50 protein-coding genes (2 of these 50 running past the window's edge) are annotated in these 57,671 nt (G+C 60.9%); 27 read left to right on the forward strand and 23 right to left on the reverse strand.

Features of this window, described 5'->3' with window-relative positions; all coding sequences use genetic code 11:
* On the forward strand, positions 1-1,082 hold the 3' portion of the coding sequence (locus FYK55_RS07280; RefSeq protein WP_150075711.1) for a hypothetical protein. 133 nt of this gene lie to the left of the window's left edge; the window shows 1,082 of its 1,215 coding nt (coding positions 134-1,215); its start codon lies beyond the left edge, outside the window; the stop codon is at positions 1,080-1,082.
* Positions 1,083-1,326: 244 nt separating this feature from the next.
* Positions 1,327-1,773, forward strand: coding sequence for an ion channel (locus FYK55_RS07285; protein ID WP_150075712.1), 447 nt, complete (start codon positions 1,327-1,329; stop codon positions 1,771-1,773).
* Between the two features lie 144 nt (positions 1,774-1,917).
* Here FYK55_RS07285 and FYK55_RS07290 read toward each other — a convergent pair whose 3' ends face one another.
* The 4 genes from FYK55_RS07290 to FYK55_RS07305 all read right to left on the reverse strand — a co-directional run bounded on the left by FYK55_RS07290 (position 1,918) and on the right by FYK55_RS07305 (position 4,929).
* The gene (locus FYK55_RS07290) at positions 1,918-2,952 is read right to left on the reverse strand and encodes a zinc-dependent alcohol dehydrogenase family protein (protein WP_150075713.1); all 1,035 of its coding nucleotides are present in this window, start codon (positions 2,950-2,952) and stop codon (positions 1,918-1,920) included.
* 75 nt (positions 2,953-3,027) lie between these two features.
* Complete coding sequence (locus tag FYK55_RS07295; protein ID WP_150075714.1) at positions 3,028-3,483, reverse strand: hypothetical protein; 456 nt, start codon at positions 3,481-3,483, stop codon at positions 3,028-3,030.
* Positions 3,484-3,680: 197 nt separating this feature from the next.
* On the reverse strand, positions 3,681-4,202 hold the full coding sequence (locus tag FYK55_RS07300) for a gamma-glutamylcyclotransferase family protein (protein ID WP_150075715.1): 522 nt from the start codon (positions 4,200-4,202) through the stop codon (positions 3,681-3,683).
* 238 nt (positions 4,203-4,440) lie between these two features.
* Positions 4,441-4,929, reverse strand: a complete 489-nt coding sequence (locus FYK55_RS07305) for a cupin domain-containing protein (RefSeq protein WP_235908489.1) — start codon at positions 4,927-4,929, stop codon at positions 4,441-4,443.
* Between the two features lie 103 nt (positions 4,930-5,032).
* Here FYK55_RS07305 and FYK55_RS07310 point away from each other — a divergent pair, with 103 nt between their 5' ends.
* On the forward strand, positions 5,033-5,254 hold the full coding sequence (locus tag FYK55_RS07310; protein ID WP_150075716.1) for a hypothetical protein: 222 nt from the start codon (positions 5,033-5,035) through the stop codon (positions 5,252-5,254).
* A gap of 276 nt (positions 5,255-5,530) precedes the next feature.
* Entirely contained in the window at positions 5,531-7,012 is a 1,482-nt protein-coding gene (locus FYK55_RS07315; RefSeq protein WP_150075717.1) for a D-arabinono-1,4-lactone oxidase, read from the forward strand.
* A gap of 225 nt (positions 7,013-7,237) precedes the next feature.
* Here FYK55_RS07315 and FYK55_RS07320 read toward each other — a convergent pair whose 3' ends face one another.
* Positions 7,238-7,450 carry a carbon storage regulator gene (locus FYK55_RS07320; RefSeq protein WP_150075718.1) on the reverse strand — a complete coding sequence of 71 codons (213 nt, stop codon included), beginning with the start codon at positions 7,448-7,450 and terminating at the stop codon, positions 7,238-7,240.
* A gap of 529 nt (positions 7,451-7,979) precedes the next feature.
* Here FYK55_RS07320 and FYK55_RS07325 point away from each other — a divergent pair.
* The 4 genes from FYK55_RS07325 to FYK55_RS07340 all read left to right on the forward strand — a co-directional run bounded on the left by FYK55_RS07325 (position 7,980) and on the right by FYK55_RS07340 (position 13,260).
* Entirely contained in the window at positions 7,980-8,450 is a 471-nt protein-coding gene (locus FYK55_RS07325; protein ID WP_150075719.1) for a nucleoside deaminase, read from the forward strand.
* 209 nt (positions 8,451-8,659) lie between these two features.
* A complete protein-coding gene (locus FYK55_RS07330; protein ID WP_150075720.1) occupies positions 8,660-9,139 on the forward strand; it encodes a response regulator in 480 nt (159 codons plus the stop codon).
* Between the two features lie 490 nt (positions 9,140-9,629).
* A complete protein-coding gene (dps, locus tag FYK55_RS07335; protein ID WP_235908490.1) occupies positions 9,630-10,106 on the forward strand; it encodes a DNA starvation/stationary phase protection protein Dps in 477 nt (158 codons plus the stop codon).
* A 364-nt stretch (positions 10,107-10,470) separates the two neighbouring features.
* Entirely contained in the window at positions 10,471-13,260 is a 2,790-nt protein-coding gene (locus FYK55_RS07340) for an AsmA-like C-terminal region-containing protein (RefSeq protein WP_161604362.1), read from the forward strand.
* A 55-nt stretch (positions 13,261-13,315) separates the two neighbouring features.
* On the opposite strand, the gene FYK55_RS07345 is transcribed toward FYK55_RS07340, so the two are convergent.
* Entirely contained in the window at positions 13,316-14,065 is a 750-nt protein-coding gene (locus FYK55_RS07345; RefSeq protein WP_150075723.1) for an MIP/aquaporin family protein, read from the reverse strand.
* 383 nt (positions 14,066-14,448) lie between these two features.
* Here FYK55_RS07345 and FYK55_RS07350 point away from each other — a divergent pair, with 383 nt between their 5' ends.
* The 3 genes from FYK55_RS07350 (at position 14,449) to FYK55_RS07360 (ending at position 18,951) form a co-directional block, all read left to right on the forward strand.
* A complete protein-coding gene (locus FYK55_RS07350) occupies positions 14,449-16,884 on the forward strand; it encodes a TonB-dependent receptor (protein ID WP_161604363.1) in 2,436 nt (811 codons plus the stop codon).
* 171 nt (positions 16,885-17,055) lie between these two features.
* On the forward strand, positions 17,056-17,499 hold the full coding sequence (locus FYK55_RS07355) for a hypothetical protein (RefSeq protein ID WP_150075725.1): 444 nt from the start codon (positions 17,056-17,058) through the stop codon (positions 17,497-17,499).
* A gap of 375 nt (positions 17,500-17,874) precedes the next feature.
* Positions 17,875-18,951, forward strand: coding sequence for a polysaccharide biosynthesis/export family protein (locus FYK55_RS07360; protein WP_235908491.1), 1,077 nt, complete (start codon positions 17,875-17,877; stop codon positions 18,949-18,951).
* Between the two features lie 19 nt (positions 18,952-18,970).
* Here FYK55_RS07360 and FYK55_RS07365 read toward each other — a convergent pair whose 3' ends face one another.
* Positions 18,971-19,939 carry a PRC-barrel domain-containing protein gene (locus FYK55_RS07365; protein WP_150075726.1) on the reverse strand — a complete coding sequence of 323 codons (969 nt, stop codon included), beginning with the start codon at positions 19,937-19,939 and terminating at the stop codon, positions 18,971-18,973.
* A gap of 338 nt (positions 19,940-20,277) precedes the next feature.
* Between FYK55_RS07365 and FYK55_RS07370 the strand changes: the two genes are divergently transcribed.
* Positions 20,278-20,808: a DUF4112 domain-containing protein gene (locus tag FYK55_RS07370; RefSeq protein ID WP_390621710.1), complete on the forward strand. Its 531-nt coding sequence runs from the start codon at positions 20,278-20,280 to the stop codon at positions 20,806-20,808.
* Between the two features lie 51 nt (positions 20,809-20,859).
* Here FYK55_RS07370 and FYK55_RS07375 read toward each other — a convergent pair whose 3' ends face one another.
* Together FYK55_RS07375 and FYK55_RS07380 are read right to left on the reverse strand one after the other, a co-directional pair.
* Entirely contained in the window at positions 20,860-22,152 is a 1,293-nt protein-coding gene (locus FYK55_RS07375; protein ID WP_150075727.1) for a hypothetical protein, read from the reverse strand.
* A gap of 281 nt (positions 22,153-22,433) precedes the next feature.
* Complete coding sequence (locus tag FYK55_RS07380; protein WP_150075728.1) at positions 22,434-22,805, reverse strand: hypothetical protein; 372 nt, start codon at positions 22,803-22,805, stop codon at positions 22,434-22,436.
* Positions 22,806-23,018: 213 nt separating this feature from the next.
* Between FYK55_RS07380 and FYK55_RS07385 the strand changes: the two genes are divergently transcribed.
* From FYK55_RS07385 to FYK55_RS07395, 3 genes are all read left to right on the forward strand, one after another.
* Entirely contained in the window at positions 23,019-24,434 is a 1,416-nt protein-coding gene (locus FYK55_RS07385) for a dicarboxylate/amino acid:cation symporter (RefSeq protein WP_150075729.1), read from the forward strand.
* Positions 24,435-25,044: 610 nt separating this feature from the next.
* Positions 25,045-26,259 (forward strand): cofactor-independent phosphoglycerate mutase, encoded by a 1,215-nt coding sequence (locus FYK55_RS07390; RefSeq protein WP_150075730.1) that lies wholly within the window; start codon positions 25,045-25,047, stop codon positions 26,257-26,259.
* A 162-nt stretch (positions 26,260-26,421) separates the two neighbouring features.
* Positions 26,422-28,212 (forward strand): aspartate kinase, encoded by a 1,791-nt coding sequence (locus tag FYK55_RS07395; protein ID WP_150075731.1) that lies wholly within the window; start codon positions 26,422-26,424, stop codon positions 28,210-28,212.
* A gap of 233 nt (positions 28,213-28,445) precedes the next feature.
* Here FYK55_RS07395 and FYK55_RS07400 read toward each other — a convergent pair whose 3' ends face one another.
* Positions 28,446-29,984 carry a hypothetical protein gene (locus FYK55_RS07400; RefSeq protein ID WP_150075732.1) on the reverse strand — a complete coding sequence of 513 codons (1,539 nt, stop codon included), beginning with the start codon at positions 29,982-29,984 and terminating at the stop codon, positions 28,446-28,448.
* Positions 29,985-30,209: 225 nt separating this feature from the next.
* The gene (locus tag FYK55_RS07405; RefSeq protein ID WP_150075733.1) at positions 30,210-30,833 is read right to left on the reverse strand and encodes a hypothetical protein; all 624 of its coding nucleotides are present in this window, start codon (positions 30,831-30,833) and stop codon (positions 30,210-30,212) included.
* Between the two features lie 565 nt (positions 30,834-31,398).
* Between FYK55_RS07405 and rpmB the strand changes: the two genes are divergently transcribed.
* Positions 31,399-31,665, forward strand: coding sequence for a 50S ribosomal protein L28 (gene rpmB / locus FYK55_RS07410; RefSeq protein WP_150075734.1), 267 nt, complete (start codon positions 31,399-31,401; stop codon positions 31,663-31,665).
* A 260-nt stretch (positions 31,666-31,925) separates the two neighbouring features.
* Entirely contained in the window at positions 31,926-32,213 is a 288-nt protein-coding gene (gene gatC, locus FYK55_RS07415; protein ID WP_150075735.1) for an Asp-tRNA(Asn)/Glu-tRNA(Gln) amidotransferase subunit GatC, read from the forward strand.
* 2 nt (positions 32,214-32,215) lie between these two features.
* On the opposite strand, the gene FYK55_RS07420 is transcribed toward gatC, so the two are convergent.
* Entirely contained in the window at positions 32,216-33,088 is an 873-nt protein-coding gene (locus FYK55_RS07420) for a DUF1571 domain-containing protein (RefSeq protein ID WP_150075736.1), read from the reverse strand.
* 725 nt (positions 33,089-33,813) lie between these two features.
* Between FYK55_RS07420 and hemQ the strand changes: the two genes are divergently transcribed.
* Complete coding sequence (hemQ, locus tag FYK55_RS07425) at positions 33,814-34,659, forward strand: hydrogen peroxide-dependent heme synthase (protein WP_201743645.1); 846 nt, start codon at positions 33,814-33,816, stop codon at positions 34,657-34,659.
* A gap of 207 nt (positions 34,660-34,866) precedes the next feature.
* Here the strand turns inward: hemQ and FYK55_RS07430 are convergent, their stop codons facing one another.
* Positions 34,867-35,775, reverse strand: a complete 909-nt coding sequence (locus FYK55_RS07430; RefSeq protein WP_150075737.1) for a phosphoribosylaminoimidazolesuccinocarboxamide synthase — start codon at positions 35,773-35,775, stop codon at positions 34,867-34,869.
* A gap of 352 nt (positions 35,776-36,127) precedes the next feature.
* Between FYK55_RS07430 and FYK55_RS07435 the strand changes: the two genes are divergently transcribed.
* The 3 genes from FYK55_RS07435 (at position 36,128) to FYK55_RS07445 (ending at position 39,639) form a co-directional block, all read left to right on the forward strand.
* Positions 36,128-37,579: an endo-1,4-beta-xylanase gene (locus tag FYK55_RS07435; protein ID WP_235908492.1), complete on the forward strand. Its 1,452-nt coding sequence runs from the start codon at positions 36,128-36,130 to the stop codon at positions 37,577-37,579.
* 43 nt (positions 37,580-37,622) lie between these two features.
* Complete coding sequence (locus tag FYK55_RS07440; protein WP_150075739.1) at positions 37,623-38,633, forward strand: SMP-30/gluconolactonase/LRE family protein; 1,011 nt, start codon at positions 37,623-37,625, stop codon at positions 38,631-38,633.
* 91 nt (positions 38,634-38,724) lie between these two features.
* Positions 38,725-39,639 (forward strand): dihydrodipicolinate synthase family protein, encoded by a 915-nt coding sequence (locus tag FYK55_RS07445; RefSeq protein WP_150075740.1) that lies wholly within the window; start codon positions 38,725-38,727, stop codon positions 39,637-39,639.
* Between the two features lie 35 nt (positions 39,640-39,674).
* Here the strand turns inward: FYK55_RS07445 and FYK55_RS07450 are convergent, their stop codons facing one another.
* The 3 genes from FYK55_RS07450 to FYK55_RS07460 form a co-directional block, all read right to left on the reverse strand.
* A complete protein-coding gene (locus tag FYK55_RS07450) occupies positions 39,675-40,154 on the reverse strand; it encodes a hypothetical protein (RefSeq protein ID WP_150075741.1) in 480 nt (159 codons plus the stop codon).
* Positions 40,155-40,378: 224 nt separating this feature from the next.
* Positions 40,379-41,191 (reverse strand): hypothetical protein, encoded by an 813-nt coding sequence (locus tag FYK55_RS07455; protein WP_150075742.1) that lies wholly within the window; start codon positions 41,189-41,191, stop codon positions 40,379-40,381.
* A gap of 256 nt (positions 41,192-41,447) precedes the next feature.
* Entirely contained in the window at positions 41,448-43,241 is a 1,794-nt protein-coding gene (locus FYK55_RS07460; protein ID WP_150075743.1) for a 30S ribosomal protein S1, read from the reverse strand.
* 417 nt (positions 43,242-43,658) lie between these two features.
* Between FYK55_RS07460 and rpiB the strand changes: the two genes are divergently transcribed.
* Positions 43,659-44,198 (forward strand): ribose 5-phosphate isomerase B, encoded by a 540-nt coding sequence (rpiB, locus tag FYK55_RS07465; protein ID WP_150075744.1) that lies wholly within the window; start codon positions 43,659-43,661, stop codon positions 44,196-44,198.
* Between the two features lie 67 nt (positions 44,199-44,265).
* Positions 44,266-45,516: a chorismate synthase gene (aroC, locus tag FYK55_RS07470; protein ID WP_150075745.1), complete on the forward strand. Its 1,251-nt coding sequence runs from the start codon at positions 44,266-44,268 to the stop codon at positions 45,514-45,516.
* A gap of 361 nt (positions 45,517-45,877) precedes the next feature.
* On the opposite strand, the gene FYK55_RS07475 is transcribed toward aroC, so the two are convergent.
* The 6 genes from FYK55_RS07475 to FYK55_RS07500 form a co-directional block, all read right to left on the reverse strand.
* Positions 45,878-46,975: a hypothetical protein gene (locus FYK55_RS07475; RefSeq protein ID WP_150075746.1), complete on the reverse strand. Its 1,098-nt coding sequence runs from the start codon at positions 46,973-46,975 to the stop codon at positions 45,878-45,880.
* A gap of 324 nt (positions 46,976-47,299) precedes the next feature.
* A complete protein-coding gene (locus tag FYK55_RS07480) occupies positions 47,300-47,734 on the reverse strand; it encodes a hypothetical protein (protein WP_150075747.1) in 435 nt (144 codons plus the stop codon).
* A 733-nt stretch (positions 47,735-48,467) separates the two neighbouring features.
* The gene (locus FYK55_RS07485) at positions 48,468-49,334 is read right to left on the reverse strand and encodes a dihydroorotate dehydrogenase electron transfer subunit (protein WP_150075748.1); all 867 of its coding nucleotides are present in this window, start codon (positions 49,332-49,334) and stop codon (positions 48,468-48,470) included.
* Positions 49,335-49,515: 181 nt separating this feature from the next.
* Positions 49,516-50,178: a hypothetical protein gene (locus tag FYK55_RS07490; protein ID WP_150075749.1), complete on the reverse strand. Its 663-nt coding sequence runs from the start codon at positions 50,176-50,178 to the stop codon at positions 49,516-49,518.
* Between the two features lie 81 nt (positions 50,179-50,259).
* A complete protein-coding gene (gene pyrE / locus FYK55_RS07495; RefSeq protein ID WP_150075750.1) occupies positions 50,260-50,817 on the reverse strand; it encodes an orotate phosphoribosyltransferase in 558 nt (185 codons plus the stop codon).
* 215 nt (positions 50,818-51,032) lie between these two features.
* Entirely contained in the window at positions 51,033-52,430 is a 1,398-nt protein-coding gene (locus FYK55_RS07500; RefSeq protein WP_235908493.1) for a L,D-transpeptidase family protein, read from the reverse strand.
* A gap of 285 nt (positions 52,431-52,715) precedes the next feature.
* Between FYK55_RS07500 and ilvN the strand changes: the two genes are divergently transcribed.
* The 4 genes from ilvN to FYK55_RS07520 all read left to right on the forward strand — a co-directional run bounded on the left by ilvN (position 52,716) and on the right by FYK55_RS07520 (position 56,970).
* Complete coding sequence (gene ilvN, locus FYK55_RS07505; RefSeq protein ID WP_150075751.1) at positions 52,716-53,255, forward strand: acetolactate synthase small subunit; 540 nt, start codon at positions 52,716-52,718, stop codon at positions 53,253-53,255.
* A gap of 126 nt (positions 53,256-53,381) precedes the next feature.
* On the forward strand, positions 53,382-54,389 hold the full coding sequence (ilvC, locus tag FYK55_RS07510) for a ketol-acid reductoisomerase (RefSeq protein ID WP_150075752.1): 1,008 nt from the start codon (positions 53,382-53,384) through the stop codon (positions 54,387-54,389).
* 593 nt (positions 54,390-54,982) lie between these two features.
* Positions 54,983-55,612 (forward strand): DUF4254 domain-containing protein, encoded by a 630-nt coding sequence (locus tag FYK55_RS07515; RefSeq protein ID WP_235908494.1) that lies wholly within the window; start codon positions 54,983-54,985, stop codon positions 55,610-55,612.
* 227 nt (positions 55,613-55,839) lie between these two features.
* Positions 55,840-56,970 (forward strand): quinone-dependent dihydroorotate dehydrogenase, encoded by a 1,131-nt coding sequence (locus tag FYK55_RS07520; protein ID WP_150075754.1) that lies wholly within the window; start codon positions 55,840-55,842, stop codon positions 56,968-56,970.
* Positions 56,971-57,128: 158 nt separating this feature from the next.
* Here the strand turns inward: FYK55_RS07520 and FYK55_RS07525 are convergent, their stop codons facing one another.
* Positions 57,129-57,671 carry the 3' portion of an AraC family transcriptional regulator gene (locus tag FYK55_RS07525; RefSeq protein ID WP_161604365.1) on the reverse strand. It continues 390 nt past the right edge of the window, so the window shows 543 of its 933 coding nt (coding positions 391-933); the start codon falls outside the window, past its right edge; the stop codon is at positions 57,129-57,131.

A 57,671-nucleotide genomic window follows, 5' to 3' on the forward strand; every position in this document is an offset into this window, starting at 1 on the left:
AGTGCGATCGGACACGGGTGCTGGTCGGACAACTGCGTTCGGCGACGAAGTCAACGCGGCAAGGTGTGGACCAGGCCATCGACGTGACCTCGGCGATCCGAGCGATGGATCGTCGTCTGGTCAAATTGATCGACCGGCTGAAACCTTATCATTCGATTCCGAAGGTGCGAGGCGTGACACGGCGGCTGAGTTCCAATCTGGAACGAATCCAGAAACAGGTTCACCGCCTGCGAAAGAAAACGGACTCATCGGAGCGAAACGTGCTGCGTCCGGCGCGGGATCGTTTGCGAGAGCTGGAAACGGCACTCGCCGGCGCCGAGAATCGGCTGCGAAACCTTTCCGCCGCTGGGGCGCGATGGACCTCCGATCTGGAGCAAGCCGCTCGCATTGCCGCGCAATCGCCCGCCGCACGACAAATTCTGGAACCCGCCTGCCGATCGGCATCTCCGGCGACCAGCGCCGCGGTCCGCGCCGTCGTCCGTGCCCGAACCCAAGTCGATTCCGTCGGCCAGCGTCTGGCTGACATGCACTCGCATTTCGCCACGTTCCGCACCGTGGGACATTCGGTCAACGAACTGGGACAGAAGATGGAATCTGGCGAAAAACTCACTGGCAATCTGGACAAGGTGCTGGGCAAACAGTTGACCATCAAAGTGCCGCTGACCAAGAAACCGCTTCGATTCCGAATCCGGGACATTTTGGAAAAGCCCGGTGATGTCATGAATGTCGTGCTCAAGCCGTTGGAAATGATGGCCGACAAGCTACTCCAACCGGTTCTGGGAAAACTGAAGCTGGAGATTCCGACCCCGAAAGGCTTGGATCAGTTGGAAGCCCGCATGGAACGGGTGGATGCCAGCGGTCGAAGTCTGCTGAATGGGCTGGGACAGCTGGAACGACAACTGCAGATCGAATTGTCGCAAAGGCTGCAGCAAGTTCACGCCGAATCCACCCGTCTCCTGAGAGCCGTCCAGCAATCGGTTCGGCAACCGGCCCCGCCCGTTCGGCAACCGGCCCCTCCCGAGCACGACCATCAAACGCCGATGAAACGAACCAGCCCGGTGATGTTTTGGATGCCGGGATAGCGAGGCTTTTGGCGCGTCGTAAAATGGTCGCAGTTGCGCGTCCGCTTCAAAGGGCCGCTATGATCGGGCTTCACTCAAAGCTCAAGGCTTCGAAAACGGCACACCTGCGAGGATCGCAACGTTGGGGCCCACCGCTGGAGAGCCGACGAAGACGTTGCCGTGTTGAAATGACTTCAACGCATCCGCCCTTGCTGGATCGGACGTCGATGTTCGCCGACTTTCCTTTTGCGTCACGGAGCAATCCATGATTGGCAACCTGTTGCTAAGTTTTCTGATCATGGGTTGCTGCATCTCGGTCCAGTCGTTTTTCGCTGCCGTGATGCTGAAAGCGTTCTTCATGTTCGACGACCGGGGCCTGATCAATTCGTCGGTTTTCCGCAACGCCATGATCCTCTCGACGGTCACCCTGATCATGCTGGTGGGGATTGTGTTGCAGATGCTGATTTGGGCGACCACATTCGTGGCGGTGGGCGAATTCAACGATCTGCGGCACGCGTTCTATCATTCGGCCGTCAACTTCACGTCGCTCGGCTACGGCGACGTGGTGATGTCCGAAGAGCGCCGTTTGCTGGGCGCCTTGGAAGCCGCCAATGGCGTGCTGATGTTTGGACTGACCACCAGTTTGCTGTTCGCGCTGATGGCAATCTTGATCAAGCGGCGTTGGTCGGCCGAGTTGAGTCGACATTTGTAGTGTTGGCTACGTGGGCACCGACGCGATTCCACCGTCTGGCGACGGTGGCTACCGGGGAAAGTAGCTACGCTCGCCAGAGCGTGGGTCCATCGCGCAACACCACCGTCTGGCGACGGTGGCGACGGTGGGGCCGGCGCCGGCCCTTCAAAACTCGATGATCGTCACACCCTGGCCGGGGAACTCGTCCATCCGGGCCAGCAGTTGGGCGCCTTGCTCCAGGGACACCACATCGCTGATCAGTCTCGCCGGGGCGAGTTGGCCGGACGCGATCATTCGCAACATGTCATCGTAGCAATAGGCTTGCATCCCATGACTACCGAAGAGTTCCAGTTCTCTGGCGATCACGGTGGACATCGGAACGGGGGGATCACTCTGGTCACCCAGTGTCAATCCGATTTGCACGTGCCGACCGCGTTTGGCCAGGCATTCGATGGAGTTCCAACAGGTTTCGTGGCTGCCGAGGGCATCCAGGGAAACGTGGGCACCCCCGCGGGTAATTTGGCGGATCCGTTCGATCACGTTCTCCTCGGAGGCGTCGATCGTCTCCAAAGCGCCCAAGCGTCGGGCCGACGTCAGCCGCTCGGTCCGCACATCCACGGCGATCACCTGCGCTCCGACGGCTCGAGCAACCATCACCGCGGAAAGCCCCACCCCGCCGCAACCGTGGACCGCCACCCATTGGCCCGCCGCGACACGTCCCTGCTGGACGATCGCGCGAAAGGAAGTGGCAAAACGGCAGCCCAGGCTGGCGGCGGTCACGACGTCGATCGAATCGGGCAAGGCCACCAGATTGACGTCGGCAAATCGGATCTCAACTTGTTCGGCAAACGCACCCCATTGGGTAAACCCCGGTTGCGTGTACCGATCGCAGATGTGCGGGTTTCCAGATTCGCATTGGGGACAGGTCCCACAGCCGCAGCAGAAGGGCACGGTCACTCGCGATCCCGGTTTCCAACGACGCACCGAATCGCCGACGGCCACAACGACTCCGGCCAGTTCGTGACCGGGGACGTGCGGCAATCGCACCTCCGCGTCGTGCCCCATCCAGGCATGCCAATCACTTCGACAGACTCCGCACGCCTGAACGTCGATGACGGCCGAGTCCTCGTGGGGTGTCAGATCCGAAACTTCGCGAATCTCAAGCGGACTCTGAAACTGTTCATAAATGGCGACTCTCATGTTCCCACGCTAACACGGTGGCAAGCGTTCGGGAAGCAAGCGATCGCTCGCCCGCGGAGGGTCAGTTGCGTTGGGTCACCTGGATCCCAGCATCAACACGCGGACGGGGCGGACGTCGGTGTACATCCCGATTCCTTCCAAGGCGGCCGCCAGCGCCTCCGCATCGACACGTTTGTCGTATCTCAAGACGAATTGCAGGTTCGGTGACACTTCGACTTCGACGATCTCGTAGCCGATCGTGCCGGCCGGTTCCAAGTGGTATTCCAGCAGTCCTTCGGCAAAGTCTTCGGCATCGATGTAGGACGTGAAATTGCCGGAGATCTGTGATCCACCCCCGCGCAAGTTCCAAATGATCTGCCAACGAAACTCAGGTTCACCTGCGAACACATCGTAGTCGTAGTACAAGTCGGCCGGATCGATCCACGAGGGAGACACCGGAGTCGCGCTCGCGTCGGCCGCACCGGCCGGTTGCCACGAAGTGATCGTCAGCAGAACGGTGAGAACGCCCGCGGAAATCTGAGACGCATTCATTGAAACACTCTGGAAATAGCGGAAAAGACGAGATCGAACAGCGAAACACGCACTGCCCACCCAAAGGTTGATGGCACAAGCGGATTCGCCGACGATCTGTGACAATCCTTGCCCGAAAAAGATGACCTTTTTCCGCCACACCGCCTCCGAAACTTCGACTGTCACTGGCAATCGAACAGCAATCGTCAAGCCGGTTCTTAGTTGAGATCGTCGTTGCCCAGATGGTCGCGCAGGGTCGAGGGGCCGATGTAGGTATTGTCAACGAACGCAATTCGGAAGGACGCTCCCCACTCGGACGCAGCCTGGTGGCAGCGTCGCAGGTAGTCGGCGTTGGGCAGCAATGCCCGGTTGTAGCGTTCGGTTTTTCCCACGTACAAAAATGCCGACGACGCGACAGGGTTGGAACAGAGCAAATCAAAGTGTTCGATCTGCGTTGCTGGAATCTCCCAGCGGTCGTAGCCGCGTTCTCGGTGATCGAAGAGCGCCAGGGCCGACTCGGAAAGATTGCGGATCATTACGCCATTGAACGAAGCTTGATCCGATTTCGAAACGGTCAAGACGCCACGAGCCAATCCGTTGCCCCGCCGCCACACCGGCTCCTGATGAAAGGAGCGACGAAACCCGAGCACCGTGACCGGTGACAAATCTGGCGCGAGAGCTCCGTGACGGGCCAGTTCATCCAGGCTCATCAAGCTGCCGTAGACGATCAAATTAGCCATTGCAGGTTTCACGGTTTGCCGGAACGTCGGGGGAGTGGCGATCGACGTGGCCACGCTCACCAAAGTGTGGGACGGCCCCGGGCGCGTCCACCGTCGGGCGATGGTGGCTACAGGAATGCAGAAATCGGTGTCGCCACGCTTGCCAGAACTTGCACCACCACCTGGCCCGTCCACCGTCTGGCCCGTCCACCGTCTGGCGACGGTGGCTACGGCGGCCACGGGGGTTTCCGGGGAAAGTCTATTCCGGTTCGGGCACCAGAATCTCGATCCCGTACTGCGGCGCGACACGAAGCAGTTTCTCAATGTCGGCCGGTCCGGGCGGCGGCGCGACCTGTGCATCATCCGCCAGGGGCTGCCCCACCTCGAAGAACATGTTTTCCAACCCGGCAGGGGCCACGGAGATCAGCAACCGCGAAACCTTCTTGCTCTCATTCTTGAACGCGTGCAGACTTCCCGGCGGCATGTTGACGAAGGTTCCTTCGCTGGCCACGAATCGGTCTTCGCCCAATTGAAACGTCATCTCTCCTTCGAGGACCAGAAACGATTCCTCCTCTCGTGAGTGACGATGCGGCGGCGGGCCGCTGCCCGGAGGGACGATGGCTTCGAAAGTCGCGTACTTGCCATCGGTTTCCTCGCCGATCGCCAAAAAACGATAAACGTCTCCCACAATCCCGATCCGACGCCCTTGGGCGGGTGTCCGAATCGTTTCACGGTGCGTCATTTTCATCGCAAAGAATCATTGAAGGGGAAAGTCAGATCAGATCGTTGACCGAACGTGTCGCATAACAGGGTGACGATCCTTCCGACACCCGCCAAGGAGGAGACGACCGATGCAAATGTTTCGAGTCCCATCAGGCATTCATGGAGAGGTCCGCATGGCCAACCGTCCGGAACATTGGATCCCGTACACCACCAAGATGCAATCTGATTTTGACGAGCCGGTCAGCCGGACGCGGACGACGGTCGTCTTCCGCTCGGGACGCTGGCTGTTGCGTGTCAAGCGACACGATGTCCAGCTGTATAACGGAATCCGCTGGATCCGGATGAAGTGAGGGCCGGCGTTTCCGTCGGCTTGCGCCGAAGTCAGGGGGCTGTCGTCGCTTTGCAACTGGAGTCAAGTCGAACGGGAGGGTGCAGGTTGTTCTCGAGAGTTCGCATTTGGGTCGATACCATGGGGGCCGATACCATGGGGCCGGCGGCAGAGCGACCGGGCAGGGGAATCGGAAAAAACATTAGAAAAGTCGGGTTGGCCGCGCATGATCGGCGGCAAACGGTCGCTTGATGGATTAGGCAACGGCCGCAACTCCATCACGTCAACGATCTGAATCATGTCGAAGACCAATTTTGGCCGCAATCTGACCCTCAGTCCGACGCACCAGTTCACCCCAAAGAACGAACGGGAACTGCTTGAACTTCTGAACCGTTTTCCAGACCAGAGTTTTCGAGTCGTGGGACGCATGCATTCCTGGAGCCGAGTCCTGGAGGCTGACGATGTGCTGCTGGATTTGCGCCAATTTGATTTCGTGCAACCCGAACAGCAGGGCCAGAGTTACTCGGTCCGTGTCGGCGCGGGGTGCCAAATCAAACGGCTGCTTTCCGAGTTGCAGCGACAACGCGGCTGGACACTCCCGTCGGTCGGATTCATCACCGAACAAACGGTTGCCGGAGCCATCGCGACCGGAACCCACGGCTCCGGACGGCATTCGCTTTCGCACTACGTCCAAAGTGTTCGCGTGGCGCGTTTCGATCCTTCCAGCGGACGAGCGTTCATTGAAGAGATCGACAGCGGGGATCGGTTGCGCGCCGCGCGTTGCTCGCTGGGTTGCCTGGGCATCATCACCAGCGTCCAAATGCAATGCCGCCCCGCCTACCGCGTCGAAGAACAATTTCGCTCCTACGATCATCTGGAAGAGGTGATCGAAGCGGAGTCGCAATGGCCCCTGCAACAGTTTTACCTGGTGCCCTGGCGTTGGACGCTGATGGCACAACATCGACGAGAGACGGAAAGCGCCAATTCGTCTTTGCGGCACGTCTACTGGTGGTATCGATTCCTGGTGTTCGACCTGTTGATGCACTTTGCCATCTTAGCGATGGCGAAGTGGTTTGATCTGAGAGGTCTGGTGCGTTGGATGTATCGTGCGGTGATTCCCAATTTGGTCGTTCAAAACTGGTCCGTCGTCGGTCCGGCGGCCAAGCAGTTGGTGATGGAACACGAATTATTCCGGCACGTGGAGATCGAAATCTTCGTGCGGCAAGATCGGTTGCAACCGGCGGTGGAGTTTCTGAAGGAGACGCTGGTCGCCGCCGGCGCTCCCGGCAATCGCTCAACCACCGTCGCCGGCGACACGCCCGCTCGGGCGGGAACGTTGCACGAGATCGAGGGACAATACTGTCACCACTACCCGATCTGCATTCGCAAGGTATTGGCCGACGACACTTTGATTTCAATGGCCAGCGACACCGCGCCGCGAGAGGTGCCAGCTGACGATCGCGTTGGTCCCAGTCCCGCCTGGTATGCGATCACGCTGACCAACTACCAGCGGCACGGCCGACGGATCGGATTCGAACGGGTTGCGAGCTATCTGGCCAAGGAGATGGCGCGACGCTTTGACGCTCGACCTCACTGGGGAAAGCTGTGCCCGCTGCCGATGAAAGAATGCCAGCGACTCTACAAACAATTGCAAGCATTTGGCGATATCTGCCGCTCCATGGATCCCCAGGGCAGATTCCAAAACCGATGGACCACGTTGTTGCTATCAACGGATAGTAGGGCGACCGACGAATCAGGCCATTCGCCAGGCCGTGAGTGAGCATGCCAGGATGCTGCGTTCGACGCGATTGGCATTGTGTTGAGCGTGACGAACACGTGGTGGTCGTGACGCGTGCGGACACCAACGCTCGCGAAGCGCAAAAAAAAACGCCCGTGATCAACGGGCGTTTCCTTCAGAACCAGAACGATTTTCGACCGGCCTGTCCGATCATTTGCATGACACTGGACGATTACCTACCGGCAGGGACGCCTGGTCGCGGTTGAATTACGAGGCTCTCCTCAGCTCAACACTCATCTCCGATCGATCCAGGGTCGCGGATTGAGCTGGCTTCTCGGCAATTTCCGCGCGACGAATCGGAACTTCGCGAGGGGCTTCAATCGCCAGTTTCACGCGTGAACCGTTCACCTGAGACACCTTCACGACGATGTCCGAACCGATGTGGATCGACTGACCATCCTTACGAGACAAAACCAACATTTCTAAATCTCCTTGAAACGTTTTGACCTGTGAGAGCCATCCTCACTGTTAAGCGGGATGCAGAGGCAATCTCCGTACCCTTTTTTCCAGGAAGATCCGGTTTGCGTCGAATTTTAGTCAAGTCGTCAAGCCCCCCTGAAGACTCCCGCCGCCCAACCTGACCACCTCGACGCAGGACGAAGGCAGAAATCACGGGCTTTCAGAATCTCGACCGGGGATCTAGCAGTCGTCGTGAGGCTTGCCGGTGCTCGTCCCGCGACGCCGTCGACAGAACCCTAAGCCGCCTTTTCGTCCGCCTCCGCCGTTGATCTGCTTCCGCGCACCTGAGCGATCTAAGACCGCCGTTCCGGTCGCGCATGAAACAGCTGACCGCAGGTTGACGATTCTTCAGCATCGCGAACGATCAACTGGGCTGCCACGGATTGGACATCTTGCTAGCATTGGCAAGCCGAGCTGTTCGGTCGACGTGGTGCACTTCACGTCGCCACGCTCGCCATCTTGAACTTTTCCAGCTAGCGGGAGTAGTGCGATGTCGATGAACAGCCGCGAAGGGCTTGAAGAACGAATGCGAACAGCGGTTGCGATTGCCAAAGTCGGCATCGGCAAAGGTCAGAGTCCATTTGGCGCGTCGATTTACGATGCCAGGGGCGAGCCGATTGTTGCCGAACACAACCGCGTGCAATCGGCGTTGGATCCATCGGCACATGCCGAAGTGGAGGCGATCCGATCAGCTTGCAAGAAAATCGGCCAGCCGGACTTGTCAGGGTTTTGGCTGTTCGCGACGTGTGAGCCGTGCGCGATGTGCGCTTCCGCGATCGTGCTGGCCGGAATTCGGAATGTGGTGTTTGGGGCGACCGTGCAGGACGCCCAGGAGGCGGGGTTCACCTTGCTCCAGTTCGAATGCCGAGAAACCTTTGACAGGGTCGATCCAGAGTTTTTGGTGTACGGGGAAATCTTGCGTCAAGAATGCCAAAACCTGTTTCAACGGGCCGGCGATTGATTTGCGTGAGGCCGACCTCAAATCCTCCGGCCAACTCACGGCCAGTTGGTCCGCCGATTGCGTTGCGGCAATCGTTGTGCCGGGGTGCGTTCGGTTCGCCAACCAGGCGGTTGGATTGGGCGCTGTGAGGGCTTAGATTTCGACCGGCGAGTTGGTTGACCGGATCAATCAGCTCACCCACCGGGATACGCAAATCTTGAAAGGTTGACGTGCAAAACAGAATCGGAAAGTGTGTCATCGCGGACGACGTGCGGGCCCCTCGGCAGCAGATCGCCCGCTGGATGGAGGATCTTGGGTTTACATGCTTCACCGCCGCCGACGGTGTCGAAGCTTATGAATTGATTGCGGTCAATCACCCGGACCTGGTGATCTCCGATATCGACATGCCTGACTGCACCGGGTTTGATCTGCTGCGACTGATCCGTAACTCGGAGGACGCAATGATTTGCAAAACTCCGGTGCTGGTGATCAGCAGCCTGCAAGACCATGAAGTTGAACGCTTTGTGCGTGAGCATCGCGCCGATTCTTTCCTGGCCAAACCGCTTACCAAGTCGACGTTCCTGGATGCGGTGTTTCGGACCTTGCGTCGTTCGCCCGCCTGGGGAAGTTTTGACGTCGGCGACGATTCGTCCCCCAGGATTTCGCCCACCTTGCGGGAACTGGTTCGGCGCGCCGGCCAGAATCCCTGATACCGATCTCATCGGACGTCGAAGACGGGGCAAGCCGGCACCTAACTAATTGGCACCGCAGTTGCTTACAAATGTTTGAGCTTTGACTCATAGCGACGCTCGTCAGAGCGTCGTCATCCGCCGTCTGGCGACGGCAGCGACGGGGCAATGAGACTCTGCAGTTTGTTGCGGTGCAATGCAATTTGATTCGCAGACGAATGCATTGGTCGCATCAGAATATGCATCGGTTGCATCAGAAAACGGGCAGAGCGACGCCAAGCCAACCTTGTCCTGGCGGCACAATCCCCTGGCGGAACGACCTAGCGAAATGACCGGGTCTTCCCGAACAGATCCCAGCGGCTCCGAACCGGCCCACCGATCCTCGTCCTGCGAGAGGATGGATGCACGAGGTGATGCCGCGCGTTGACGCTCGCGCGAGCTGGCGGACGGTTCGAATTTCGTTCCTATTCCCTTTCAACTATCCACTTACCCATTGATTCTTATGACAACGATGACGACTCCATTCAAACGACAGATTCTGGACGACGCCAATCAGCAAAAGACCGTTGACCTGTTGCAACAGAACCTGGTCAACCTGGTCGACTTGGCTTTGCTGCTCAAGCAAGCCCACTGGAACGTGGTCGGACACAACTTCCGATCGGTGCACTTGCAGCTTGATGAAATCATCGCCTCGGTCCGCGAGGCCAGCGATGAGGTTGCCGAACGGATTTCGGCGTTAGGCTTGCCGCCGGACGGGCGGTCGAGCACGGTTGCCGAGAAGACGGATTTGGCGAGCTATCCGAGCGATTTTCAACAGGTACCAGAAACCATTTCGCGGGTCGCCGACGCGCTCAAAACCACGGTCGACCAGCTGCGCGAAGCGATCGCCAGCCTGGGTGACCTGGATCCGATTTCTGAGGACATGTGCATCGGAATCAGCGGTGTTTTGGAGAAGCATCTCTGGATGGTGCAGTCTCAGGAGGTGTGAACGCTCCGCGCAAAGTGGCTGGTTGGCGTTTCTCCTCCGGCCGCGGCCCCAAATCAGCTCCGATCCTTTGATTTGATTTTGGCGGAGGACGATTAACATGGGCCATCGCCATTGGTGAAAGGTCGCCCGGGATGATTTCTCCGCCCTCGCCCGCTGCCGTAGCGGCTGGTGGGGCGGGATGAGGCAAAATCCTGTTGGTGGGCGGATGCCGGTTGGTGATTCCCGACCGATTCGCCGATGTACACGAAAGGGTCATCCCCCCACGGACGGTAACCGACGTCGGATCCACCCACCACGGCATAGCATGCGGCCAGCTTACTTAACCCTGACAGTTTTCCTGATCGTTTTCGGCGGATCGTCGAACGTGGTGGCTCAGAATGCGCCGGCGGGGAACTATCGCTACTGGTCGTCGAATTGGTCCTTTGAAGCGATCGACCTTCAAGCGCTGACGCGCCGGATTCAAAGCCTTGGCATTCCGGTACCGGTCCGTTTGGCCGGGAAGGCGGACATCAACTTTGACGTGTCAGTGCCGTGGAACGCACTGCGGACGGCGGAAGCCTACAAGTTCAAAGGCACCTTCGCCGCGAGCAATTTACGCGTCGATGACGTCTTGCTGACGTCCTTGCAGGCGGATGTCGATTACGCCCAGGGCGTATTGAAATTGAACAATCTGCGGGGCGCCCAAACGGATGGGAAGTTCAACGGCAGCGCGACCGCCCAGCTAGTCCCCAGCAAGGACTTCCAGGCCACCATCCAGGCCACCAATTTTGACATCGGTGCAATCGCAAATCTGTTACAGAAATTTGAGTTGATCCCCGCCGAACGCCCGATCCGCGGCGCGGTGTCAGCCGCCGTGCAGGCCAGCGGCCAAGTGGATCAACTTCGGTCCCCAGAGATGTGGGAGATCGGGGGCGATATCTCTAGCCAGAACGTCACCATCGGTGATTCACTCACCTACTCGCTGGCGGTTCAGAAGTTTCAGCTGCGTGACCAGCGGCTGTCGGTTCCCGACCTGCGTTTGACCGCCAGCGAGCTTCCCGGGTTCTACCTCAACGGATCCGCCGAAGTCCCGCTGGACGGAGAGAACGAATTTCAGTTTGACATCCAGACGAACGACTTGCCGGCGACCGATTTGGTCGGGCTGTATTTTGATTCCCCAAAGCGGGTGCTGGACGGAAAGTTGGATTTGCAGGCGGGCGGGAAGGGGCGCTTCACCACGCCCGGTGCGTATCCCGAATTTGAAGTCGATGCGGCCGTCGCCTCGCCATCGATTCGACTGTTCGGAGTCGATCTGGGGATGCTCGAACACGACATCAAATTGACGCCCAGCAAGATTCAGATTCAGCCACGGCGGGACGACGCTGGAGCGTCCGATCTGCAGATCCAAAATCTGACGGCCGACTACGCGGTTTCCGAGCAAGCCATCGAACTCAAGGATCTTGATTCCAGGATCTTCGGCGGCACGTTGCAGGCGGAGGCCCGCGTCATCCGGTCTGGCGACGGGGAACACCGGCTGAATGCGGAATGGACTGACATCTCGCCGCGGATTCGACTGCCAACGCCGGTCAGTTCGGTTCCGTTGACCGTGGTTGCCACGACGTCGGGTACGGTGCAATGGTCGGTACCACCCGACCACATCGACGATCCGTTCTTTCATCGTGGAACGGCTTCAATCCAGGTCGCCCCGCTCCGGATCGGAGATGAGACCGCCGGTGATGCCGACATTCGGTTGGCAATCAACGACCAGGGTGTCGACTTGAACGCCGACGCCAATCTGTTCGGCGGCCGCGTCCACGTCGAGACGACTTCGCCGATGACCGCATCGACCCAGTGGCGTGACTTGCCGGCTCTTTTGGCCGCGGGACAAATCACCCTCGCGGACGTTTCGATCCGTCGGCTGACCTCGTTGGCCTCGCGGGGTGTGAGTCGTTTCGACGGGCGCGTAAGCGGCCAAATCCAGCTGCGTCAGACAGTGGAGGGCCCGTGGGCTGCCGATTCACAATTGGAGATCAACGGCTGGACGTCCGGCAATCAGCTGCTGTCGCGCGGATTGCGGGCACAACTGACCGCCATGGCAGGCGGAATTGAGCTGTCTTCGATTTCTGGAACTTACGCCGGCGGCCAGTTGCAGGCCGAAGGTCGCTGGTCACTGCAACCCGGTCCCCGATTGATCAACTTTCGTTTGACGCGTGCCGATGCCGATCGTGTTCTGCTGCCGATTAGCCCCCGAGCCGACCAATGGTTCGGCGGAATGGTTTCGGGACGTGGTTCCTTGGTCGGCAACGGCGATTCGCTGACTTCCGTCCGAGTGACCGGGTCGCTGGCGGTGGAGAACGGTGAGACGTTTGGCTTTCCGGTCGGCGACGCGCACACCTCTTTTCACGGCCAGTTTTCCGCGGCGCCCTACCGCTGGGCGGTCGCGTTTCCGTCAATCAATGCGGACCTGGCACGAGGCCGCGTCAAGGGCCGGCTGGAATTCGCCAGCACGTCCTCGGGACGCAGCGGCTATCACATGGACAGCCGCTGGCGAGCCACCCATGTGGAATTTGAGAGTTTGCTGAGCGCTTACGTTGGCACCAGCACGATCGGTCGAGGCGATCTGACGGGCGACATGACGCTGACTGGCCGCAACATCCACAGCCTTCGTGATCTGGATGGCGAGTACCGCGTCCGCTTGGGCGGAACCGATGCCACGGCGGTGCCGGGCCTGTCAGCGGCCGGATCCTTGCTGGGAGCATCCTCGCTGGCTGGGGCACGATTTACCAGCGGTGCCTCGACGGGACGGATCAGCCGCGGCAGCCTGGTGATTGATTCGCTTGCAATGTCGGCCGACCGTGTGGCCGTGACGGCAGCCGGACGCGTGGGGCTGGAAAACCGACAAATGGATGTTTTGACCGTGCTGTCCACCGGCAACTTCACCGGTCAGAACCAGTTGATCGCCAGCATTGGCACCCAGGCCCTGTTGGACTTTGCGTTCATCGGCCAGATCAATCGCATCGTCAGCGACCGAACACTGGTGTTCGAACTGGCCGGTCCGACGCGGGACCCGATCATCCGTTTGCTTCCGGCCGAAACGCTGCAAGCCAACGTTCGCCGATTTGCGGTGCAAGAGGCCTTGGGCTTGGTGATTGCCGATTCGATCATCTTCGACTGACACAGCCAGGTGTCGCTTTCGTCACCAAGCGATCGAAGCGCCGCATTGCCCAAGCTTAGATCGCCATGAACTGGTGGGCGAGCACGGCCAGCGCGGCACCGGCGAAGGGTCCCAACACGGGCACCCAGGCGTACGCCCAATTGCTGTCGCGTTTGCCGGGGATGGGCAACAGGGCATGCATCAAACGCGGCCCCAAATCTCGCGCGGGATTGATGGCGTAGCCGGTCGTTCCTCCCAGTGAAAGACCGATGCCGAACACCAGCAACCCCACCGGCAACACCCCCAGCGCCCCGAGTCCCAACACCGGGTCGGATTCGGAGGGCTGTCCGTTGGCAACCAGGCTGGGCGCGGTCATGAGGAAGATCGGCAGGATCAAAGCGAACGTCCCCAAGGCCTCGCAGAAAAACGCCTGCCACGGATTGGGGATGGCCGGTGCGGTGGAAAAGCACCCCAGTTTGGCGTCTGCATCGTCGGTCACCCGAAAATGCTCGCGGTAGAACAGGTACACCAACGCCGCTCCGACCATCGCACCGGCAAACTGCGCCGCGACGTATCCGGCGGCCGACGCGGAGCCCAGTTCCCCGGCCAGCCACATCGCCAGGGTGACGGCGGGATTGATGTGGGCGCCGCTAAATTCCTGGCTGCAAAACGCTCCAATGAACACGGCGACGCCCCATCCAGCCGTGATCACGATCCAGCCGGCATTCTGCCCGTTGGTCTTCGCTAACACGACGTTGGCGACCACACCATTGCCAAACAAGATCAACAACAGGGTACCGATAAACTCGGCGACGAAGGGATGCATGCGTAGGCTCCGGGACGACGACAACCGCGGTGCGGTCCCGCGGAACACCACCACGCGGTGTCACGGTCCGGGCCGCCTGGGGAATTGCGGGTGACCAATCGTATCAGGAAGCCGCCCACGGCGCGGGTGCCCTGGCAGCCGGCGGTTCTGACGTCGAACTCCCCGCGGTGAAGCAATCGCCGCGGCGGGCGGTTTCTCCACCGGTCCACGTGGAATGCCCTTTGCGCCCGACGGGACTGGGTCGAGTTTGCGGGCGGTAAACGTTGTCGATCAAGCACTACCGGCCACCCGCCGATCAGCGTCATCAGGACAACCTGAACAATCGTCAGCACCCAGCCCCGTCGCCACGGTGGTGCGATTGTTCAAGACTCAGGACAAATCCATTGAATAGGATTGCACTTTTAGCGATCAGTCTGCTGCCAGCTTTCGCCGTCAATGGGCTCGCTGACGGGCCGCTCAACCACAGCTCCAACCCCGCTCCGCTGTCGCTGACCGCTGCTCTGCAACAGGATTCCGCTCAGCAACCGGATGACGGCCCCACCCTTCCGGAAATCGAGGTTCGACCGCCAGCGAACTCGGATGCCCAGCCCGAAGCGGTGGCCCCGTCCGATGCCGCGCCGGTGCTGGAACCGCCGACCGGCCAGCCGTCTGGAAATGTCACCCCGCCGGCCGACGATTTCACGGGTGATTTCGAATCCCAGCCCCTGGATCCATTCAACGCAAATGCCGACGGCGGAGCGAGCTTCAGCGAATCCTTCCCGTCCTTGAGCGAAAAAACATTCGGCGGCACGCTGAGCAATCCGACCGGACTGAACAGCGTCGTGCGCGGCGACGAATCACTGTTTGAAACGCCACGGTTGGGAACCATCATCGATCGGGACGATCTGGACCGTCGCCAGGCCACCACGATGTATCGGGCGTTGCAGAAGGAGGTCGGCGTGATGCTGCAGCAAACCGGGAACGGCCAGCTGTCGCCTTTCATCCGCGGACTGACCGGCCAGCAGGTGCTGATCCTGGTCGATGGGATCCGCATGAACACCAGCATTCTGCGTCCCGGCCCCAACCAGTATGCCGCCACCATCGATCCGGGGTCGATCGAACGCATCGAGGTGATTCGCGGCGCCGAGTCCGCCCTGTGGGGTAGCGACGCGATCGGCGGCGTGATCAATGTCGTCACGCGATCTGCCAATCCGTTTCGCGGCAACTACCTGAGCCCGGAGCTGACCGAAATCTACAGCACTGCCGAAGCCTCGTCGTACACGCGCACCGCATTCGGCGGCTGGTACGGCGCGACGGGCGTCTACGGCGGCGTGTCGTACCTGGACGTCGGAAACCTGGATCGCGGTGGAGACTTTGGGCGTCAACCTGGTACAGACTACCAGCAATACTCCGGCGACCTGAAACTGCAACGCATGCTCAACGAAGATCATTTGTTGACTTTTGCCATGCAGCACTTCGAACAACAGGACCTGAAACGGAGCGATCGGTTCTTGCCGTTCGTGCTCGGTCCGGCCACCGACGGCAGCGTGCCCACCCAGCGCCCGACCGTATTCGACCCGCAGCAGCGTGATCTGATCTACGGACGTTTGGAAGGTCTATTGCCCGACGACTTCCTGTTCGCCGACTACTACTCCGTCACCCTATCCGGGTCCCGCACCAAAGAAGCTTCAACGGTTGACCGCTACGCAAGCAACGATCCCGACGCCGTCCCGACACGCCGAGAAATCGGCGAATTTGACGACCTGGGCTGGGGAACCATCCTGACGGCCGCCAAGGACGTGGACGTGTTCGGAAAGCTGACTTACGGCACGGACTTCTACAGCGAATCGATCGACGCCAGGCGAGTCCGAATTGACGACCCGACGTTGCCGGGGGCAACTCCCACACCGACCGACCCCCAGTATCCCGATGACTCTCAAGCGGATCGCGTCGGGGTCTTCACCTCCTGGCACGTTCCGCTCACCGAACGGCTGGATGCCACGACCTCCGTCCGCTACGAGAACATCAACATTTCCGGAACACCCAACTTTGATACGCTGGGTCCGACCTTCTTCAAGCGAACCTACCAAGACTGGATTGCCAGCGTCGGACTGGGCTACGAGCTGACCGACAAGGTGCGATTGGTGGGTGGCTACTACGAAGGCTTTCGCGCACCGACGATTGACGACCTGACCGCGAACAAGACGTTTCTGCAAAACAACCAATCCGTGCCGCTGGTTGGAAACCTGAACGTTCAACCGGAACACAGCCAGACCTACGAAGTCGGGATTAAGTTCAACACCGACCGGTTCCGGCTGCAGGCGATCGAGTACTGGACGGATTTCAGCAGTTTCATCTCGCGTGAAACGATTGACGGAGCCCGATTCCTGACCAACCAGACCGCCTACCTGAACGGCACAGAGATTGACGGCGAGTACCTGATCCGTCCCGACCTGGCGCTGTACGGAAACTTCTATTACACCTACGGCCAGATCACGACCAGCGATCAGCCGATTTCACGGATCCCGCCGACCCAGGGGATCCTGGGATTGCGGTTTGAAGAGCCGGAGCAGCGTTGCTACGTTGACCTCTACACCTGGATGGTGCGGCGAGCCGATCGTTACAACGATTCCAACCTTGGCGATGTCCGTTTCCTGCCCGGCGGCACACCGGGTTATGCGACACTGAACCTGCGGACCGGAAAGTCCTTTGGCAACCAGAATCAACACCACCTTTCGTTGTCACTGGAAAACATTACCGACAAGTATTTCCGCGTGCTCGGAAGCGGTGTCGACGGCCCCGGATTCAACGCGGTGTTCGGGTACCAGTACTTTCATTAACAGGACAGCGTTACTTTGGGCGAGCCGCGGGTTTTCTCGCCTTCACCGGCCGGTAGCGCTTTGCCGCTCATCGCGATGGAAATCACGGTGTTCTCGATTGAAAGTGCCACTGTCCAGCAAGGTTCTATTTGCACGCGAATCCGATATGGCCGCCGTCGCCAGGCTCTGGCAATGATGCAAATTCCCCGCTCTGGTGAGCGTGGCTACCTCAAAGAATCGGATCCGATGATGGAAAAACAAAAGATCAGCCTGGTTTGCTGCCAAGACACGCCCCAAGGCTACACCCAGATCGTCGACATTGAATTGGACGAGTCGCAGATCCAGGAGTTGACGGTCGAAACGATCAAACAGACGCTCGACGCGGGTGTCCAACGAGGACTCCACAACGCCGCCCCCCATCCCGACCACGGGCCGGTGACCTATTTCCAAACCGTCCACTCCGGCGGTTTCTTCGTCTCCGTCGGACCGCCCGACGACCTGATTGAGACCTATTTTGGTGCCGGTTCCCTGGTCGCTTTCAGCGACGCCTCGGGTCCGGGACATGGTTCCCGCGTTGGGCCGGAAGGTGTGCGTCGCACGCTCCGGATCCTGAAAGGCCTGCTGCGTCCGATGTGAGCGCACCCAAGTGCTATCAACTCCCGTCCATCTTGGTTGCGGAATGCTCGGTCAGCACGAATTCGGTGTCGCTACCGTCGCCAGACGGTGGCAATGATGGAAATCCCACGCTCTGGCGAGCGTGGCTACCCCAGAGCATCGCTTTCCAGCGAAGCCTCGTCCAAGACGATTTATGTCTCGTCAGTGACGTTGGCAAGGGACGGTCCACGCTCTGGCGAGCGTGGTTACGGGCGAGCGTGGTTACTGGCGAGCGAGGCTACTTCAGAGTGTCTCTGTCCGGCGAAGCGCTGGCCGAATCGGCGGATCGATGAGAAGGTTTAACGGCAGAGACACCATTGACAGGATTTGCCGGCCGCAGGTGTCGATTGCATTGGTATGAATACGCAGATATCAATCGCCGCCAAATTATCGTGTTTACTACTACTGGTCGCCACGGCCCCCGGTTGCAGCTTGCTGGGCTTTTCCGCGTACCCGGTCGCCCACGTGATGACCGACGATACCAAAGAGGTCCTCGCCCAGACGTCCGTGCGTGGCCCGCTGGCCCGCGAGCTCTCCAAGGAGGTTCGGCCGGCTCACTACCTGCAACCGGGTGACGAGCTGCTGATCGAACTGGCGGACTTCGATTCGGACGTTCGCCTTCCGGCGGATCAGCAAGTGATGGCAGACGGGACGATTGACTTGGCCGAATTTGGCCGTGTCGTCGTTGCCAGCTTGACTCTGGAGCAGGCCGAGGCGGCGGTTCAGCGGGCGATTGCGGCGGTGGAAAAAGAAGCCGTTGCGGTCAACGTGCGATTGATCCAGCCGATCCATCGCTATTACGTGATCGGCGAAGTGAATTCTCCGGGAGCTTATCCGCTGGCGGGTCATGAAACCGTGTTGGACGCCATCCTGGAAGCCGGCGGTTTGACCGCCCGCGCGTCGGCTTGCGACCTGCTGTTGGCGCGGCCCACCCAGCCCTGCTCGTGCCGCGTGACCTTGCCGGTTTGCTATCGCGCGATCACGCAACTGGGAGACACCACCACCAACTACCACCTGCAACCCGGTGACCGGATCTTTGTCGGACGACAATCGTTCTGTGAGGAGATGCTGGCGTACTGCAAGGGATCTCAAACCTGCGAGCGATGCTGCAGCCGACAAGTGGCATGTCGCGACCCGCGTGTCGGCGACCAAACCCAGCCGAACTTTGTGCCCCCGCCGGTCGAACGAATCATCCCCGAGCCCTTGCCGGACCTGGATGCGTTGGGAGACGACGGCATGATCCGGACGGACGAAGCCGCGTCTGCCGATGGAGCATCCGCTCTGAATGATTTGCCCACGGGCGACCTGCCCGCGACGGAACTGCCGGCTCCCGGTCAACCGCCCACACCGGTCCCCTCACGCCCGTTGCCCACGGATCCCGGTGCCGACCGTCAACTCCAAGGCCCGCTGGATGGGGAGTTGGAATTTGATTGACGTCCTCAAGACGGCGTGTTCATCGCGGCTGATGGGGTCGATTTTGAACGCCTTCGCGACCATAACGCACGGCAACGTACTCGATCCAACCGCGGTCCACGACCTTCGGCAGGTTTGATTCCCGGAAGGTCGGACGCTTGAGAATCTCATCGCGTCCTAATTCGATCTTGAATCGTTGATCATCGGTTGCCACGAATGCGCCCAGCGGAATCGCAAAGCGCTTAGCGCGGTCCTTGGCTGTGTCCATCACGGCATAGGCGATTTGCGACGAGATCGGGTCTATCGCCAAGTCGCTGATCGTGCCGACCACGTCGTTTTCGGATGAGACCACCGCCGTATCTTTCAGGCTTGAAAACAGCACCAGCTTGAAGTCGCGTGTGTCGAATTCGAAATTGGGATCTTTGGCCTGCTGACGATCGACGAATGCCAGCCAGTACGGCGGCTGATCGAATTGTTGATACTGTTCACCGGCCAATCGACGATCAAATCGGTCGAAAGGCGGCGTGACCGGTGAGGATTGCCGAATCATCTCGTCGGTCAGCCACGGCTTTTTGATGGCGTTCGCCCGATCAAAAGCCCAGGCCGTGATCGGCAAGGCCAACATCGCCTCGGCATCCTGGGGTGGATCGCGGTATGCGCACAACGCCAGCGCCGCCTGCGACGTTTGCAAGTCCAGCACCAAGTCCGCGACCGAGCCGAGCGAATCATCGACTTCCGCCAAGTCCGTGCCGATGACTTCCGTCGCTCGCACCAGGGTCTCGTGATGGTGACCGACCGCCGATGGCCCACGATTGCCTTCGGCTGACGATTTGCTTTCGGCTGACGGTGCCTGGTCGCGCTGGGCCTGCTGGCCGGATTCGTCCGCTCGTGCCACCGTTACCCATGAGCAGACCGCTAAGGGAGCCGCAACCAAGCAGGAAAGAACCAGCACGGTCACTCTCCCTTCGCACCATCGACCGAGTAACCGTTGACTTCGATTTCCATTCATCACAAGACTCCCTTGGTTTCACTTTGTCGCGTCCGCCATCCGGCGACTTGCTATTCCGCTTCGCTCCTCGCGGTAATGCAAAGCGAGTGCCAAGTGAACGTCGCCGCCGAACGTTGCCACTTTGCAGCGTTTCCGGGCCTCTCGGAGTCAGGACCGGTTTCGCCACTGGCAGGTCGGCCGCCAGAGCGGTCGCTTGCGAATCGGCGACCATGCATTGCTTCATGACCCCTTGCTAGCGAATCGCGTCGGCGACGGATACGATTCTGACGCGCGTTCCCGCCTTTCGTGCGCGTCCCAAGCGAAACGTGATTCTTCTTCTCGAACCGATGTGAGAAACGGTGCCTCTGAGAAAAGCCCGCCGAAAAACCATCGCCCGTCAGAAGGGTCCCCACCAAGGAGTTCACAAGGCGGTTCCGCGCGAATTGCTATGGGTGCAGCGTTGGAGCGAATTGCTGGATGCCCAGTTCCGAATTCCGCTGACTCAAATCCGCTTCGGTGTCGATTTCCTGCTCGGGCTGGTGCCGGGGCTTGGTGATGCGATCAGCATGGGCATCTCCGGACTTCTGATTGCAACCATGGCCAAACACGGAGCCAGCGGACGTCTGGTCGGCCGCATGCTCGGCAACGTGCTGCTGGACGCCGTCGTCGGATCCGTCCCGATTCTGGGCAACGTCTTCGACTTGTTCTACAAGGCCAACCTTCGCAACGCGAAGTTGATGCGGGAGTACTACCAGGAAGGAAAACACTCGCGGAGCGTTTGGCCGATCGTCCTCGCCGTGCTGGTGTGCATCAGTGTGCTGTTTGCGCTCGGCTGTTGGGCGACGTTCTGGGTGTTGAACCGAATGTGGACCTGGGTCACCGGTTCCTAGCGGCAAAGCCAAAATCTCAAATGCGGCCGCGTCCATTCGAGGCTTCAGGAATCACCCGAACCGGTTCAAGACGTCGCGGATGTCCAACAGATACACTTGGCGTCCGCCGTCGTGGGGACTATCGATCGCCACGGTGTGACCATCCATGCTGCTACGCGGGTGCGTGTCGCATCGCCATTCCCCTTTGTATTCCGGCGGCGAGGGGAAATGTCCCAGGTCGACACGTCGTCCGCTGGGGACGTGGTACAGATAAACCGTTTGCCGGCGCGTTTGGCGATCCGGATAGGTGTCGTTCAGGATCCAATCCTGATACGGCTCCGCCAGATAGGTGTTGTGACCGTTGACCGGCATCTTATCGTGGCCGACGGGACGGACTTGATCGGTCTGGTCGGTGAACACGTAAAAACCGTTGTTCATTCCCGCCGGCTTGGTCCACATCGTCACTTCCTGGCTGTCCTTCCAAATGAAGTGGGACGTGTGTCCAGACGGATCCAACACGTAGCGATTGCGGCCATCCACATCCGCCGTCAACATCCGCGTGACAAAGCCGCCTTCGAATTGCAACGACCGTGGATCAAACTTGGGGCGATAGCGATGCAGGACGATGAAACGCTGGCAATCGGGGCTGACCAATAAGTGGTTGAAGTAGTGCCATGCTTCGGGATGCGTCTTTCCGTCGGACCACGGGATCGCGGCCACATCGGCCAACGACAAGATCAATTCATCGCGACCGGTTTCCAAATCGACACGCCAGATTCCGGAGTCCTCGGGAGCTCTCACGGCGACATTCGGATCGGCCAACCCGTCGTATCCGTAGCCGGGCCGCAGGTTGTCGATGCGCCGAAAATCGGCCGACAGCCCGAACTTTCCGTCGGACGACACCGTGTAGATCGGGCGGGGCAGGGTGCGCACTGATTTGGATTCGGTGTCATACAGTCGGCAGACGAACGCATCGTCCTGGCGGTCGTTCCACAGGATCCGTTTGCCGTCCCGGCCGATCCATTGCAGCATGCAACCTTGCTGCCATCCCCAGGCGCGGCTGGTCCCGACCGGTTGCCAGCGGTCACCGTCGGACGTATCGACCAGCCCCACGGTGATCTGGTCGTCGGCCGTCGGCGACCGGCCCTCAAAGCCGACTTCGTTGGTGAGCACCAGCTTCCCGGTCGGATCGAATTCGTGTTTGTCGTAATAGCCGAACCAGTGATGACCGGGTCCCCGCGTGATCGCGCGACAGGGCACAAAGGTTTCCAGCGGGCCCACCGATTCGGCATGACAGTGGCGGGAAGCTCCGACGAGTGCGGCCGAGGAAACGGCGGCGTGGAATTGACGTCTGGAAATCTTCATCGGGGAACCAACAGGCGAAGCGGAAGGGCGGGGCAGGGAAGGGCAGGGCGATAGTTTAAATCGCCTCGCCGTCACCGTGGGCATTCGCCTGGCCCGAGTCAGCGAGGAATCCTTGACGTCGACAAAGGCTGACTCCGCATTATTCCAAGAGGGGTCCCGCGTCAGCGAGGGCACGCTTGCACCGACCCTCGCTGGACGCGCTCCCCCACTGGAACCCCAATGGGATCCCCGAACCGACAGCGCGCGTTCCAACACGCCCCATTGTCACCACGGCATTTTTGTCACCGCCGCTTTTTCTTTCGCTTCTTGGCGGCTTTCGACGACCGGAAAACTTGTTCCGCGAACCCGGGATCGACGCGTGCCAGCTGCGTCATCCGCAAGTCGACTTGCTCGCGTTTTCCCTTCCGATCTTCCACCAAGACGAACGGCAGGCAGACCGCCACGACGCGACGCGGTGGCTGCACGCGAGCGGGAATCCAGCGGACGCGGACCGGCGTCTCGGGCGGAAACAACCGCGCATCGTCGCTCCAGCAGAACGAAACGATTTCGGTGGTCTGCCGCAACACGGCGACGTAGTCCGAGACGCAGATGTCATCCGGCGCCAGCACCTTTGCGGCGGAGTATTCGGCGGTGGAAGAAGTTTTCGTTGACATGCCAGTGATGACAGACCGAACGGCGGACGGGTTCGGCATCAGCGCCTTCGTCTTCCGATGCGACGCAAAGACGGCTCGGCCCGCGACCCGACCGTGCTCTCGCCGCAGTGTCTGACGCTCGCGGAGTCACCGTGGGCAACTCGGCTAACGGTGATTCGCCCCGCTTTGGTATCGTACGCACATCTGAATCCGACCCTCACGGCTGGCCCGATCATGTCTGACGCCCCTTCCGCATCCGATCCGACTCCGGACGATCCCTCGCGCCCAAAACCACACGGCAATTGGCTGACTTACGCGATCGGCGGAGCCATCATCGCGGCGATCGCGCTGGCGCTGCTTGCGCCGCACGTGGCCGAATCCTTGGAGGTCGGCGGCGAGCTGTTTCTGCGCGCCTTGAAAATGATCGTGGTGCCGTTGGTATTCACCTCGGTGATGTGCGGCGTCTTGGGGCTGGGGGACGTTCGCAAATTGGGGCGTCCGGGTGCGACCGCGATCGGTTATTACCTGGCGACCACCGTACTGGCGGTGTTGGTGGGCCTGGTGGTGGTCAACGTGATCCGACCGGGCGAAGGCACGGTGGACCAGGCGAAACTGTCCGAACTGTCGGGCGGTGGAATGGGGACTCCCAAGGCGCAGATCACCAAAGCCTTGTCCCAGTCGACCGGCTTGAGCACCGGCGAAGTCGCCAGCGTCCTGGAAGATCTGCCCCCCGGGGAATCCTCGCAGCCGGGCATCGGATCCATCTTCAAGAACCTGTTGTTGATGTTGGTCACGGACAATTTGTTTGTCGCGGCGGCGGAGACGCAGTTGCTTCCGATCATCGTGTTCGCCATCGTGTTTGCGGGAATGTTGACGACGATGCACCAGGACGTCAGCAGCATCACCACGCTGGTGGTTCAATCGAACGAAGCGTTGATGAAATTCGTGATGCTGTTGATGAACATCGCGCCGCTGGGAATCTTCTGCCTGGTCGCGGCCCGATTCGGTAAGGCGCAAGCCAGCGGAGAGTTTTTGGATGAACTGGCGCAGATCGGCTGGTACTTTGGCACCGTCCTGATCGGACTGGCGATCCACGCATTCGTGACACTTCCGTTGATCTTCTATCTGGTCCGACGGGAGAATCCGTACCGTTACATGTTGGCGATGTCGCAGGCGTTGCTGACCGCGTTTTCCACCGCCAGTTCGTCGGCCACGCTGCCGGTGACGTTGGAATGCAGCGAAGAGGCCGGCATCTCCAAGCGGTCGACCGAGTTCGTGATTCCCCTGGGAGCGACAATCAACATGGACGGGACGGCGCTCTACGAAGCGGCGGCGGCCATCTTCATCGCCCAAGTCGTACCCGGAATTGATCTGACGCTGATGCAGCAAGTGATCGTCGCGGTGACCGCGACGTTGGCCGCGATCGGCGCCGCCGGGATTCCCGAGGCCGGCTTGGTGACGATGCTGATCGTTTTGAACGCCGTCGGTCTGCCACTGGAGTACATCGGATTGATCCTGACGGTCGATTGGCTGCTGGATCGGTTCCGAACCACCGTCAACGTGCTCGGTGACAGCATCGGAGCGGCCGTGGTCGAAAAAAGCCTGCCGGATGCTCTTCCGGCGTCACCCGCCGCGGCATCCGCCTCCTGACAGGCCCCCTCGTTCCCGGGCTCCCGCCTGGGAACGCACTGCCACGCTGGCTCCGCCAGCTCCCGGGACGCTGGACGCCGCCACAAACCTGGCGCCGCCGCGGCAGGCAGAGCCTGCCCGCCCAGCCGGTGCCAAGGCCGGAGCCTTGGAACCAGGGAGCGAGAACTCCGCCACCCCACGCTCGTTCCCGGGCTCCCGCCCGGGAACGCACTGCCACGCTGGCTCCGCCAGCTCCCGCGACGTCGAACGCCGACAGAAACCGGCGCCGCCGCGGCAGGCAGAGCCTGCCAGCCCAGCCGGTGCCAAGGCCGGAGCCTTGGAACCAGGGAGCAAGAACTCCGCCACCCCACACTCGTTCCCGGGCTCCCGCCCGGGAACGCACTGCCACGCTGGCTCCGCCAGCTCCCGCGACGTCGGACGCCGCCACAAACCGGCGCCGCCGCCGCAGGCAGAGCCTGCCCGCCCAGTGGGTTCCAAGGAGAGAGCCTTGGAACCAGTGAGGGCTTCCTGGCCGAGTCCCCTTCCGATTTCCGCGTGGCTGCGCGAAACTAGCCGCCGCCGGCGGGAACCCGTTTCGCCGTCATTTACGCATTTCCAGACGATACTCTTCATGAAATACGCCATCGTGATTCCGGACGGTTGCGCCGATGAACCCCTGGAGGCGCTCGGTGGCAAGACTCCGTTGCAAGCCGCATCGGTGCCGACCATGGACCAGATCGCCGCCGACGGCCAAGTGGGCCTTGCCGACAACACGCCGGCCCATTTTCCCGCCGGCAGCGAAATCGCGAACCTGTGTCTGCTGGGGTACGACCCCAACCGGTACTTCACCGGACGCGCCCCGTTGGAAGCAGCCGCCAGCGGCATCCAGCTGGGGCCATACGACTTTGCCGTGCGTTGCAATTTGGTCACCATCGAAAACCAGACGATGGTCGATTTCACCGCCGACCATATCAGCAGCGAAGAGGCGGCCGAGCTGCTCAGCGCGGCGGGCGAGGCCTTGCTGGGCGACAGCGGCGGCCGATTCGAATTCGTGCCGGGCGTCAGCTATCGCAACCTGCTGATCTACCGGGGCGACGAGAACACGCAGCCACCTTTTTCCGCCGACACCCGCAGCACCGCTCCCCACGATTTGACCGATCTGTCGGTCGCCGACGACTTTCCGCGGGGTCCCGGCAGCGACCTGCTGGTGGCGCTGATGAATGGTTCGGCCGATGTCTTCGCCGACCATCCGGTCAATCGGGCAAGGGTCCAAGCCGGCAAACGTCCGGCTACGAACGTCTGGCTGTGGGGTCTGGGGGGCGCGCCGGACATGCCGTCTTTCCAAGAACGCTTTGGCGTCCAAGGGGTGATGATCACCGCCGTCGATCTGCTCCGCGGGATTGCCGCCCTGGTCGGTTGGCCGCGGATCGAGGTCGAAGGGGCGACCGGCTACCTGGATACCGATTACGCCGCCAAGGGAAAGGCCGCGGTGGCCGCGCTACAGGATTACGATCTGGTTTGCGTCCACATCGAAGCGCCCGATGAAGCGTCCCACGAGGGTCGGCCGGACGCGAAGATCGAAGCGTTGCAGCAGATCGACCAGCACATCGTCGCGCCGCTGAAAGAGGCTTTGCAGGGGCACGGCGATCATCGCATCCTGGTCACTCCCGATCACCCCACCTTCTGCCGCACGAAAAAACACACCCACGGCATGGTCCCGTTGGCGATGGCCGGCACCGGCATCACGCCGGACGGACAGACCACGTACGACGAATTGTCTGCGGCCGCGGCCGATCGGCGGTTCGACCATGGCTGGGAATTGATGGACTCGTTCATCATCCGCTAGTTTTGCAACGCGTCCCGTGGGCCGGACGCTTCGCCCGGTCGGCGATCGTGATCGCGGATCGCCATCGCCGACCTTTACCACCGGTCCGGTCGACGTCACCACCGTTGAACCCGTCACCGGCTCCCGCCTCCTCCCCTTCACGTCCTTTTTGTCAGCACTGTCATGTCACTGATCGTCCAGAAGTTTGGCGGCACCAGCGTCGCCGATGTTGAAAAGATCCGGGCCGCGGCGAGAAAAGCGATTCGCGCCCAGCGGCAGGGCAACCGCGTGGTCATGGTCGTCAGTGCGATGGGCAAGAACACCGACCGGTTACTGGAATTGGCCGCGGAAGTCGGACCGAATCCGCCGGCCCGAGAAATGGACATGCTGCTGAGCACCGGCGAACAAGTCAGCGTGGCTCTGGTTGCGATGGCGATCCACGAGCTGGGCAGCGAAGCGGTCAGCCTGACCGGTGGGCAAATCGGCATGCAGACCGACAGCAGTTTCAGCAAGGCTCGCATCCGATCGATCAACACCGAACGGATCAATCGCTTGCTTGACGATGGCAAGATCGTGGTCGCAGCCGGCTTTCAGGGAATCGACAACGATTTGAACATCACCACGCTGGGGCGCGGTGGCAGCGATACGACCGCGGTCGCGCTCGCCGCGGTGCTCAAAGCCGACTCCTGCGAGATCTACACGGATGTTGACGGCGTGTACACGACCGATCCTCGCCTGCTTCCGGAAGCCCGCCGGGTGGACGTCATCAGCTACGACGAAATGCTGGAACTTGCCAGCCTGGGTGCCAGCGTGATGCACAACCGCAGCATCGAGTTCGCCAAAAAGTTCGGCGTTCCGATCCACGTGCGGAGCAGTTTTTCGGACACCGAGGGCACGATGATTGTCACCGAACAGGAATCGTCCTCGGCGCCCGTCAGCGGTGCCGCGATGACGCCCGACGAGGCGCGTGTCACCGTCCTGGGTGTACCGGATGTTCCCGGCAAGAGTCTGCAAATCTTCTCCGCGATCGCGGAAAAGAAAATCGCCGTCGACATGGTCGTGCAAAACGTCGGTGACGGCGGCAAAGCCGACGTGTCATTCACCGTCCAACGCAAGGAATTGGCAACCACGTTGGCGACGTTGGCGCCGGTCGTCGACGCCATCGGAGCCGAAGCGTTGACCCACGACGACCAGGTCAGCAAGGTCAGCGTGGTCGGCGCCAACATGGTGCAGCAAGCGGCCGTCGCCAGCCGAATGTTTCGGGCGCTGGCCCAGGCGGACGTCAACATCCACATGATCACCACCAGCGAAATCAAGATCAGCGCCCTGGTACCGCGTGATCAGGCGATCGACGCCTTACGGGCCGTCCACACGGCGTTCTCGTTGCACGAGAAACCATCGGACGCGAAGTCCTGGAGCGAAATCAAAGCGGATCGGGCCGCCGGAGTGGAGGTCGAAACCTTGGTCAGCCGCCTGCGAGATGATGCGTTGGAGGCGCTCACGTTGACGGGCATTTCGGTCGTCGAGGACCAGGCCCGCGTGACGCTGTTCGGTGTCCCCGATCGCCCCGGAATCGCCGCCGACATGTTCGAAAAAATCGGTGCCGCCGGGATCTCGGTCGACATGATCGTGCAGGGCTACAACGGCGAAGAAGGTTCCACCAGTGTCAGCTTCACCGTGGACGAAGACGCGTTGGAGCCCAGTTTGAAAGTGGCCAAGCAAATCGCCGCGGCCCACGCCATGCGGGGTGTGCAGGGCGGTGGCAACATCGCCAAGGTGACCGTCAGCGGGATCGGACTGCGCAGCCACACCCATGTGGCCACGCTGCTGTTCGAGACCTTGGCCGCCGACGAAATCAACGTGCAGATGATCGGCACCAGCGAATTGCAAGTGACCGCGGTGATCGACAGCGAAGCCGCCGTCCGCGCCAAGATCGGATTGGAGCGGGTCTTCGCCGAATCCCTGGCCAAGTGACTCAGATCGAGTCGCTACCGTACTATTCAAAGCTGCTTTTTGAAATTCACCCTCCCGCTGGGAGGGTCAAAGGCGAGGCACGAGCCTTTGGGGAGGGCTTTTTCTACAACCAGATGTAATCAACCAGGGCCGCCATGCCCCTCCCCGCGTCGTCGCAAGCTCCTCCGCGACCCTCCCGGAGGGAGGGTGAAGTCTTGTGTTGATACCAATGCCCGGAAGGAGATCCCGTTCAATCAATCTTTCTGTTGTTGACCTTCCGGCTGATCCGGTGCGTCGCTCTTTTCGATGTCGTCGGGCTCCAGTGCCGGCAACTCCGCGACTTCGCCGATCGCCAGGGCCAACCGCCCCAACATGGCGAAGTACAAGAACACCGTCGTGATTGAGAGCACCACGCCGATCGCCACGCTGATCGGTGAGTAACTGGCGATCAGGAAGTACCCAAACAGCGCGGCGAACAAAATCCCCGACGAAAAATAGAAGGCACCCCAATCTTCTTGGCAGCGTGTCACGCTCTTTCCAACATCCTCAGAAAACGGCGACGTGACGCTCTGCATGTCCAGCATCGACAGCAGGATGAACGGAAACGCGGCGTAGACCGAAAACATGACCACGCCGATCGAGATCACCGCCGGCGCACCGAAGGCCTTGGTCAACACGTAGGCCGGCCCCACGGCGATCGCGGTGGCGGCGATCACCAGCGACAGCGGTTCAAACCAGCCGACGGGATCGACGGTCGGCCAGTCTTCGATTTGCTCATGTTCGTTCGCCACCCCGATCAAGATGGCAAAGCCACATGCGGTCGTCAGCGTGATCCCGATCAGGCCCAGCGGGAACATCCCCAGGGCAAACACCGGAATCGCATAGGTCACTGCGGCCGGGATCGCCAGCAGGATCGACAGTCCGACCAGGTGGATGATCACGCCGGTATCGAGAAAAATTCCGAACACGGTTTTGAACCAACCGACCGTGCTGGGGACGTCATCGTCCGGCTTGTTCGGTTCATCGGAATCATCCCGCTCGGCCGCCTTCAACAGTTCGTCGGCGCTGCGTTGAAACGGATCGGCCGGTCGTTCCGGGCTGGCGGACTCGGCAAAGCGATAGCTTTCCGCTTCCTGCGTGATCGTCGGGGTGACCTTCTTCTTAGGCGGTTTCGGCACCCGAACATCACTGTGGCAATCGCCGCAGCGGATGGTTTTCCCGGACTGTTTGACCTTGGGGTACAACAACGATCCGCAGACCGGGCAGGTCACGCGAAACGTCTGTTCCGGATCGAGGGGTTCCGCCGCGGGGGCCTTGGCGCCCTGACCGGCGGGTTGATTTGGACCGGCGGGTTGATTTGGGGCAGCGGGTTTGCTCGAGGCAGCAGGTTGCTCCAGATCGGGCAGACCGGAAAACAAATCTTCCGGATCGCTGGACGTCTCGTGCTCGATCCCGCCCGACCCGAACCCACCTTCCAGTCCGTCCGTCCCGAACGCGTCTTCCCCGAAACCGTCCTCCTCGACCAGTTCAACCTCATCCACCTCGTCCGTGTCGGAACCGACGTCATCCGCGTCTTCCAGCGACACCGATGACGTGGGTGCCGGGCGTGGCGGCGGGTCTTCGTCCAACGTCAACCAGTCATCGTCTTCCGCCGTCGCGCCGGCAGAGCCGCTGAGCGATGCCGGTGCCAGAAACGTCTTCTGACAACGCGGGCACTGCAAACGCTGGCCGGATTGTTCCGGGCCGACCGTCAGCGAAGCGTTGCATTTGGGGCAATGGACAATAGCAGACATCTGGACCGCACCCGTATCGGAAAGGAGACGCGACCTTCACCCCGCAAATGAACGGACAACGCGTCAGAGACCCGACTTGAGTGTAGCCGCCGGGGTGGGTTTGCTTCCAGTCGCCCCGGTCGGCACGGCACCAGCGCCCGCGGAAAAACCATCGCCCGCGAAAACCGCGTCACCTTTTTGGCAGCGACGCTCAATACTCCGTCCAGCGGCACCCTTTCCAGCGACTCAGCGCTTCAGCGCCATGTCCACCAGCCCCTGAATGGAATTGCGAGACGCCTTCTTGCGGACGTGGAGCCGGTCGCCGGGGCGAAGGGCATAGTCGCTGGCCGGCTCAACAACGCCATCGCCGTCGAATTGGACGTCCATGCGGATGCCAGAAATAGATTCCGGTGAGGGACGATACAGCGTGGCGTCGACGCGTCCGAAACGCTTCATCACTCCGGTTTGCGTCAGCAGTTCGCTGACGAACACGCTCCGCGGACCTTCGGGCAGTGGCAAGACGCGGATCGGCGCTTCGTCACCGGCCACCTGAAGGACGACCGCACCTTCGGCTTTGGCTTGGCGAATCCGCTGGTACGTTTCCATCGACAGCGAACCGTCCGCGGTCTCCCCGAGCGCCGGGGTGGTTCCGGCCGCCGGCTGGTACTTCATCGTTTGACGCTTCGATTCCGGCAGCAACATGCTTTGAAAGTTCGGTGCCATCAGGTCGGCAGCCGACATCGACGGCAGGTCGACCGACGTGCAACCACCACACAAACTGAATAGCAGCAGCGACAGGGGAAGCGTCAGATACGCGTGTCGCAGTGGAAACGACAGGCCGGTGCGGTGAGGCAGGGAAGCAGTGATCATGGTCCGGGGCACTCGGTCAGGAGAGGTCGTCCGATCGATGCGCAAGGCAGGATGCGGAACGAAGTGGGAGGCTTAGAGGAAATATTCGGACGCCCGGGAGAGCAACTTGAGATTTATCAATGATTTCTCTCAAGAAGACGCCCTGGGCGCAGAGTGGGGTCCTCGAAGACCACCCCAACAGGGGCCCTGACTGCGATGAACCTGAAGCAGCGCCGGAGCACCTTGGCCCACCCGATGCCCTGGCTCTCCCAGTGCCCTGGCCCGCCCGGCGGCGACCAATTGCGGGACGGACGCCGCTGCATCCAGATTACTTCTTCCGTCTCAGGCGGTCGGCTTGTATAGTCTGCATCCCTCACAGCGACAGCCGACCAGCGATCCCCCCTGCGGGACGCATTCCCGCGTGGGTCCGGATTGGGCCCAGTCGTTCAAATTGGGCAATGTTCGGCCATCCGACGCCCACGCCGACCGATTCGGGGCGTGGCTTCGATCGCGACGACAAACACGTATAACACCAGACAAAAAAACTGCCGAGGAGCCCCGGCATCCGGACCGGGGAGGATGTGCTATGGCACGACAATGTGAAATCTGCGGGAAAGGCGTCCAGATGGGCAACCGCATCGAAACCCGTGGTAAGGCAAAGTACTTGGGCGGCGTCGGGACAAAAATCACCGGCATCACACGTCGCAAGTTCGTCCCCAACCTGCAGCGCGTCCATGTGACCACGCCCGAAGGCGAGAACAAATCGATGCGGGTTTGCGTCCAGTGCATCCGCAGCGGGGCGATTCGCAAGACGGTGAAGACCAAGCCGTTTGACGTCAGCGGCGTCAAATAGCCACACGTCTTGAGATATCCGCGCGTCGTCGGCGAGCGCCGGTTGCGGCTATAGCACCCGCGGCTAGCGCCACGCGGCTCACCCAAAATGGCGCTGTCCATCTAGTCCAAGCGTTCTCTGGTTCACCCTCCCGCGAGGCGGGAGGGTGAAGTGGCGAAACACGTGGTCGCTGGTCACAAATCCAAAATGAAAGTACCACTCGTGACGCATCCGGAATCCGCTGCCTCCTCAACCGAATCGATCGTCCAGGAACCTGTCTGATGGCACTCAGCGAAGACGATGTCCGCAAACTGGCTCTGCTTGCGCGGCTGGAGATTTCCGCCGAAGAGGTCAGGCACTTGGGCCCACAGGTGGAAACCATCCTGGAATTTGTCGCCAAGTTGTCTGAGCTGGACACCGAGGGCGTGGAGCCGATGACGACGGCTCTGGATGTTGACAATCGCTGGCGTCCCGATCGGGTGACGCCAGGATTGGATCGCGAGGCGGCATTGGCCAACGCTCCGTCGGCCGATGAAGAGTGCTTCCGAGTTCCGCCCGTGCTGGGCTAACTTCAGTAGAAGTTGTATTCGGAGTTCCGCGGATCGAAGTCGTCGTCGGTCAGTCCGACGTTCAACTTCAAGTTCAAGTAGTTGTATTCTTCGATCACTTCCAGCGGCTGTCCCTGGGTCAACGGCCAGTCATAGGCCACGTATCGGATCGGCATGTTCAACTGCTCGTCCATGTAGATCTTGGCCTGATAGAACGCCAACTCCGGCCGCTTGGTGGGCTGCGTGACGGTCAGCACGCGGCAGGGCCGGTCATTGATCTTCACCCCACGTTTCATCTCCGAAGCGACATCCGGCAGCTGCCGGGCCTGCTCCCCGCGTTCGATCAATTTGACCAACAAGTTTTCCAGACCGATTTCGGTCATCGGGTAGCGTTGACCTCGCATCGCCAAGGCGCCGTCGGGCGGCAGATGAACGGTGGGCAGGAACCGACCTTTGAAGCCGCCCTCGTGGGCAATCAGGTTTCCGTCGTTCTGGCCTTCGACAAACAACACCTCGCGGCCCTTGACCGCGGCCGGTTTGACAAACCCGAGGTACACGCTGAGCGGCTGAACGAGCCGGCCGTTTTCGACTTTTCGACAGCGAATCTTGGCCGTCATGTACTCATGCGGGCCCAGCGTCGAGCCCACCTTTTCGCGTTTGACCAGCAACGCAGTGTAATCGTTGACCGATTCCCGACAGACGGCCAGACTCCGGCGTGCCCGTTCCAAGGCATCGTCCAGCGGGCTCAGTTGACGGTCGTTGGCCGGCTCCAAACTGGCGGCATTGGCTACCCGGTGGACCGGTTCGACCAGGTTTGGCGGTTTTGCAAAACAGCGTGGGGTTGCGGCGGCGGCCGCGATCGAGCCAGTCACGGCGAGAAAATGGCGTCGTTGCATACCGGTTTGCTTCCTTGCGTGCGTTGGACGGCCAAAACCATCGGCCTGTTGGAGTCCTATCGCCGCTGTCCCGGTGGAAAGTTGAAGAGATTCGGGATCGAGTTTCCAATTGGGCCAACCCTCGCATCCCTTCGTTGGCCGACCATCCGATTCAATCCATTCAGCTTAAAAGGGGCGACGGCGCCCCACCGGGACACCTGCCCAGGCGTTTGAATCTGCTTGTAATCGAAATCGGGCACCGCTGACCAGAGGAATCCCACCGCTCTCCATGACGGAGATGGAAACTCGTGCGCAGGCTTTGCCAGGTCCTCTAGCGCTCACGCAGGCGGAGCCTGCAAGACAGCGGGTTCCAAGGCCGGAGCCTTGGAACCAGGGCGGTGCCCCAGCAACGCCTCGTGCCCGCGCTCCGCCCGGGTACGCACTGCAGGCTTTGCCAGCTCCTCTGGCGCTCCCGCAGGCGGAGCCTGCAAGGCAGCGGGCTCCAAGGCCGGAGCCTTGGAACCAGGGCGGTTTCCCAGCAACGCCTCGTGCCCGGGCTCCGCCCGGGTACGCACTGCAGGCTGGTTCTGCCAGTTCCTCCGGCGCGGGTGAGCGTGCGGTCGCTCCACCGGCCCGTCCCCGCCGTCGCCAAGGAGGGGCGTCAGCGGTTAGGATACGCGCCGATGCTGCGTCGGCGGCCGCGTCCGTCGCGCTCTCACTGCTCTCCTTCCCCTGTCACCGCTTCGATGTCTGGACGCCCCCACCCCCACGCCGCCCCGCTGCCCGAGCCCTCGACCATTCCGGAAAAAGGATGGCACTGCGGACACTTCCTGTATCGATTTCGCCGCGAAGCGATGCCAACGGTGTTGTCCGAACCGTGTGTCCAGCAATTCCGGCGGGCGCTCGAGCCGTCGGGGGACGCCGTCCCGGAACGTTTGGCCACCTACTGGATCAGCGGCCACGAGGCGGACTTTGCGGTGATGGTCATGGATCCCGACCCCGCCAAAGTGGATGCGATCCACCAATCCCTGACCGCGCCCCCGCTGGGTCAGTTCCTCGAACCGGTCTGGTCCTTCGTGTCGATCAGCGAAGTCAGTGAGTACGTTCCGACCATCGAGCGGTACCGGGACCGATTGATCGCCGAGGGCACGGCGCCGGACTCCGACGAGCTGACGGCCAAGGTCGCCGCGTACGAGCGTCGGCTGCCGATGATGAATGAGCAACGATTGCGACCGGAGATTCCTGACTGGCCGGCCGCCTGCTTCTATCCGATGAACAAGTCACGCGTGCCCGGTGCCAATTGGTTCACCGAACCGTTCAGTGCCCGCAACAAGATGATGGCGGAGCACGCCCAAAGCGGAATCGCGTTCGCCGGCAAGGTGTCTCAGTTGATCACCGTCGGGGTCGGCCTGGACAACTGGGAATGGATGGTCACGTTGTGGGCGCGCAATCCGGACTACCTGAAAGACATCGTCTACAAAATGCGATTCGATGTCGCCAGCGCCAAGTACGCCGAGTTCGGACCGTTCTACGTCGGTTACCAGGCCGATGCGGAAACCATCCTGAAGCACTGCCGCGTCGTTGGCGGCTAGGCACCGCAATCCCAAAACACCGTGACTTGCAGTGCAATCAGCGGCTAGGCACTAGCCGCCGGTAGAAGCGAAAGAACCCGCGGCTAGCGATAAGCGGTACACGCAAGGTGGCGCCGTTCCGTCGGCTTGAGCTGACGGCGGTGTTGCTGTCGCCGCGAAGCCGCTGCGGCTCCTACAGTCCTTCACCCTTCCGTTCCGGGACGGCGCTCACGACAGACGCTCGTAGGCCTCGCGGTACTTCGCTGCGGTCTGCCGGATGATGTCGTCGGGCAATGCCGGCGGCGGACTGTTCTTGTCCCAGCCGCATTGCGACAGCCATTCGCGGACAAACTGTTTATCGAAGGACGGCTGGGCGGCGCCGGGCTGGTAGATCGATGCGTCCCAGAACCGCGAGGAGTCCGGGGTCAACACTTCGTCGATCAACACCAATTCGTCACCGATGGTTCCGAATTCAAACTTGGTGTCGGCGATCAGGATGCCCCGGGAACGGGCGTGTCGTGATGCCCGCTGATAGATGTCCAGGCTTTTCTCGCGGAGCGCCTCAGCGGTTTCGCGGCCCAGATCGGAAATCATCCGTTGGATGGAAACGTTTTCGTCATGCCCTCGCTCGGCTTTGGTTGCCGGGGTGAAGATCGGTTCGGGCAACTGATCACACTGGCGCAAGCCCGCTGGCAGAGCTTCGCCGCAAATTTGGCCGGATTCCTGGTACTCCCGCCATCCGCTGCCTTCCAGATACCCGCGGACGACACATTCAAAGGGCACGACCTGGGCTTTCTGGACCTCCATGATCCGGCCCTCCAGTGGTCCGGTATCGAATCCGGACAACGAAGCCGGGACGTCCGTGGAAATCAGGTGGTGGCGTCCGCCCAGAAAGTCGAACCAAAAGGCACTCATCTGCGTCAACAGCCGCCCCTTGTCGGGGATTCCGGACGGCAGGATGTAGTCGAAGGCGCTGATCCGATCGGTGCTGACCACCAACAGCGTTTCACCCAGATCATACAAATCTCGCACCTTGCCGCTTTTGCGAGGCAACGGCAACTGCGTGCTCAGCAGCGCGCCGGCGGCGTCGAACTCGTACAGCGACGGCGGCGAATCGCCGTTGGCATCAAGCGTCATGGTGAAAACTGGCGGCGTGGAGTGGGAAACATGGCACCGGCAAACGCATCGCACCGGCGTTACCGATCGGTCGGCCCCAGCCTTTCCTACCCGACCAGCACCGCGCAGCCAACCCGCCCTCCTTCGGACCGTTCTGCCGATCCTCCGACCGCAAGACGACCACCCGCGGCGAAGGGGCAATCGAAAAACCGATCCCGTTCGCGGTGCACCGGCGGCACGGTCGCCCTTGTCCACCGGAACCGGTAAACTACGGCCAAAAATCGCGCCCACTCTGTTTCGAATTCCACCGGTTTTGCTGGCCCGACCTATGGGGCAATTCCATTTCGCTGTCCCATCCGAATCGACCCAGCTGTTGAAACAAACGCTGTGGAAGGATGCCTACATCTGTGGAATCGAGGGCGTGCCGTGGGAATGCAAGAACACGGTTTCCAAAGGCGTGCTGTCGATCGCTCGGCCGGTTCAAACATCGGGCAAGCTGTACCTGACGTGCCCCACCAAGGGCCTGGGCTATCGCACCTTGTCCACCTGTTCGCTGATGCCCACTGAGACTCCGCATCCGCTGTTTTTGGAACTGGCTCGGGGAAGTTGTTACCGGGCCCGGGTGCAGTCGAGCAATTGGCAGCGTGCCGGATTGGCGCTCTCGGATCGATTTGACGAACTGCTTCAGCGTGGCACCTCGCAATTTCTGGATGCCAGCGAAGCACGCGATGATCCGGACCGCTGCGCCCAATCCGCCCTGCAAGCGATCGCGACGCTGGAACAGGCGATCGCGGATTTGGGTGAATCGTTCGCAGCCCAATCGATCGCTTACCGGATTCAACGCGAACCGCAGATCGGCACGCTGCTGGCTGGCAGCCTGGTCCCGCCGGCGCCGACCCGATCGATGCTCAGCTCACGTTTTGAGTCGGCCTTCAACGCCGCCGCCGTGCGGGCCAACTGGGGACACATCGAATCCGATGCCGGACGGTTTGACTTTGACACGTGTGACCGATCGATCCACTGGTGCGCTGAGCGGGGTTTGCGAGTGATCGCCGGACCGCTGATCGATTTTCGCGCCAAGATGATGCCACCGTGGATGTACCTGATCGAAGACAATTTCGAATCGTTTGTCCAATCAGCCACGCAGTATGTGGAGCGAACGGTGCAGCGTTATCGCGGTTCGATCCACCTGTGGAATTGCGTCTCCGGACTGAACACGCCCGGCCCCATCAAAATGGATGACGAACAGGTCATGCGGTTGGCCGTCGCGGTGTTGCAAACGGTTCGCCGCGCCGATCCGAACACGCCGGCCATCGTGTCCTTTGATCAGCCGTTTGGTGAATACCTGGCCCGATACCGGGACGCGATTTCACCGCTGCACTTCGCCGACGCGCTGGCCCGCAGCGGACTGGGAATGGCCGGCGTCGGACTGGACGTTCGGCTGAACTACACCAGCGACGCGACGCTGCCGCGATCCTCGGTCGACTTCGGACAGATGATCGATCGCTGGGGAACGTTGGGGCTTCCCATGCTGGTCCAGTTGACCGTCCCTGGTGGCAGCGGCGAGGATGAAAAGGCGTTGGTGCGAGACAAAACACTGACCGCCAGTGAGAACAAACAAGAGATGTCCGCCAATCAACTTCGCATCGCCGGACCGCTGATCCGCACGCTGCTGGCCAAGCACATGGTTCACGGAATCGTCTGGGACGGCTGGGCGGACAACGAACCGCACGTCCAAAGCCACTCGGGTGTGATTGACGCGGTCGGAACGCCCCGCCCGCTGTTGGACTACCTTGAACGACTTCGCAAAGATTTCTTGACCTGACCCGTCCTCCCACGCCCCCGTTTCCACCAAGGAGATCTCCATCATGCGATGTTTCATCACCCAGCATCTCAACGCGTCCGGTCCACAGGGCAGTGTTCCGCAGAGCAGTGTTCGACAGCTTAGCCGCATGCTCGCCGCGTCCCTGTTGGCGGGAAGCCTGGTCGCGGGAAGCCTGGTCGGGGGCCCGGCGATGCGGGCGACCGCCCAGGACGCGCCATCCAGCATTCAGCCGACCGGCAAGGTCGAACTGGTCCAGGACGGATTCGAGTTCACTGAGGGTCCCGCGTGGGATGAAGTCAACAAGACGCTGTATTTCTCCGACATTCCGGCCAACAAAATTCATCGCCTGGCAGCCGACGGTTCGTTGACAACCTTCACCGACCAATCCAATCACAACAACGGCATCTTGATCACTACCGACGGCCGCATCCTGGGCTGCCAAATGGATGGCCAAGTGGCGATTTATGATGCGAAGACGGGATCGTCGACGACCGTGGCGGGAACGTACGAGGGCAAACGGTTCAACGCACCCAATGATTTGGTGGCCGACTCGGAAGGCGGCATTTACTTCACCGATCCGCTGTTCCGCGCCCCGCAACCGCTGCCGCAGGACGTTCAAGCCTGCTACTACGTTTCGCGCGACGGAGATGTCCGGCGCGTCACAGAGGGGCTGCCGGCGCCCAACGGCATCGGCCTGTCACCCGACGGCAAGCACCTTTACGTTTGCCCCAGCCAACAAGCCGAAATGTTGGTCTACGACGTGTCGCAACCAGGTCGGCTGTCCGAGCCGAAAACGTTTTGCACCCTGGCGCAACCCGACGGCAAAACCAACACGGGTGCCGACGGCATCACGTTGGACGAAAAAGGAAACGTGTACATCACCAGCAACCTTGGCGTCCAAATCTTTTCACCGGCGGGTGAACCGCTGGGCCTGGTTTCCTTTCCGCAACAACCGGCCAACGTTTGCTTTGGCGGTCCGGAATGGAAAACGATGTACGTGACCGCACGGACCGCCGTCTACCGCGTCGAAATGCCGATCGCCGGTCTGCACTAGCGATCCCGTTTCGGCATACCTGTCAGCCGATTGCCTTTCTTCACTCCTGGCGACCGCTCGGCGGTCGCCACACGCCCGCACGATCACCACCATGCTCACCACGCCATTTGACCCCGCCCACCTGTCCGAAAGTGTGTTCGCCGTTCCGCCGCTGGCGCGCAACGAGGTCGGACAAGTCTGCGCCGTCGAGAACCAGAAGATCATTCAGTTTCTGGAAGCCGGCGGAGTCCGGTCGCTGCTGTACGGTGGCAACGCGGTGTTCTATCACATGAAACCGTCGGAATACGCCGCCACGTTGCGGCTGCTGGCCGATGCAAGCTCCGACCAGACCACGGTAGTTCCGTCGATCGGACCGTCCTATGGCCTTGCGGCCGACCAGGTGGAGATGCTCCGCGGGTTTGACTTTCCCACGGCGATGCTGCTGCCCTCTCGAGACGTCGTCGATCCGCAAGGGATCGCCAGCGGGATCCGCCGATTGGCCGAACGCTTGGGCAAGCCCTTGGTGGTGTACCTGAAATTCGATCGCTGGCTGGAACCGTCCCTGATCGAAGCGTTGCACCGTGACGGGGCGATTTCCTGGATCAAGTACGCGGTCGTTTTGGATGACCCCAGCCAGGACGATTATCTGCGGGAAGTGCTGGACGTGTTTCCCTCCGAGCGGGTGGTCAGCGGGATCGGTGAACAGCCGGCAATTGTCCACTTGCGTGACTTCGGCGTGGAAGGATTCACCAGCGGGTGTGTCTGCGTGGCGCCCGAACGCAGCATGGCAATGCTGCGTGCCATTCAAGACGGCGACTTCGACACCGCGGAATCCATCCGCCAATGGTTCCAACCCTTGGAAGATCTGCGAAACCACTACAGCCCGATCCGAGTCTTGCACCACGCGGTCCAGGAGGCCGACATCGCGACGACCGGTCCGATCCTGCCGATGTTGAGTGACTTGGACGAGGAAGTGGTCGGCCAGATTCGGAACGTGGTTCAATCGATGCGGTCACATCAGGCGTGACGCAACCGGCATCCATGACCATCAAGCATCGACCATCAATCATCGATGGTGGCGGTGGCCATGGCGTGGGTGCGACTGATGTGCACGATTGCGGCGATGGCGGTGATCTGGATCACGGCAATCATCAGCGGTGGCGTGGTGCGAAGCTTCAAGAAGCAGCGACGAATCCAACTGGGCTCCAGACGCTGCTGACGCTCCATCCAGGATTCGATCGATTGCGGTCGACTGTTTGGCGGGGCGGTCCACAACGATGCGTCTTCCCAGCCGTACTTCGTGCGACGCAGACCAGATGGAATCGCGGCATCCGAATCGGACGTCGTGACGAATCGGCCTCGTTCGTTTTCGAAGCGTTCCGGCGGGGAACAACCGGCAGCCGCCAGCAGACATACCAGTCCAACGGCCCACGCAGCGCGGAAGATGCAATGTGGATTCATGCCGGGGACGAATTGCACATCGCGTACCCGGAGGACCAGCGATACCGCAAACGAAGTTGCAACCTCGCTGGTGCGATGCACCTAAAACCAGTCCCCGAACCCGGAAAAAGAGCAGTTCGATTGCCCTCATCGGCCTTCGCCAAGGCCGCACCCCCGAACAGGAAAAATCCGAACGACCGGTTTCACCACGGGTCAAGTTGCCTTTTTGCAACACGCGACCGCATCCGACGTTGCCGTTTGTCAACGTCGACGGCCACAGCCATCGGGCCCCACCCGGGACACCCTTCGCCTGTCCGGCTGCCGTCTCAGCGTGCTTCGGCCGCAGCCAGTTGAACGCCTTCCGGCTGCGACGACCGTGGCTGACGCGCTTCATCGATCAAAGACGTCAGGAAGTCCCGGGATTGCACGTAGTCCTCCGGTTCATACTGGTGCATCCTGGATCTCAGTTCCTGTTTGACCCGCGCGATCCAGTCTCGCATGGGAAGGAAATGATCCGGATTGATCTGTCCGTGCACCTGGCGTTGGTAGAACACCTCGTCAATCGGCTGTCGAGCCTTGGCGAAGTGGCTCGTCTGCAGCAGCAGCGGCCAACGCACCTGACCGGTGGCCGGATCGACCGGCCGCTCGATGACCGGCGGATCGAAGCGATGAGCCGCCAATTTGGCTTCGCGAATCAGCCGGCCGCGTTCATGCAGATGGCCAAATCGGTAGTCGCGATTGATGCGTTTCTTTTCCATCCGGGTCAGTTGATACTGCACACTGTTTTCCATGACCTCGCGGTCGGCATAGGCATGCTGAATCCGTGCCTGGCCGTACTCCGTCTGGGCTTGCGCGTTCAGCAGGTTCGCCGATGCGAGCGCTCGGACCCACGTGGCGGCCGCGTACAGGGGCTGGGTGGCGTAGGCACTTCCGTAGCCTCCATAAGCACCGTAGCCGTAGCCGCCAGCGACCCCGTACAAGGGGATTCCGCGCGAGTGATAGCGGGCCGCATTGCAAGAGCTGCTCGAAAGGCTCGGATACCGACGGCAGGTTGATTGAGCGGAAGCTGTCTCGGCAGCGAAGACCGAGAATGCCAGGCAACCGGCGACAAGCCAGCGAAATCGAAATGACGTGTTCATTTGTAGAGTCCCCCGAGTCCCCATGGAACGCGTGTCAGCGGTTGAATCTTTTTGCTCCTACTTCAAGCGGGACTCGCTGCGGGATGTGACGAGAAAATGACGAGGTTTCTGGGCGGACACGTTTGACCCATTGGGAAGCGGCTCGCCGGCGAGTCAGAAAGCGCAGGAGCGCAAAAAAAAGCGGGAGCCGAAGCTCCCGCTTTTTGCGGTTGGTGCATAGGTTCCGGGGCGCCGGGGCGCCGCAGCGGACCGAGGATCAGTTCCCGGTGGGGAACAGCGGACCTTCGCCGCTTCCCAGACCACCCTTAAGGTCGCCGTCTTGGCTGGGAACTTGACCGGTTTCGGCCGCTTCGGCCTCGGCCGCGGCACGTTCCTGTTCTTCGCCCCAGTCGACACGTTTGAGCGACAGGCCGATCTTGCGTTCGTCGGTGTCCACGCGAAGCACCTTGACCTCGATCTCGTCGCCAACTTTGACCACTTCTTCGGGGTTCTCGACTTTGTGTTCGGCCAATTCGCTGATGTGCAGCAAACCTTCCAGACCGTCTTCCAAACCGATGAAGACACCAAAGTTGGTGATCTTGGTGACTTGGCCTTTGACCAATTGGCCGGGCTGGTACTTGTCCGGAATGTCGCCGTCCCAGGGGTCGTTGTCCAATTGCTTCAGACCCAGGGCGATTCGGCGACGCTGTTCGTCAACGCTCAGCACGCGGCACTTCAGTTCCTGGCCTTTTTCCAACAGTTCGCTGGGATGCCCGATCTTCCGGGTCCACGACATGTCGCTGACGTGCAGCAAGCCGTCGATCCCTTCCTCCAGTTCGATGAAGGCCCCGTAGTTGGTCAGGTTGCGGACCTTTCCGGTGACATCGGTGCCCTCGGGGTAGCGATCCAGAACGTCGTCCCACGGATTCTTTTGGGTCTGTTTCATGCCCAGGGACAGCTGCTGGCCTTCGGGGTCGACGCCCAGGATCTTGACTTCGATCTTGTCGCCGATGTTGACCAATTCGCTGGGGTGATTGACCCGCTTGGTCCAGCTCATCTCGCTGATGTGGACCAGACCTTCGATGCCCGGTTCCAGTTTGACGAAAGCACCGTAGCTCATCACGTTGACGACTTCGCCCATGTGGTTGGAGTCGACCGGGTATTTCTCCTCGATGTTCTCCCACGGGTTGCGGTCTTTTTGCTTCAGACCCAAAGCAATCTTTTGCTTTTCGCGGTCGATGTGCAGCACCTTGACTTCGATTTCCTGGTCGATGGAAACCATCTCGGTGGGGTGGGAGATTCGTTCCCAAGCCATGTCGGTGATGTGCAACAGGCCGTCGATGCCGCCCAGGTCGACGAAGGCACCGAAGTCGGCGATGTTCTTGACGATCCCTTTGCGGATCTGCCCGACTTCCAGTTCCTGCATCAGGTAGGCGCGGTCTTCTTCCCGCTGGTTCTCGATCAAGGACCGCCGGCTGATGACGATGTTTCGGCGGGTGTCGTCGATCTTCAAGACTTCGGCCTGGATCACGCGGCCGATGAAATCGCCGATGTCGCCGGGACGACGGATGTCGACTTGGCTGCCCGGCAGGAAGACGTTGACGCCGATATCGACCAGCAAGCCGCCTTTGATTTTTCGAATGACCGTCCCGGTGACCACCTGGCCTTCGCCGATGGTCTCGATGATCTTTTCCCATTCGATGATCTTTTCCGCTTTGCTTTTGCTAAGCGCGATCATTCCGTAGGGGTCATCGGCGGCACCGAGCTCGTCTTCCATTTCCTCGATCAGGACCTGGACGACGTCACCGACCTTCGGCTTCGCCTCTTCGGGGCCCCATTCGTTCAGATTGACGGTGCCTTCACTTTTGAAGCCGACGTCAATCAGGGCCCATTCGTCATTGATTTCGACAATCCTGCCGTCGACGATCCTTCCCTGGTTGTAGTCCTGCTGCTCGGCGTGCTGCAGAAAATCGAGCAGCCAATCTTCCGTTTCCTCCTCTGGCGCCAAAACGGCCAGATCGTTGAGCATGTCGTCGTCTTCGAGGGAACGGATCAGATTGCGGTTGACCATGAAATTTTCCAAGTGGAATCGGCCGACAAATCGGCAAAGCAAGCCGGGGCGGTAGAGAACACGCCGTGGCGAAGAATCAATCGCCGTGGAACGCTCCGCACTGTTTGCGGTCTACTGCTCGTACGCGACAGATTCTGGGGTTGGAGGATTGAAACGCCTTTCCGCTGCGAACCGTGCCGGGTTGAATCGAAGGTCACGGTGACGACGCGTGTCGAAAGAAAATCACGCATCGGGGCAGGGGTCTGAGCGACGCGCTCAGAAGGTTTAGCCCGGAAAGGTAACAGAGGTCCGGAGTCCCCACAACAGCATTTCCGCCGGATTTACGCGATCTTGGGCGGCTAACGCAAGATCGGCTGGGCGAGTAAACTGCCTTGCGTTTGCTCCCTCGAAACCACTTCGTCCGCCAGTCCGCTTTTCATGTCCGATCCGAACGTCTCCCCCTCTGCAGCCAATCCGTCTGCCGCCGCCAGCCCCGCCCCCCTCCGCGTGGCCATCGGAGGCGATCACGCCGGGTTCCCGCTCAAGCAGGTCGTTTCCGACTACTTGCAGACGACTCCGGACGCCACGCTGGTGGGAAAGGTCATTGATTGTGGCGCCAACAGTGCCGAGCGGTCCGACTACCCGGACTTTGCCATCGCGGTCTCCCGCCAAATCGTCCAGCAGCAGGCCGACCGCGGAATCCTGATTTGCGGCAGCGGCGTCGGCGTCAGCGTGGCCGCCAACAAGATCCCCGGCATTCGGGCCGCCATCTGCCACGACACCTATTCGGCGCACCAGGGCGTCGAGCACGACGACATGAACGTGTTGTGCATCGGGGGACGAATCATCGGCAGCGAGCTGGCCCTGGAGATCATTCGCTCTTTTCTGGCCGCACGCTACACTCCGGGAGAACGACACCAGCGTCGGCTGGACAAAGTGCTTCAAATCGAGCAGCAGGGACGCGCCGCCTTGGATTGACGCCCACACCCGCGGTCCCTGATTCTCTTCCAATCGCCAACGTCCCCGATTCAAACAGCTATCTCCGATGGAAATCCTGGGCGGACCTTTTTTCGCAGTCGCGGGAGCCGGTGAATCGCACGGACCGGCAATCACGTCGATCGTGTTCGGCTGCCCGGCGGGTCTGATGCTCCGCCGCGATCAGATCCAGCCGTTTCTCGATCGCCGCCGCCCCGGAGGCAACAAGCACGGCACCCCGCGCAACGAGAAGGACAAGGTCGTCCTGCTCTCGGGGCTGTATCAGAACGATCACGGCGCGCTGCTGGGCGGCTCGAACGTCACCGTCGAAGTTGACGGCGCTTCGTTCCAGACCGAAGGCTATGAAGCCGGCTACACGACCGGTGAACCGATCGCCGCCATGGTGCTCTCAACGAGCAAAAAGTCGGGCGACTACACCCAATTCGTCGGTCCCAAAGGTCAGGTCCGCCCCGGCCACACCGATTTGGTGAAATTCCACAAGTCCCGCGGCTTCGTCGACGTGCGAGGCGGCGGGCGAAGCAGCTATCGGGCGACCATCACCGACGTGATCGGCGGCAGCATCGCACGCTTGTTTCTTAACCAGACGTTCGGGACCGTCCTGCTATCGTCGATCGACCGCGTCGGACCGCTACGGGCCAAGGTGTCCCTGGCAGACCGTTGCCAGGCGTTGATGGAATCCGCCGATTCGCTGCACGTTGATGCGGCCAGCCTGCAGAAACTGGAGACGGAGTTGATGTCGGCGGAGATCCCGTCGGCCGACCCCGCATTCGCCGACGAAGCCGCCGAGCTGATCAAACAGACTCGCAAGGAGGGTGATTCTCTGGGAGCCCGTGTGGAGGTCGTGGCCGTCAACGTCCCGCCGCTGCTGGGTGATCCGCTGTACCAAAGTCTGAAAGTCCGCGTGATGGGCGTGCTGGGCGGATTGAACGCGGTCCAGTCCTGCGAAGTCGGAGCGGGCATCGACGTCATCGGTCGGACCGGCAGTGAAAACAACGACGCCATCCGACGCTCCGGATACGTCAGCAACTCCCACGGCGGACTGATCGGGGGCGTCACCACCGGAATGCCGCTGGTGTTCCGCGTCGGCTTCAAGCCCACCTCCACGATCAACAAGCCTCAGAAATCGGTCACCAAAGATTTGACCGAGATCGATTTCGAGCTGGAGAAGGGACGCCACGACCCCTGCGTCGGAGTCCGCGCCGGCGTGACCCTGGAATCACGCGTCGCCATCGAACTGATGAACGCCGCGCTCAGCCAACGTGCCCAGAGCCTGGGCGAGGGGCTGCCCAGCCTGTTCTGATCAATCTTTTTGAGCAACTTTGGCTTTCCGCCGTCTGGCGACGGCAGCTACGGCGACCCTTGAAAGTAGCCACGCTCGCCAGAGTGTGGTCTTCGCTGCGGCGCCGCCGTCTGGCGACGGCAGCTACGGCGACCTCTTGAAAGTAGCCACGCTCGCCAGCGCGTGGTATTCGCTGCAGCGCAACCGTCTGGCGACGACAGCGACGCGGACCTCCTGATTCACGCGCAAAAAAACGCAGTGCGTTTCAACGAACACACTGCGTTACTTTTCGCTCGCGAGCATGGATCACCATGCCAAGTGATCACCGGCATGAGATCCCTTCGCCGTGGTCGATGACCGACCCGGCTTCAGCGACGCACGCTTAGCGGTCGCTGCGATAACTGACTCGCTCCGACGATTCCTCTTGGTCGCCTTGGTTGCCAGCGGATGCCGATTGGTTCTGCGGCATGCGGAATCGCTTTTGGTCGTCGGGCCGCGGTAGTTCGACGGTCTCGCCGTCGTTGCGGACCTGCTCGGCAATCATCGCGGGTGTCCCGTTGATTCGACCAGGACGGACCAGCAATGAAACCCGGTCACCATTTTCAAGATCCAGGGAATTCAGCTTGGAAACCGGACCAAGATTGACCAGTTCGCTCTTTCCGTTGACCAGCCGGACGCGGGCCACCACGTGACGTTCGTCTTGACCTCGGAACTTGGCTTTTCGCGATTGCAGGACTTCGCCGCGCACGCGTTTCAGAAATCGGCTGGAAGGCAATTCGACAGACACGTTGTCGCCACCGGAACTCACTTTCTGAGCCATCAGGACGGTCTTTCCGTTGATGCGTCCACGTTCGCCCTGAACGGACACTCGATCACCCTGCTGCAGGTCCAACGGCTTCAGCTTGGACGCCGGTCCCAGACAAACTTTTGCGGTCCGCCCGTCGTCGGTTTTGACCCGGGCGATGACCTGTTTGCCGTCGATGCCGGCAAAATCTTCCATCCGCTTTTCCACGATCTTTCCCTCGACCGACTCACTGCGCTGCTTGGCATTGGCCGTTGAATCCGTCGAACGGTTCATCGCGGTATAGCTTTCTTCGTTGCTTTGGCCATTGCGTCCGTTCCAGCGGGAGTTTTGGTCCTGTTGCCCGCGGTCCTGTTGCTGTCGTGCCTGCCGGTTGGCCTGACGATTAGCTCGATTCCGACTGTCTTGCCGTGCTCGTTCCAAGTCGTAGACGTAGATCGACTCGATCGACTCGTACTGACCGTCGTTGTCGTAATCGGCGGCGATGCGAACCCATCCAGCGGGCTCCAGATTCATCTCCGCGTTGCGGCTCGATCCGTCGCCACGGCGTGAATCGGACATGCCGCGCTCTCCCGAGTCCCGACTCATCTTCCGATCGGTCGACCTGCCGTCATCACGATCATTGCGATTCGACTGATCGCCCCGCTCGTTGCGATTTCCGTCTCGATACGAGCTCATGCGACGATTCCGTTCGCTGCGATCCGTCTCAGACGAGTTTGATTCGGATGTCTGGGAGTGCAGCTCTTCCCAGTAATCATCGCTGTCGGAACCGTGGTTATGACCAGTGCTTTGGCCGGTGCTCGATTGACCGTTGGAATGCTGATCCGACGAATGCTGATGCTCTTGTGCAAAACCAGCGACCGGAAGTGAAACCAAGCCGGCGGTCAAAAGTGCCATCAATGGATGTCTTGTTCGTTGATTCATGTTGTCTCTCCTTCATTAGTGATTGATCGTTGTCAATTCCTTCACCGCCTCCGGTGGCGGCGAAGGTTCATGTCGCGGTTACCGCGCGTCGTACCAAGCATCGAAGCCCGGCGACTGGTCGAACCAGTCGGACGTGAAGTAGCCGCGGCGATTCTGGTCCCGGTACGAATCGCGATCTCGGCGAGGTTGCTCTTCGTAGTAGTCATCCGCGGAGGCGAACTCGTCGTTGTCGTAGTATTCGCCGTAGTAGTCATCGTCGTAGTTGCCGTAGTAACTGTCGTACGCGTCTTCGTACGAGACGTCGTCATCGTTTCCAAACCAGTCACTGGGGTCGTACCATTCTTCTTCGTGGTATCCGTAACCCGGTTCCCACTCGTACTGCTGTGCGGTTGCGGTCTGAGCCGACAAAGCCAGCGGAACCATCAACGCGGCGACGGCCGCGCAACTCTTTACCAGGACTTGGACGTTTGGCGCGTGGGTCAACATGCTTGTCTTGCTGGATCGGTTCTGCATGTGGAACCTCCTTTGTTGTTCGGTAGTTTTGCGGGGAATTCAGTCGATGCGGGTGGAACCAAAAGGATCCCTTTGCACGTGCATCGGTCCGACACAACGAAAGGGTCGCAAAGGCCATGCCCGAATGCCGCGACCGATTGAACTGCAAAGCATCCTGGACCGCCAACCGCTCGTCCTGGTGCGCCGAAGATCTCGCAACATTCAGCCGCTGACAGCATGTGCGGGCGAGGGGCGATCCACCGACAAATCGAAGTCCGCTTGAACAAGACGAGCGGAGATTGAACGGACGTTCGGGTCGATACCGATCAATCCACGCGCCGATTCAGATAGAACCCGCCGCGCCCCGCCGACGATGATGCGTCAATGATTGATGTGATTGATCGGCGAACAGCGATCGCAAGTGGCAATGCGGCCGGCCCCACGCCATTGAACTGCAGAAACTTGCGGGATCAAACGCGCGTCAAAATTGAATCGACTTGCGAGCCAACGTTTTTCCGCCAGAAGCGGACGAAAGACAGCTTGGTGCCTGATTGAACACCTGTGCCGCTGCTGTCCCGACATTCCGATCGATCGGAACGCAGGTCTGTTTGATCGCGACGCGAAGAAGCCGTTCCGGACAGAGCCACTTTCCAGTGATTCTCGGTGCAATGAGCGGAAAGACGCTGGCCGCCGGTCGATGCGAAAGAACCCGCGGCTAGCGTCACGCGGCTCACTCAATGCGACGTTGCCCGGCTTACCAGACGATTTTTTCTGCGTCAAAGATCGGACCTTCAACGCAGGTCCGCTTGTAGTCCCACTGGCCATCGGCTTGACGGACCTTGGCGACGCAAGAAAAGCAGATCCCGATTCCACAGGCCATTGGCGTTTCCATCGAGACCTGGCAATCGATTTGTCGCAAGCGACAAACCTCGGCAACCTTTTCCATCATGATCTCGGGCCCGCAGGTGACGACGCAAACGGATTGCTTGCCCGCCAATTGGTCCAACCGGTCGGCCAACACGTCCGGTACCAGCCCGCGCTGGCCGGCCGAGCCGTCGTCGGTGCAAAGCCGGACGTCAAAACCGGCAGCCTGAAAATCGGGGACCCCGGCCAGCAACGATTCTCGCCGAGCCCCGTAAATCAGCTCCACGTCCGACGCCCATCCGTTCGGACGACCAAACGACTGCGTGCCGGCGGCTTCGCGTCCGAGCAACAACATCGGCGTTTGCCCGATGCCGCCGACTGCCATGATCAGTCGGTCACAGGGGCGCGGCGTGAAGCCGTTGCCCAGCGGGCCCCACAAGCTGACTTTGGTTCCGATGGGGCTGTCGGCGCAGGCCGTCGTGAAGACACCCTTCTTCAGATAGATCAAGTCGATCCAGCGTGGATTCCCCTGGTCATCGGCAACCACGTCGTAAATCGCCAGGGCCCTGCCGATCAGTGGTGCGTTGACGCCGGCCAACCGAATCATCACGAACTGCCCGGGGACGGCGGTCGAGGCAATCTGCGGAGCCGCCACGCGGAGCCGAAACGTTGCTTCGGCGATCCGTTCGTTCTGTTCCAGCACGGTTTCGACCTGGACCATCCGGTCGGCGTAGTGATCGGCGTGCAGCGATGACATGGATTTCGGGAGCTAGTGAGGGGCGGCGGACCGGACCGTCTTAGATTAGGAGATCCGGGCCAATTGGCCAACGCCCTTGCTGCACAGCACCCTGGCTGCGCAGTAACACCCTGGCTGCGCAGCGAGGGAAGCCCGTGCGTCCTGTCGCTCCTGGCCGCCGACCGGTGCGACTTTCTGGATCTCAGGCCGCCCGATAGATGATCCCGGTTCGCTTGCGGGCAACCGCTTCGATTGCGGCGGTGTGTTTGAGCACGTAGGCAATTTTCTGCGCGTACCATCGCGGGCGCCCGGTGACCGCTGCGATGTCTTCGGTGGTGAATTCGCCGCAATGATCCTTCATGCCAACCAGGTCCAGCAAATCACCCGCGGTCCGCAGCTGGACGGTCGATTCGATCGTTTCCAACCGAACGTCTTGGACGCGATAGTCCTTTTGCCAACGCCTGCGACGGCGGCGGCACGGCACCCGGACCTGTTCCACTTGGACCAGCACCAATTCCAACGTCAGGTTTTCGTGAGGAAAGACGCGGGTGAAATAGATCAGATCGTCGAACAGGTCCAGCAGGTCACCGCGTTTGGGGCTCATCCGCCGGGACGTGATCTTTCCCTTCGCCGTCTTCCGCTTGGCGATCCGCGTCCGCATCACCAGCGGCTTGATGATGCGAACCGTATGGCGTTTCAACAACGACTGGATCTTGGTGCGAATGGCAGCCAGGGACGCACACTGGACCTCGATCAATTCATCGTCGCGGATCGCATCGATGCGATAAGGCCCGAGGACCACTTCGGTGCGTGCCACATCACCGGCGTAATGCAACTTCAGTTGTTGATGCAGCGAAGTTTCCACGAGCGTCCTTCCTCGGGTGCGATGCGGTTCCGCGGGTGTGTTGGCGTTCCGCGGGTGCGTTGGCGTTCCGCGGGGGCCGCATCATTCGGGTTCGATGCCGAAGTCCTTGATCGTGGTCAGCGTCGTCAGTTTCAGACCGCGGGCCGCGAACGCGGCTTCTCCGCCCGCCAGACGATCGATGATTCCGATCACCTCGCGGACTTTCAGCCCAAAGGCTTCGGCAGCATCCACCGCTTTCAAGGCACTTCCACCGCTGGTGATCACGTCTTCAACGATCACGACTTCCTGCCCCGGTTCAACCGGCCCTTCGACTTGCTTGCCAGTGCCGTGCCCCTTGGGCTCCTTGCGAACCATGAATCCTTTTAACGGCAAGTCCTGCTGACCGGCCAGGGTCACAATCGACGCCGTGATCGGATCGGCGCCGATGGCCATCCCGCCGACCGCCGCGGGCAACTCGCCGGACGCCTGAATGGCTTCCAGCATGCCGGCCGCAACCAGGTTGGCCCCTTTGGGGTGCAACGTGATTCGGCGGCAATCCAGGTAGTACGAAGCCTTCTTGCCGCTGGCCAGGGTGAATTCGCCCCGCTGAAGGGCTTCGGCGCCGAGCAACTGTATCAAATCTGATTTACTGTATTTCATCCGTCGTACGGGCCTATGGAGTCGGGGGGCGTGCGAAGAGTTGGGTGGCCAACACTTCGTGTGCTGAGCCAACGACGCATGCGAACCGGCGTTCCCGGCCGTGGCCGGTCAATGGTCGCCGAATCGCAGCCGGCGGCCGCTTCCCCGCAACCGGCCGGCCGCGGGGAACGTTCGCCGATTTGCGACGCTGGATGGACGTTCAACCCCGCCAAGTATCACCGACGGATCGTTACAGATGAACCCTGGGACAGAATGCCGTACAGATCGTCGGCGTAATCGGCCGCCAGGCTGATGCAGCCGTTGCGTGACGGCTTCACCGTGTTGGGACTGCCGTGGATGCTGAGCGATCCGCCCAAATCCAGCCACATGTTTCCGTACGGGTTTTCAGGACTGTCGGCCGGGATCGGCGAACCGGAGCGGTTGTAGAAGACGCGTTCGGTTTGCTTGTCCTGGACCGTGAAGGTTCCCGGCTCAGGTGCCGGATCCTCGCCAACCCCGATCTGGAAACGACCGGCATACAGATCGCCCAGGAACACGGTCAATTCTTCCCGCTTCAGATCGACTTCGGCGCGGAACGGGCCGCGGACGACCTTCAACTCGGTTCCCGGAAGGATCGTGACCGGGTCTTCGACATTGTTGATGTTGGCCAGCAACTGCCAGGGCACCTGGTATCGGTCGGCGACCTGGCTGAGTGTTTCGCTGGCGGCGATTCGGTGCGGCTGTTCCAACAGATGACGCTGCGAGTAGATCACCTCGCGGGCCAACGGGTCCAGCCGGCTGAGCAACTGACTCCGCTGAGCCTCGGTCATGTTGGGCAAGCTGTAGAACACGCTCAACGTTGCCAGAGCTTCTTTCAATTCGCCCCGGTTGTACATCTGGTCGGCCGTTGCCAACGCGTTGATCAGCCCGCGATTCTCCGACGGCGTCTCAGCCATGTCGGGAGTCACCGGGGGAGCATTGTTTGCGGCCGAATCGGCTGACGGAGCGTCTGCCGCTGGCGGCGCGGGGTCGACCTGGTCGCTCAGTTGGTAGCCGGAGTCCTGGAGGGAGGCACTTTGAAACGGTGTTCCCTTGGAAGCGTCAAACGCGGAACCCGCCGCGGACGGATCGGGCAAGCGGAATTGGCCGTCGGTCGATGGGTAGGTATTCATCGCCCGCGGCGTCACTTCGGCTGGGGCGGCTGCCCCGGCGGGCAGCTTGGTGGGGGCGGCATTGGCCGCCATCTCGGCCGATCTGGGGGCGGAGGAAATGTTGGGCGGCAGGTCCGCGAAGGAGCTACCGAAGGTTTTTGACGGGGCGGCCGATCCGGCGCCAGAGAGCTCCGCGGAGGCGGTGCCGCCGGCGACGTTCGCGTTGGCCGAGGGCGTTTGGACGGCGGGGCTGGACGCGCCCAGAACGTCGGCCGGTGGTTCACCCAATTGCAGGTCGGGCGCAAAGGCGCCCGGGGTCAACGCATCGGAGGCGAGTCCCATCTCTCCCCCCGACTCTTCGATGACCAGGTACTCCTCGATTTGCTCGGGAAGCGGCTCCGGTGGCGTGGTCAACGAGACATAGCCGCCGTACAGGACGGTCAGCATCAGGACAACGATGGCGGCGGTTTTGATCGTCTGCACGATGGTCCTCCGTGACGGATTCGTGCGGAAATGGGAACGAGACTTCGCTGGGACGTTTCTCGTAATGCATGGAGCACCCCGCCTGCCAGACCAGTTTCGTCCGCAAACTGGCTGATTTCTGGGGCGATAAGCGAACATCGGCGACCGCCGGCGCGTCCCGAAAACCGCGTTGGCGACAGCGCGGCGGCGGGATTCGTCTGCCCTTGCTGGTCGGGCAAGGCAAAATTATCCTACCCGGCTCAATTTTCCGGCCCCTCTTTCTCTTTCCAGGTCAAATTCGGACTGATGCCCAGCCCCACTCAGCGACACGTTCTCTGCGCTCTGGTCCAGAACGTTCCCGGGGTACTCGCCCATATCTCTGGGATGCTTGCCTCGCGTGGCTTCAACATCGACTCGCTGGCAGTCGGTGAAACGGAAAACACGGCCCTTTCACGCATGACGTTCGTCGTTGTTGGCGACGACCGCATCCTGGAACAGGTCCGAAAACAGCTGGAAAAGATTGTCACGGTCGTCCGCGTGATCGACGTCAGCAGCCGTGATTTCGTCGAACGTGACCTGCTGTTGGTCAAAGTCCGATCCCCGTCGGGTCCCCAGCGTGCCGAAGTGCGGGAGCTGGTCGATATCTTCCGCGGACGGATCGTCGACGTCGGGCCGGATGAATTGATGATCGAAATCAGTGGTCGCGAGAACAAGGTCCAGGCCTTTATCGAGCGGATCCGACCCTACGGCATCTCCGAACTGGTTCGTACCGGACGCATCGCCATGGTTCGCAGCGACGCCGATTTGGGTTCGGAAGACGAATCCTCCCACGCGGCGTCGGCCTGATCGTCTCCGCTATTTCCTTTCACCCGCGGACCTGAGGCCGCCCGGATCGGTCGTGTTTTTCACCGGTCGGATGTCGCGGTCCACGATCCCTCCAACCATTTTTATCTTTCTCCCGAGACAACATCGATGGCAGCCACCATTTACTACGAAAACGACGCCGATCTCTCCCACCTGAAGGGAAAGACGGTCGCGATCCTGGGCTACGGTTCCCAGGGCCACGCCCAGGCCCAGAACCTTCGCGACAGCGGCGTCAAAGTCATCATCGGCCAACGCCCCGGGTCGGCGAACTACGACCTGGCGGTCTCGCACGGCTTCGAACCCAAATCGATTGCCGATGCAACCGCCGAAGCCGATGTGATCAACCTGTTGCTGCCCGACGAAGTCCAGGCCGATATCTATCGCGAATCGATCCTGCCGAACCTGTCCGAAGGCAACATCCTGATGTGCTCGCACGGGTTCAACATCCACTTCGGCCAAATCGTTCCTCCCAAAGGAATCGACACACTGCTGGTCGCCCCCAAGGGCCCCGGGCACCTGGTTCGCAGTGAATACGAGAAAGGCGGCGGCGTCCCCTGCCTGATCGCCCTGGGCGACGATGCCTCCGAAGAAACCAAGCAGATCGGTCTGGCCTACGCCAAGGGCATCGGCGGAACCCGCGGCGGCGTGATCGAAACGTCCTTTGCCGAAGAGACCGAAACCGACCTGTTCGGCGAACAAGTCGTGCTCTGTGGCGGCGTCAGCGAGTTGGTCAAGGCCGGCTTTGAAACCCTGGTGGAAGCCGGGTACCAGCCCGAGATGGCCTACTTCGAATGCATGCACGAGCTGAAATTGATCGTCGACCTGCTGTACGAAGGCGGGCTGAGCTACATGCGTTACAGCATCAGCAACACCGCCGAATACGGTGACTACGTGACCGGCCCGCGGATCATCACCGACGAAACCAAGGCGGAAATGAAGCGCGTCCTGGAAGAAATCCAAAACGGCAAGTTCGCCCGCAACTGGATTCTGGAAAACCGTGGCGGTGCCGCCTTCTTCAAAGCCACCCGACGTCGCGAACGCGACCACGGCGTGGAGCAAATCGGCCGCGGACTACGAAAGATGATGACCTGGATCGACGAAAAGGAAGTCTCCTGAGGTCCCGCGAACTTTCGCCAACCCAACCCAAAATGCCCGGGAACTGCCGCCAGCAGGTCCCGGGCATTTTTCATTCCTTCACCCTCCCCCCGGGAGGGTCGCGGAGGAGCTTGCGACGACGCGGGGAGGGCTGTCCGGCGTCATTGATTTCAGTTGGTGCTTTAAGACACCCTCCCCAAAGGCTCGTGCCTCGCCTTTGACCCTCCCGGAGAGAGGGTGAATTTCAGAAGGGCACGTCTTTTCCTTGTCCTGGCTCGCCTTGTCCGTCGACTTGCGCCGACGGCAGGGCGTTGTCGGTGCTTCATGACTCCGGGCCCGAAAGCAGTAGGTCAGGCTGTGCCTGACGGCGGATCTGGAAGCACCACCAGGGCCGGAGGCCCGACAGCTCCCTGCCGGGGCCGTGAGGCCCCGGTCCCCATCGTCTCTCCAAACCAGCCCCGAAGGGGCGACAGCCTTCGGGCTTCTCAATCGCCCCTCCCCCCCAACTTCAGAATGCTATCGCATCGAAACGCCAAAATTCGCACAATGCCAGCTCCCCGAATGTTCGCACGCTTCTCCCACGTTTCCCCCGTCCTCTCATGACCGAATCGACTTTGACTGAATCTACTGTCAACGCCTCCACCGCCTCCGCCGGCCTGCCGTCGGTCGAAACGATCACGCAATTGCAAATCGACACCGTCGCCGCCTGGCACACGGGCCCGATCGAAAACACATACGACGACTTCTTGGAACTGGTGTGCCGGCAACACGAATTCAACTACCGCCTGTGGCACGAAGAAGACATCGCCCGCAGCCCGACCGCGGATGACGTCCGCATCGCCACCGTCAAGCGTGCCATCGACAAGCTCAACCAGCAACGCAATGACATGATCGAAAAGTTGGACGACGCGATCACCGAACGACTGGCCCAAGCGAACGTCCGGCCCGAATCCGGAGCGAGGATCAACACCGAAACGCCCGGCAGTGCGATCGATCGGTTGTCGATCATGTCGCTGCGGCTGTATCACTACCGCGAGCAACTGGAACGCGAAGACGCGGACGCCGAACACAAATCCAAGGTCGCCGCACGGATCGCTTTGTGCCAGCAACAACACGCGGATCTGTCCAATTCGCTGCAGGAATTGCTGGCTGATATCTTCAGCGGCAAAAAGCAACACCGCACGTACCGGCAGATGAAAATGTACAATGATCCCTCGCTGAACCCGGAAATCTACCAGGCCTAATTGGACAGCACCACTTTCAACCAAAATCACCTTGATTTGCAGTGCATTGAGCGGCAAGACGCTAGCCGCCGGTTGAGGCGAGAAGACCCGCGGCTAGCGCCACGCGGCTCACGCAAAGTGACGCTGGCCGGCTAAACAGGCGCCGATTCCGACCGTTGTCATCTTTGGACGCAAGAGCAAGGCGGCCAGTGGCCGGTCCCGCATCCGCCTCGCTGACCATTCGCGCCGTGAGCCTTGACCTGTATCGCACGCTTGTTCGTCCCGCGCTGTTTCGCCTGGATGCCGAGACGGCCCATCACGGGACGGTCCAGGCGTGTCGTCTTGCCGGTCACGTGCCGATCCTTCCGGCGCTCGCCGATCGCTACTTGCGCTTCACCGATCCCTGCCTGGAAGTCGAAGCCGCCGGAATCAGGTTCAGCAACCCGGTCGGACTGGGTGCCGGCTGGGACAAAAGTGGTGTCGCGTTGCGAATGCTCGACCACTTGGGGTTCGGCTTCGTGGAGATCGGTTCTGTCTCGGCGCGTCCCTCGATCGGCAATCCGAAACCGCGGCTGTTTCGACTTCCGAACGACGAAGCCATCGTGGTCAACTACGGGCTGCCCAATGACGGGGCGGAGGCCGTCCGTGAACGTCTGCGTTGCAATCCGATGTCGACCCCGATCGGCGTCAATGTCGTCAAGACCAACGACGGTTTCGAAGCCCAAACCTGTCGCGAAGAAGACGTCCTGAACGACTACCGCGAAAGTGTTTCCCTGCTGCACGATCACGCCAGCTACATCACCTTGAATCTCAGTTGCCCGAATACCGGAGACGGATCGGACTACTTCAGCCCGCCGGATCGTTTGCGGCGGCTGCTGGAATCGCTTGCGGACCTGGAATTGCAGTGCCCCGTGTTCCTCAAACTGACGCCGACTTCGGACGTGGCTCGATTGGACGGTTGGTTATCGGCGATCGATCCGTTCCCCTTTGTGCGTGGTTTGATGCTGAACTTGCCACCCGGAAAACCGCCGGCGGCTGCGTTGCAAACGCCGCATGCGGTGTGGGAGCGGATGCCCGGCGCGGTGGCCGGCAGGCCGGTGCAGCGGACGCTCGACCGCTGCCTGGGCGAACTGCACCGGCGGATGCCACCGGCACGATTCATTCTGATCGGCAGCGGAGGCATCTTTTCGGCATCCGACGCGTACCGCAAGATCCGCCTGGGCGCTTCGCTGGTCCAGATCTACACCGCACTGGTGTACCGAGGCCCCAGGGTGGTCCGTCAAATCAACCAAGGCTTGGTGGAACTGCTGCAACGCGACGGACTGACTCATTTAAACGAAGCCGTGGGCACACTTCCGCCCTCGGAATGGGACGCTTGAAAACGGCCGCCACACGCAGGCATTTCCGGTTCCGCTGTCACCAACCGCTTACCCGTGACCGCAAGATCGAGTCACCATTCCATCTCGCGTGACATGGGCGAATCTGCGCGCCTGATGTGAGTCGTTGCCGCGGTGTTACGCACCGCTGCCTGCCTGATCTAGCCTTTCAGACGCGACAGAGTCTGCGAAGGGAGTTCACCGAACAATGTCCGATACACTCCGGCGAATCGCCCGAACTGGCGGATATCATGTCGTACAAAGACGTCGGTGACGGTCGTCGTCTCTGGATTGGCTGCGAGGAGCGCATCGCGGACGCTGTGGAGTTGCCGCAGCCGCAGGTAGCGAACGGGGCTTATCCCAAACCAGTCTTGAAACGCCCGGTGAAGCGTTCTCTCTGAGACTTTGGCGGCATCGATAAGATCGCGAACGCGAGCCGTCTTCTCCGGTGCAGCGTCTAAAGCGATAGCGCTGGTGACCATGCGAACGACTCCTTGACGATCCAACATGGGACGCCCAAGACCACGATCTTCGTCGAACAACGCGTGCATGACGGCGGATTTCGCCAACTGATGCAACTCTAACTCAGCAGCTTCAACTGCCGAATGCTGCTCGCCACCCACGCTCGACTTGATCAGCTCGCGGATGCGATGGCGAACCAGGCGTAGTCGATGATTCCCGAGGTGGACGACCCGACACGCAGG

It is taken from the genome of Roseiconus nitratireducens (genome assembly GCF_008629675.1).
GTDB classification, from domain to species: domain Bacteria; phylum Planctomycetota; class Planctomycetia; order Pirellulales; family Pirellulaceae; genus Stieleria; species Stieleria nitratireducens.

Coding starts and splice junctions, on each gene's coding strand:
- FYK55_RS07285 (WP_150075712.1), top strand. CDS start 1,327: ATGATTGGCAACCTGTTGCTAAGTTTTCTGATCATGGGTTGCTGCATC.
- FYK55_RS07290 (WP_150075713.1), bottom strand. CDS start 2,952: ATGAGAGTCGCCATTTATGAACAGTTTCAGAGTCCGCTTGAGATTCGC.
- FYK55_RS07295 (WP_150075714.1), bottom strand. CDS start 3,483: ATGAATGCGTCTCAGATTTCCGCGGGCGTTCTCACCGTTCTGCTGACG.
- FYK55_RS07300 (WP_150075715.1), bottom strand. CDS start 4,202: ATGGCTAATTTGATCGTCTACGGCAGCTTGATGAGCCTGGATGAACTG.
- FYK55_RS07305 (WP_235908489.1), bottom strand. CDS start 4,929: ATGAAAATGACGCACCGTGAAACGATTCGGACACCCGCCCAAGGGCGT.
- FYK55_RS07310 (WP_150075716.1), top strand. CDS start 5,033: ATGCAAATGTTTCGAGTCCCATCAGGCATTCATGGAGAGGTCCGCATG.
- FYK55_RS07315 (WP_150075717.1), top strand. CDS start 5,531: ATGTCGAAGACCAATTTTGGCCGCAATCTGACCCTCAGTCCGACGCAC.
- FYK55_RS07320 (WP_150075718.1), bottom strand. CDS start 7,450: ATGTTGGTTTTGTCTCGTAAGGATGGTCAGTCGATCCACATCGGTTCG.
- FYK55_RS07325 (WP_150075719.1), top strand. CDS start 7,980: ATGTCGATGAACAGCCGCGAAGGGCTTGAAGAACGAATGCGAACAGCG.
- dps (WP_235908490.1), top strand. CDS start 9,630: ATGACGACTCCATTCAAACGACAGATTCTGGACGACGCCAATCAGCAA.
- FYK55_RS07345 (WP_150075723.1), bottom strand. CDS start 14,065: ATGCATCCCTTCGTCGCCGAGTTTATCGGTACCCTGTTGTTGATCTTG.
- FYK55_RS07355 (WP_150075725.1), top strand. CDS start 17,056: ATGATGCAAATTCCCCGCTCTGGTGAGCGTGGCTACCTCAAAGAATCG.
- FYK55_RS07360 (WP_235908491.1), top strand. CDS start 17,875: ATGAATACGCAGATATCAATCGCCGCCAAATTATCGTGTTTACTACTA.
- FYK55_RS07365 (WP_150075726.1), bottom strand. CDS start 19,939: ATGAATGGAAATCGAAGTCAACGGTTACTCGGTCGATGGTGCGAAGGG.
- FYK55_RS07375 (WP_150075727.1), bottom strand. CDS start 22,152: ATGAAGATTTCCAGACGTCAATTCCACGCCGCCGTTTCCTCGGCCGCA.
- FYK55_RS07380 (WP_150075728.1), bottom strand. CDS start 22,805: ATGTCAACGAAAACTTCTTCCACCGCCGAATACTCCGCCGCAAAGGTG.
- FYK55_RS07385 (WP_150075729.1), top strand. CDS start 23,019: ATGTCTGACGCCCCTTCCGCATCCGATCCGACTCCGGACGATCCCTCG.
- FYK55_RS07390 (WP_150075730.1), top strand. CDS start 25,045: ATGAAATACGCCATCGTGATTCCGGACGGTTGCGCCGATGAACCCCTG.
- FYK55_RS07395 (WP_150075731.1), top strand. CDS start 26,422: ATGTCACTGATCGTCCAGAAGTTTGGCGGCACCAGCGTCGCCGATGTT.
- FYK55_RS07400 (WP_150075732.1), bottom strand. CDS start 29,984: ATGTCTGCTATTGTCCATTGCCCCAAATGCAACGCTTCGCTGACGGTC.
- FYK55_RS07405 (WP_150075733.1), bottom strand. CDS start 30,833: ATGATCACTGCTTCCCTGCCTCACCGCACCGGCCTGTCGTTTCCACTG.
- rpmB (WP_150075734.1), top strand. CDS start 31,399: ATGGCACGACAATGTGAAATCTGCGGGAAAGGCGTCCAGATGGGCAAC.
- gatC (WP_150075735.1), top strand. CDS start 31,926: ATGGCACTCAGCGAAGACGATGTCCGCAAACTGGCTCTGCTTGCGCGG.
- FYK55_RS07420 (WP_150075736.1), bottom strand. CDS start 33,088: ATGCAACGACGCCATTTTCTCGCCGTGACTGGCTCGATCGCGGCCGCC.
- hemQ (WP_201743645.1), top strand. CDS start 33,814: ATGTCTGGACGCCCCCACCCCCACGCCGCCCCGCTGCCCGAGCCCTCG.
- FYK55_RS07430 (WP_150075737.1), bottom strand. CDS start 35,775: ATGACGCTTGATGCCAACGGCGATTCGCCGCCGTCGCTGTACGAGTTC.
- FYK55_RS07440 (WP_150075739.1), top strand. CDS start 37,623: ATGCGATGTTTCATCACCCAGCATCTCAACGCGTCCGGTCCACAGGGC.
- FYK55_RS07445 (WP_150075740.1), top strand. CDS start 38,725: ATGCTCACCACGCCATTTGACCCCGCCCACCTGTCCGAAAGTGTGTTC.
- FYK55_RS07455 (WP_150075742.1), bottom strand. CDS start 41,191: ATGAACACGTCATTTCGATTTCGCTGGCTTGTCGCCGGTTGCCTGGCA.
- FYK55_RS07460 (WP_150075743.1), bottom strand. CDS start 43,241: ATGGTCAACCGCAATCTGATCCGTTCCCTCGAAGACGACGACATGCTC.
- rpiB (WP_150075744.1), top strand. CDS start 43,659: ATGTCCGATCCGAACGTCTCCCCCTCTGCAGCCAATCCGTCTGCCGCC.
- aroC (WP_150075745.1), top strand. CDS start 44,266: ATGGAAATCCTGGGCGGACCTTTTTTCGCAGTCGCGGGAGCCGGTGAA.
- FYK55_RS07475 (WP_150075746.1), bottom strand. CDS start 46,975: ATGAGCTCGTATCGAGACGGAAATCGCAACGAGCGGGGCGATCAGTCG.
- FYK55_RS07480 (WP_150075747.1), bottom strand. CDS start 47,734: ATGCAGAACCGATCCAGCAAGACAAGCATGTTGACCCACGCGCCAAAC.
- FYK55_RS07485 (WP_150075748.1), bottom strand. CDS start 49,334: ATGTCATCGCTGCACGCCGATCACTACGCCGACCGGATGGTCCAGGTC.
- pyrE (WP_150075750.1), bottom strand. CDS start 50,817: ATGAAATACAGTAAATCAGATTTGATACAGTTGCTCGGCGCCGAAGCC.
- ilvN (WP_150075751.1), top strand. CDS start 52,716: ATGCCCAGCCCCACTCAGCGACACGTTCTCTGCGCTCTGGTCCAGAAC.
- ilvC (WP_150075752.1), top strand. CDS start 53,382: ATGGCAGCCACCATTTACTACGAAAACGACGCCGATCTCTCCCACCTG.